Here is a 56,468-nt window from a genome sequence, read left to right as displayed (position 1 = left end):
ATCCCGATACCGGCGTCTGGACCACCGACGCGCTGCCGATGCTGTACGTGCCGCGCCACTTCTTCACGAACAACCACGTCGCCGTCGAGGAAGCGCTCGGCGTCGAAGCGTATGCCGAGATCCTCTACAAGGCCGGCTACAAGTCGGCTTACCACTGGTGCGACAAGGAAGCCAAGCAGCACGGCATCACCGGCATGGCCGTGTTCGAGCATTACCTGAAGCGCCTGTCGCAACGCGGCTGGGGGCTGTTCTCGATCATCGAGGCAGACCCGGCGAGCGCACGCGCGAAGATCGAGCTGCGCCACTCGTCGTTCGTGCTCCAGCAGCCGGGCAAGGAAGGCAAGCTCTGCTACATGTTCGCGGGCTGGTTCGCGGGCGCGATGGACTGGGTCAACGAAACGACGCCGGAAGGCAAGCATGCGCCGCGCGCGCAATCGAAGGAAGTGCAGTGCGCGGCCGAGCATCACGACCACTGCGTCTTCGAAGTGTCGCCGATCGCGCACTGATGCATTGATTCACTGAAGCAGAACAACACCCGCAACACGAGACATTCGAACGCCAGAGGTCGCCAGCGATGCGTTATCCCCACCTGTTCAAACCCATGCAGCTGAACCAGCTGACGCTGCGCAACCGGATCGTCAGCACCGCGCACGCGGAGGTGTATGCCGAGCCGGGCGGCCTGCCGGGCGACCGCTATATCCGCTACTACGAAGAAAAGGCGAAGGGTGGCGTCGGCCTGGCCATCTGCGGCGGCTCGAGCCCGGTGTCGATCGACAGCCCGCAAGGCTGGTGGAAATCGGTGAACCTGTCGACCGACAAGATCATCGATCCGCTCACGCGCCTGGCCGACACGATGCACAAGCACGGCGCGAAGATCATGATCCAGGCGACGCACATGGGCCGCCGCTCGTCGTTTCACGGCGAGCACTGGCCGCACCTGATGTCGCCGTCGGGCGTGCGCGAACCCGTGCACCGCGGCAACGCGAAGATCATCGAGATCGAGGAAATCCGCCGCATCATCGGCGATTTCGCGGCGGCCGCGAAGCGCGTGAAGGCGGCCGGCATGGACGGCATCGAAATCTCCGCCGCGCACCAGCACCTGATCGACCAGTTCTGGAGCAAGCGTTCGAACCATCGCACCGACGAATGGGGCGGCAGCCTCGAAAACCGCCTGCGCTTCGGTATCGAAGTGCTGACGGCCGTGCGCGAGGCGGTCGGCAAGGATTTCTGCGTCGGCCTGCGCATGTGCGGCGACGAATTCCACGAGGACGGCCTCGATCACGAAGCGCTGAAGGAAATCGCGCAGGCAATGTCCGAGACGGGCCTGATCGACTACCTGAGCGTGGTGGGCTCGGGCGGCGACACGCACAACACGATCGCCAACTGCATGCCGCCGATGGCGCTGCCGCCGGAGCCGTTCGTGCATCTCGCGGCCGGCATCAAGTCGGTCGTGAAGATTCCGGTGATGCACGCGCAGAGCATCCGCGACGCGGGGCAGGCCGAGCGCCTGCTCGCGAACGGGATGATCGACCTGGTCGGCATGACGCGCGCGCAGATCGCCGATCCGCACATGGTGATCAAGATCCGCGACGGCCGCGAGGACGAAATCAAGCAGTGCGTCGGCGCGAACTATTGCATCGACCGCCAGTACAACGGGCTCGACGTGCTGTGCATCCAGAACGCGGCGACGTCGCGCGAAGCGACGATGCCGCACATCATCGAGAAGTCGCGCGGCCCGAAGCGCAAGGTCGTGGTGGTCGGCGCGGGCCCGGCGGGCCTCGAGGCCGCGCGCGTCGCGAAGCTGCGCGGCCACGACGTCGTGCTGTTCGAGAAGAACGCGGAAGTGGGCGGCCAGGTGATGATCGCCGCGAAGGCGCCGCAGCGCGAGCAGATGTCGGGGATCATCCGCTGGTTCGACATGGAAACGAAGCGCCTGGGCGTCGACCGGCGTCTCGGCGTGGCCGCGGACGAGAAGATGATCATGGCCGAGAAGCCGGACATCGTCGTGCTTGCCACCGGCGGTTCGAGCTTCACGTGGCAGGTGCCGGCGTGGGGCGTGGCCGAAGGCCTTGCCGTGAGCTCGTGGGACATCCTGACCGGCAAGGTCGAGCCGAAGCAGAACGTGCTGCTGTTCGACGGCGTGAGCACGCATGCGGGCGCCGGCGTGGCCGACTTCATGGCGAGCCGCGGCTCGAAGGTCGAGGTGGTGACGCCGGACGTGAGGGTCGCCGACGATTGCGGCGGCACGACGTTCCCGATCTTCTATCGCCGCCTGTACGCGTTCGGCGTGATCCCGACGCCGAACACGATGCTCGATCGCGTCTATGAAGAGAACGGCAAGATGATCGCCGTGCTGCGCAACGAGTACACGGAAGAACTGGAAGAGCGCGCGGTCGACCAGGTGGTGATCGAGAACGGCTCGTCGCCGAACGACGAGCTGTACTGGAAGCTCAAGCCGGAATCGGTGAACCGCGGCCAGATCGATCCGCACACGCTGTTCGCGGCCGAGCCGCAGCCGTGCCTGTCGGAAGAACTCGGCAACGGCCGTTTCCTGCTGTTCCGTGTCGGCGACTGCATCTCGATGCACAACGTCCACGGTGCGATCTACGACTCACTGCGTCTCGTGAAGGATTTCTAAAAGATGAATCCGTCCTTCCTCATTACCGCCTTGTTGTGGCTGTCGGTGGCGGGGCTCGCGTTCGCGGTCGCGAAGCGCTCGTCCTACTGGCGTCTGGGCCGCGCCACCGCGCCCGGCGCGTTCGGCGTCGCGAACCTGTTCGCGATCCCGAAGCGTTATTTCGTCGACCTGCACCACGTGGTCGCCCGCGATCCGTACATCGCGAAGACCCACGTCGCGACCGCCGGCGGCGCGATCGGCGCGCTCGCGCTGGTGTTCGTCAACTACGGCCTCGCGATCTACTCGCCGTGGCTCGACAAGCTGATCTTCCTCGCGGCGCTCGCGATGCTGGTCGGCGCGGTGTTCGTGTGGCGTCGCCGCGCGGCGAAGAACGTGCCGGCGCGCCTGTCGCGCGGCCCGTGGAATACGCTGCCCTGGCTGCTCGGTTCGTTCGCGCTCGGCCTCGTGCTGTTCATGCTGGTGCCGACCGGCGCGATGTCGGGTGCGTTCGCGGTGCTCTGCGCGCTGCTGATCGGCATCGGCGCGTTCACGATGACGGTCGGCGCGGCGAAAGGCGGCCCGATGAAGCATGCGATCGCCGGCCTGCTGCACCTCGCGTTTCACCCGCGCCAGGAGCGTTTCGCGGCCACCCGCGAATCGTTCACCGGCAACGGCACGGCCACGCCGCCGACCGCGCTGAAGCTGCCGGACATCGAGCATCAGGAGTACGGCGTCGCGAAGCCGGTCGAATTCCGCTGGAACCAGTTGCTGAGCTTCGACGCATGCGTGCAGTGCGGCAAGTGCGAAGCCGCATGCCCCGCGTTCGCGTCGGGCCAGCCGCTGAACCCGAAGAAGCTGATCCAGGATCTCGTCGTCGGGATGGCCGGCGGCACCGATGCGGCGTACGCGGGCAGCCCGACGCCGGGCCTGCCTGTCGGCCAGCATCGCGGCGAGCCGAACGGCCCGATCGTGTCGGGCCTGATCGAGGAACAGACGCTGTGGTCGTGCACCACCTGCCGCGCGTGCGTGCAGGAATGCCCGATGCTGATCGAACACGTCGACGCGATCGTCGACATGCGCCGCAACCGCACGCTCGTGCACGGCACGGTGCCGGGCAAGGGCCAGGAAGTACTCGCGAACCTGCGCGAGACGGGCACGATGGGCGGCTACGACACGGCCGCGCGCTACGACTGGTCGGTCGACCTGAGCGCACCCGTCGCGCAGCCCGGCAAGCCGGTCGACGTGCTGTTCGTCGCGGGCGAAGGCGCGTTCGACATGCGCTACCAGCGCACGCTGCGTGCGTTCGTGAAGGTGCTGAACAAGGCGGGCGTCGACTATGCGGTGCTCGGCCCGACCGAGACCGACACGGGCGACGTCGCGCGCCGGCTCGGCGACGAAGCGACGTTCCAGCAGATGGCGAAGCGCCTGATCGGCACGCTCGGCACGCTGTCGTACAAGCAGATCGTGACGGCCGACCCGCACGTGATGCACAGCCTGCGCAACGAATACCGTGCGCTCGGGCTGCGCGTGACGGTCAAGCATCACACGACGTATCTGGCCGAACTGGCCGACAGCGGCAAGATCGCGCCGAAGGCGGTCGAGGCGCTGCAGGAGAAGCGCACCACGTATCACGACCCGTGCTACCTCGGCCGCTACAACGGCGAGACGGAAGCACCGCGCAAGCTGCTGAAGACGATCGGCATCCAGGTCGTCGAGATGGAGCGCAACGGCATGCGCGGCCGCTGCTGCGGCGGTGGCGGCGGCGCGCCGCTCACCGACATCCCCGGCAAGCAGCGCATCCCGGACATCCGCATCGCCGACGCACGCACGCTCGGCGCGGACGTGGTCGCGGTTGCGTGCCCGAACTGCACGGCCATGCTCGAAGGCGTCGTGGGCCCGCGCCCCGACGTGCTCGACGTCGCCGAACTCGTCGCCGCCTCGCTGGAGTGAATCGATGAATACGATCAAACGAATCGATCCGCGCCGGCCGTTCATCATCACGGCCGCCGGCCTGAAGCGCATCACGCTCGGCGAGGAAGGCAGCGCCGATGCGAACGCCGCGCAGTGGTCCGCGCACGGTCATGGCGCCGCGGCGGCGAAGCCGCGCCGTGCGCTGCAGGATCCGAAGCACGTGATGCTGGTGGTCGCCCATGCCGAACGCGGCGCGCTCGACGACCATTCGCGGCAGGCGATCGCCGCCGCGGCCGTGCTCGCCGATGCGCAGACCGAAGTCGCGCTGCTCGCGTTCGGCGAACTCAAGGACGACGTGGCCGAACTGGGTGTCGACAAGCTGCTCGAGCTGACCGGCTTCGATCGCCGCGCGTTCGATCCCGAAAGCGAACTGCAAGCATTGCAGGCCTGTGTGGCCGCGCTCGCCCCGAAGCATGTGTTCGTGCCCGACAACGCGACCGGTGACGGCGATCTCGGCCGCCGTTACGCGGCGGCGGCCGGCGCGAGCGTCGCGACCCACGTCGTCGAGATCGACGCGAAGCACGTGGGCGCGTACGCGCAGGCCGGGCGCGCGTTCGCGACCCGTGCGCTGCCCGACGTGATCCTGCTCGCGCAGAACGCGGTGGAGGCGAAGCTGCCGTTCGTCGGCGCCGGCGAACGCGTGGCTGCCGATTTCATCCGCCCGGCGCATGACGCCGCGCAGCCGTACCGCGATCTCGGCCTCGACGAAATCGATGCGGCCCAGGTCGCGCTCGAGGAAGCCGATTTCATCGTGTCGGCCGGCAACGGCGTGTCCGACATCGCTGCGTTCGAGCGGCTGGCCGGCGTGTTCGGCGCGGCGATCGGCGCGAGCCGCGTCGCGGTCGACAACGGCCACTTCACGCGCGACAAGCAGGTCGGTGCGACCGGCAAGACGGTCGAGGCGAGCGTGTACATCGCGTTTGGCATCTCGGGCGCGGTGCAGCATTTGCAGGGGATCAAGGATTGCCGCCACGTGATCGCGGTGAACCTCGACGGCAGCGCGCCGATCGCGAAGCGCGCGAACCTGACGGTGGTCGGCGACGCGCAGGCGACGATCGCCGCGCTGATCGAACAGGTCCAGGCCGCGCGGGCCGCGCGCGGCGAATCGCCGGCCGCGGTCGGTACCCGTGAACCCGAAGGAGTCGCCGCATGAATGCCCCTCGCCCCTTGCAACGCATCGCGGTGCTCGTGTCCGTCGGCCGGCATCCGGTCAGCGGCGTCGCGCGCTACAGCCGCAACGATGCGGCTGCGCTCGAAACCGGCCGCCAGCTCGCGGAAAAACATCGCGCGACGCTCGACGTGATCCACGCGGGCGACCCCGCCAACGCCGCGCTCGCCGAGTATCTGGCGCTCGGCGCGCGGGAGGTCGAAGTGCTGGCCTGCCGAGACGGCGACGATGCCGTGCACGCGCTCGCCGCGCGCATCGAAGGCTACGACCTCGTGCTGACCGGCACGCGCGCCGAGGGCGCGTACGACACCGGGATGCTGCCGTACCGCGTCGCCGCGGCGCTCGGCTATCCGCTCGTCGGCTCGGCCGTCGACGTGACGGTCGATGGCGGTCGCGTGGCAGTCCGGCAATTTTTGCCGAAAGGGCTGCGGCGGCGCGTCGACGCGGCGCTGCCGGCCGTCGTGGCCGTCCATCCGCTCGCCGGTGTCGAGCCGCGCTATGCCTATGCGCGGCTGCGCGCCGGCGCGATCCGGCCGGCGCTCGCGGCGAGCGGCGCGGACGCCGACGCCACCGCGTGGACGGTCGGCCCGGTCGAGCGTAAACCCGTAAAACTGGTCGCCGCCGAGAAGCGCTCCGGGCATGCCCGGATGCTGTCCGCGACGACGACCGAAAGCCGTGGCGGCAACGTCGTAAATGAAGGGAGTTCGGTCGAAAAAGCACAAGTGATCCTTGCGTATTTGCGCGAGCATCAGCTCATCGACTACTGATTTTGATGCCTGTCGGCAAGAACCCAGGGATGCAAGGAATCCGGAGCAAACGATGAAAGTATCGGCAGACATTCGTGCATTGATCGAACGCCGCAAGGCAGGCTACAGCCTCGAAGCGCCGTTCTACACGAGCGAGGACATTTTCGCGCTCGACATGGAGGCGATTTTCCGCCAGCACTGGATCCAGGTGGCGATCGAACCGGACATTCCCGAGCCGGGCGATTACGTGACCGTGCAGTTGGGCAACGATTCGATCCTGATCGTGCGCGACGACGACATGGCGATCCGCGCGTTCCACAACGTGTGCCGTCACCGCGGCGCGCGCCTGTGCAACGAAGATAAAGGCTCGGTCGGCAACATCGTGTGCCCGTACCACAGCTGGACCTACAACCTGACGGGCCAACTGATGTTCGCCGAGCACATGGGCGAGAAGTTCGACCGTTGCAAGCACAGCCTGAAGTCGGTGCACGTCGAGAACCTCGCGGGCCTGATCTTCATCTGCCTCGCCGACGAGCCGCCCATCGATTTCGCGCAGATGCGCGCCGAGATGGAACCGTACCTGCTGCCGCACGATCTGCCGAACACGAAGATCGCCGCGCAGATCGACATCATCGAGGAAGGCAACTGGAAGCTCACGATGGAGAACAACCGCGAGTGCTATCACTGCGTCGCGAACCATCCGGAGCTGACGATCTCGCTGTACGAATACGGCTTCGGCTACCAGCGTTCCGACGCGAACGCCGAAGGCATGGACGCTTTCGCCGAGACCTGCGTGCGCCGCGGCAAGGAGTGGGCGGAGATGGGCCTGCCGTCCGCCGAAATCGAAAAGCTGCTCGACGTGACGGGTTTCCGCACGCAGCGCTTGCCGCTCGACCGCCACGGCGAATCGCAGACGCTCGACGCGAAGGTCGCGTCGAAGAAGCTGCTCGGCGGCTTCGACAAGGCCGACCTCGGCGGGCTGTCGTTCTGGACGCAGCCGAACTCGTGGCACCACTTCATGAGCGATCACATCGTGACGTTCTCGGTGATCCCGCTGTCGGCCGGCAAGACGCTCGTGCGCACGAAGTGGCTCGTGCACAAGGACGCGAAGGAAGGCATCGACTACGACGTGAAGAACCTCACGGCCGTGTGGAACGCGACCAACGACCAGGATCGCGCGCTCGTCGAATTCTCGCAGCGCGGCGCGACCAGCAGTGCGTACGAGCCGGGCCCGTATTCGCCGTACACGGAAGGTCTCGTCGAAAAATTCTCGGCCTGGTACATCGGCCGGCTCGCCGAACAAACCGGCGCGTAGTCGTCAGCGGAACAGCAAGCGGAGCAACTGATGAAACGACCCTCACGTTTACTTCGTTCACTGCCGCCCGCGGGGGCGGTCAGCCTCCTTGGGGCGGCCCTGCGGAGGCTGACATGATGCGAGATGCGGCCAATTTCGAGCCGGCGGACAGCCGGGTGACGCGCCCGGCGTTCTGGAACGCGCTGCCCGAGCGCTGGACGAGCGACGTCGAGGAAACGCTGGTGTGCTGCCACGTACGGCAGGAAACGCACGACGTGAAGAGTTTCTTCTTCCGTTCGCCGCAGGGCCGCACGTTTTCGTTCGAGCCCGGGCAGTTCCTCACGCTCGAGCTCGACATCGACGGCGAAACGATCAACCGCTGCTACACGATCTCGTCGTCGCCGGCGCGGCCGCACACGGTGTCGATCACGGTGAAGCGCGTGCCGGGCGGCAAGGTGTCGAACTGGCTGCACGACAACCTGCAGCCGGGCGCGTCGGTGCGCGTGCTCGGCCCGGCCGGCGAATTCACGTGTGCAAGGCATCCGGCGCGCAAGTACCTGTTCCTGTCGGCAGGCTCGGGCATCACGCCGCTGATGTCGATGAGCCGTGCACACCATGATCTCGCGGAAGATCGCGACATCCTGTTCGTGCACAGCGCACGCACGCCGGACGACATCATCTTCGCGCGCGAGCTCGACCTGATCGCGTCGAACCACACGAATTTCCGCACGTCGTTCGTCGTCGAGCGCGTCGGCGCACGCACCAACTGGCCGGGCGTCACCGGCTTCCTGACGCTGCCGCTGCTGAAGCTGATCGCGCCGGATTTCATGGAACGCGAAATCTTCACGTGCGGCCCCGCACCGTACATGAAGGCGGTGCGCGACCTGCTCGACGAAGCCGGCTTCGATCGCAAGCAGTATCACGAGGAAAGCTTCTCGTTCGAGACGCTCGCGCAGACCGCGAGCGACGAGCTGCTGGCCGATCTCGCGCCGCCGGCCGAAGGCGACGCCGCCGGCACGAAGCAGTACACGGTCAGCTTCGCGAAGAGCAATCGCGAGATTTCGTGCGGCTCGGAGCAGCACGTGCTCGACGCGGCGCGCCAGTCGGGCGTGCGGCTGCCGGCATCGTGCACGCAGGGCATGTGCGGTACGTGCAAGGTGAAGCTCGTGTCGGGGCAGGTCGAGATGAAACACAACGGCGGCATCCGCCAGCGCGAGATCGATCAGGGGATGGTGCTGCTGTGCTGCAGCAAGCCGCTGTCGGATCTCGTGATCGACAAGTAGTCGAAGGCGCCATCGGCTGTCCGGGCGCGTCGCGTCCGGACAAGCATCTGTCGGAAAACAACGATACCGCGGATTTGTGGTTGAAGAACCTAGAGAGACAACGCGCACGGTGCGCAGACCAAGGAGATCGACCATGAAATTGTTCGGAAAACTGTTTTGGGCCGGCGCGCTGTCGGCGATGGCGGCACTGAGCGCATCGGCGCTCGCCGATACGAAGCCGACGCTGAAAATCGGTTACGTCGAAGGCTGGGACGACAGCGTCGCGACGTCGAACGTCGCCGCGCGCGTGATCGAGAAGAAGCTCGGCTACGAGGTGAAGCTCGTGCCGGTCGCCGCCGGGATCATGTGGCAGGGCGTCGCGCGCGGCGATCTCGATGCGACGTTGTCCGCATGGCTGCCCGTCACGCACGGCTCCTACTGGAGCGAATACAAGAGCAAGGTCGTCGACCTCGGCGCGAACTTTCCCGACGCGAAGATCGGCCTGATCGTCCCCGATTACGTGAAGGCGAAGAGCATCGACGATCTGAACGCCGAGAAGAGCAGCTTCGGCGGCCGCATCGTCGGCATCGATGCCGGTGCGGGCGTGATGCGCAAGACCGACGAAGCGATCAAGAACTACGGGCTGAGCTACACGCTGATGCCGAGCTCGGGCAGCGCGATGACGGCCGAGTTGTCGCGCTCGGTCGGCGCGAACAAGCCGGTGATCGTGACCGGCTGGGCGCCGCACTGGATGTTCGCGAAGTGGAAGCTGCGCTTCCTCGAGGATCCGAAGAAGGTGTTCGGCGGCGCCGAGCACGTCGACAGCGTCGTGAATCCGGGCCTCGAAACCAAGGCGAAGCCGGTCGTCGCGTTCCTGAAGAAATTCCAGTGGAAGCCGGGTGAAATCGACAGCGTGATGCTGGCGATCCAGAACGGCTCGAAGCCCGAAGCGGCCGCGGATGCGTGGATCGCGGCGCATGCCGACCGCGTGAATGCGTGGACGGAAGGCGCGCAGTAAGTCTCCCGACATACGTCGTACGAATCATCATAACAACACGCCGGGAATGGCATGCAGGAATCCGAAACAATGAGGATGAAATGCAGCCATATCCCGGAATTCTTTTTCGGATTCTGCAAAAAAGCGCGTAAGTTGTTACACTAGCGCCCTTGTGCGGAGTCATCCCGCTTTGTATCGGAGCAGCGTAAACGTTGAAGCGCTTACGCTGATCGAGAGGAGGAATTGGATGAGTCAAGCAGGACTGCGTGCTAATCGCACCAGTGATGTCGAGGCAACCATCTCACATGATTCGACGGGCCACACGCTGCATCGTGGCCTGACCTGGAAAGACGCTTTTTGGGTAACGAGCGGCGTGCCGGCAGGCGTGCTGTTCACGATCGGCGGCGTATGCGCGACGATCGGCCAGCCCGCGTGGGCGATCTGGATCGCCGCGATCACGATGGGGCTGGTTCAAAGCGCGACTTATGCGGAAATATCCGGGCTATTTCCGCATAAATCGGGCGGCGCGTCGGTGTATGGCGCGATCGGCTGGGTCCGTTACAGCAAGCTGATTGCCCCGGTGTCCGTGTGGTGCAACTGGCTCGCGTGGTCGCCGATGCTCGCGCTCGGCTGCGGCCTCGCGGCAAGCTATGCGCTCACGAGTCTCTTTCCCGCCAATGCGGCGGTGCTGCACTGGCAGCTCAAGGTTGCGGATCTCGGATTCATCAAGCCCGGTCTGTCTTTGCGGATCAACGCGACGTTCATCATCGCGACGATTCTGCTTCTCATCACGTTCAAGCTTCAGCACAGCGGTGCGTCGAAGGCCGCGCGTACGCAGCGCATTCTCGGCATCGCGTCGCTCACGCCGCTCTTGATCGTCGGCATCGTGCCGTTCGTCACCGGCGACGTGCCGATGTCGAACCTACTCCCGCTGCTGCCGCTCGGTCACGACGCGCAGGGCAACCTCACGGCCGCGACCTTCGGCGCGTGGAACGGGCAGGGCGTGACGATGGCGCTCGGCGCGATGTTCATGGCCGGCTGGGCGTCGTACGGTTTCGAGACGGCCGTCTGCTACACGCGTGAATTCCGCGATCCGCGGCGCGATACCGCGAAGGCGATCTTCTGGTCGGGCGCGCTGTGTCTCGTCGTGATGACGCTCGTTCCGATGGCGTTCCAGGGCGCGCTCGGCACGCAGGCGATGCTCGATCCGGCGATCGGCGACGGCACCGGCGTCGCAGCCGCGATGGCGAAGATCGTCGGCGGTGGCGCGTGGGTCGCGAATGCGGTCGTCGTGATGCTGATGCTGTCGATCCTGCTGATCGTGATGACGTCGATGATGGGCTCGTCGCGCACGCTGTACCAGGCATCGGTCGACGGCTGGCTGCCGAAGTACCTGTCGCACGTGAACGAGCACGGCTCGCCCACGCGCGCGATGTGGACCGACCTCGGCTTCAACCTCGTGTTGCTGATGATGTCGGACTACATGACGGTGCTGTCGATTTCGAACGTCTGCTACATGCTGTTCGTATTCCTGAATCTTCAGTCGGGCTGGATCCACCGGATGGATCGCGGCAACTGGGATCGGCCGTTCCGCTGCCCGACGTGGCTGCTCGTCGCGGGCTCGATCTGCGGCTATGCGAACCTCGTCTATGTTGGCGCGGGCGCGAACCTGCAGGGCGAGGGCACGTTGCGTAACGGGCTGATCGCGATGCTGCTGATCGTGCCGGTGTTCCTGTATCGCCACTACTGGCAGGATCGCGGCCGATTCCCGGCGCAGATGCAGCGCGACATGGAGCTCGAAGTGCCGAAGCGCGCGCCGTGGCTGAGCCTGATGCCGTATGCGGCGCTGATCGGCGCGGCGCTCACGATCTGGTTGTCGTACTACTTTGCTTGGGTGAAGTGAGCGCCTGAGACTCGCTCGCCCGGAGCGCACGCACACGGTTTCGGCGCGGCGTCGCGATGTCGCGCGACCTGAATGAAGAACGCCCGGCTGGCCGCAAGGCCGGTCGGGCGTTTTTTTTCATGCCGCGTGCGCGTGGTCAGCCGGCCGGCTCTTCGTCGCTCGCGCGCATGTCGTCGTCGAGCGTGCGCATGAAACGCGTCGGCACCATCACGACCGGATGTGGCGCGCTGCTCTCGGCGTCATTGGTATCGAGCAGTGCGAATGCTTCGGCAATCAGCCGCTGCACGTCCTGCCGCAGCATCGTGACGTCGAACGGCAGGCGCGCGGCGAACGGATCCCAGTCGAAGCAGCCGACGACCGTGCGCTGCCAGATATCCCACGGCAACTCCGACGCGAAACGGACGAGCCCTTCGAACGACGTGATCGAGTTCGTCAGCATGCCGGCAGGCAGCCGGCCGAGCGTCTCGTAGCGTCGCGCGAGCGCCTCGCGCGCGGCGGCGGGCGCGTAGCCGCAACGCTCGATCGCGTCGTGCGGCGGCGGCGGCAGGCCGCGCGCGGCGAACGCGTCGTGAAAGCCCGCGATGCGCATCTCCGTCGCGTATTCGCCGGCGATGCCGCCGAGCAGCATCAGTTCGTTTGCCGAATTGCCGCGCGCGATCATCTTGTCGATCAGCACGTCGGTCAGCGCCCGCGCGCCCGCGCGGTTGTCCGACACGACCGACGGCGCGCCTTCTCCCGGCAGGTCGACGTTGATCGACGGTATGCCGGCCGCGTCGCACAGCGCGTTGAGCGGAGCCGGATTGCGTACGCCAGCGATGAACAGCAACTCGACGCGCTGCGCGAGCAGCGTCTGTGTAACGTTCAGTTCGACGTCCCGGTCGCGCTGCGTGCCGACGACGATCGGGCACAGGCCGCGCCGGCGCGCCTCGTCCTCGAAGGTTTCCGCGAGCCCCGCGAAGAATCGGTTGCGGTAGTGCGGGATGACCATACCCGCCAGCCCCGAACGCGACAGGCGCAGGCCGCGCGCGCTCAGGTTGACGTTGTAGCCGAGCGTCTTGGCGCTGTCGAGAACGCGGGCGGCCGTCTCCTCGCTGATCCGGTAGCGCGCCCAGTTACCGTTCAGCACCATGCTGACCGTGGACGTGGATGCGCCGGTCGCCTTCGCGATGTCGTAGATCGTGGACTTGCGTCCGGTAGTCGTGCGGGCCATCTGCGTCGTTGCTCCCCTCGAGTGCGTTCTGGTCCTGATGATGCCGACGGTATGCGTTTCGGGACGCGATTCCCTATCAGGGTTTTCCCATGCTTCCCGTCGGAGCTAAATGGATTCAGCATACATGAAACAGTTTGCTGAATGGATTTAGCAACTGACCGCCATGTCGCGGCTCGAGAGCCCGGCGACGGTCGCCTTCGGATGGAGGAGACATGTCTGTGAACTTCTTGCGCACGGTATGCGCGGGCGTGGCTGCGTTCGCGCTCGCAACCGGTATCGCGTCGGCGTCGCCCGACAAGCCGGTGATCGGCGTCGTCGTGAAGATCGGCGGCATTCCATGGTTCAACGCGATGGATGCGGGCATCCGGAAGCGCGCCGAGCAACTCGGCGTGAAGGCGTTCATGGTCGGGCCGACCAGCGCGGATCCGGCGCTGCAGGTGCGCGCGATCGAGGACCTGATCGCGCAGAAGGTCGACGTGATCGGCGTGGTGCCGAACGATGCCGAGGTGCTCGATCCGGTGCTGCAACGCGCGCGGGCCGCTGGCATCAAGGTCATCACGCACGAATCGCCGAAGCAAAAGAATACGGACTGGAATTTCGAGCTGGCGTCCGCGAAGGGGTTCGGCGAAGCATATGCGAAGAATCTCGCCGCCGCGGTAGGCGGCAAGGGCGAATACGCGGTGTTCGTCGGCTCGTTGACGGTACCGCTGCACAACGCATGGGCCGATGCCGCGATCGCTTACCTGAAGGCCAACTATCCGGGCATGAAGCTCGTGGGCGACCGCTACGGCGTGGCCGAGGATGTGGACGCTTCGCGCAAGACCGCGCTCGACCTGATGCGCGCGCATCCGGACCTGAAGGCGATCCTCGCGTTCGGCAGTCAGGGGCCGATCGGTGCCGCGCGCGCGGTTGCCGAGCGGCAGGCGAAGGGCAAGGTGATCGTGCTCGGGCCGTTTTCCCCGGGGCAAGGCAGGCGCCTCGTGCACGACGGCGTGCTGAGCGGCGGCTACATGTGGAATCCGGCGCAGGCCGGCGAGGTGTTCGTCACGCTCGGCACGATGCTCGCGAAGGGGCAGCCGGTCAAGGACGGCACGACGATTCCGGGGCTCGGCGTCGTGCATCCGGACGGCCACAACCTGATCGTGAACCAGCTCGTCGAGCTGAACGCGAAGACCGTCGACGATCTCGCGAAGCAGGGGCTGTGAGCGACGCACCCCGGCGCGACGCGTCATGTGACGCGGTCGTTCCACTCGCCCGTTGTTCGATTGCAGGCCGTAACGGAGCATAGCGATGATGTCTGCCCATTCCCGCGAAGCCGCGGCGTCCGGCCGGTCGGTCAGGCCATCGGCCGCGTGCGCGGCCGGCGCGCCGCTGCTCGAGCTCGACAACGTGTCGAAGACGTTCGGCGGCGCGCAGGCGCTGCAGCAGGTGCGTTTCGACGTGATGCCGGGCGAAGTGCTGTGCCTGGCCGGCGAGAACGGCTGTGGCAAGAGCACGCTGATCAAGATCGTGAGTGGTGTCCATCGTCCGGAACCCGGCGCGGTGATCCGCTTCGACGGCAAACCGGCAGTCGATCTCGATCCCATGCGGGCGCGCGCGCTCGGCATCCAGGTGATCTGGCAGGACCTCGCGCTGTTTCCCGAGATGACGGTCGCCGAGAACATCGCGTTCGAGCAGAACCTCGGCGCGCGTCCGCGGCTGGTTCACTACGGGCGGATGAAGACGGCCGCGCGGCAGATTCTCGCGCGGCTCGGCGTCGAGCTCAATCTCGACAGGCCGGTGCGCACGCTCACGATCGCGCAGCGGCAGGTCGTCGCGATCGCACGCGCGCTCGTGGCGCAGGCGCGCCTCGTGTTCATGGACGAACCTACCGCGTCGCTCAGTCACGCCGAGACGCAGGCGCTGCTTGCGATCGTGCGCCGCCTGTCGGCCGACGGCATCGCGGTGGTGTTCGTCAGTCATCGGCTCGCGGAAGTGCTCGACGTCTGCGCGCGCGTGACGGTGATACGCGACGGTCGTCATGTCGGCACGTTTCCGACGGCCGGGATGACGCAGACGCGGCTCACCGAACTGATGACGGGACGCACCTTCGACTACGCGGTGCGCACGACCGACCTGTCGACCGCACCGGCCATGCTGCGTGTCGACGGACTGTCGCGGCGCGGCGAATACGATGCGGTGTCGTTCGAGGTGAGGCGCGGCGAAATCCTCGGCCTGACGGGGCGGCTCGGCGCCGGGCGCACCGAGTTGGCGCTGTCGCTGTTCGGAATGACGCGACCGGATGCCGGCACGATCACGCTCGACGGTCGGCCGCTGTCGCTGCGCTCCAACCGCGACGCGATTCGCGCCGGCATCGCCTATGTGTCGGAGGACCGCCTGCAACTGGGGCTGGTGCAGCCGCAATCGATCGGCGACAACACCGCGATCGCGGTACTCGACAGCTTGCTTGGTGCGGCGGGTCTGATTTCGCCGCGGCGGCGCGACGCGCTGATTCGCGACTGGGTCGCGCGGCTCGCGGTGAAGATCGGCGGTCCCGACGACGCGGTATCGACGCTGTCGGGCGGCAACCAGCAGCGCATCGTGCTCGCGAAATGGCTCGCGACGAAGCCGAAGCTGCTGATCCTCGATTCGCCGACGGTCGGCGTCGACGTCGGCGCGCGCGCCGGCATCTTCGCGATCGTTCGCCGGCTCGCGTCGGAAGGGATGGCGATCGTGCTGATTTCCGACGAGATTCCCGAGGTCTACTTCAACGCGGACCGTATCCTGCACATGCGCGACGGCCGGATCGTCGCCGAATACGTGCCGGGCCGCGAGCCGATCGACCACATCGAGCGAGACGTTCATGCGTAACCTGCAACCCTTCGGCATCGGCGCGAGCGAAGCGTGGCTGCTCGCCGTGATCGTCGCGATGGCGGTCGGCCTCGGCTTCGCGACGCCGACCTTCCTGACGCTGTCCAACCTGTTCGACCTGCTCAACCAGAGCGCGGTCAACATCATCTTTGCGGTCGGGCTGCTGATCGTGCTGATCGCGGGCGGCATCGACATCTCGTTCGCGGTCGGCGCGTCGGTGGTGCAATACCTCGCCGCGCTGTCGCTCATGCGGCTCGGCGGCGGCAACTGGGCGCTCGGCTTCGCGTTCGCTGCCGGCTTCGGCATCCTGCTCGGCGCGGTGAATGCGACGATCATTTACCGGTTCCGCGTCGTGTCGATCGTCGCGACGATCGCGACCTTCAATATCTTCTTCGGCGGGCTGATGTTCGTGACGGGCGGCGTGTCGATCTACGACCTGCCGGACTGGTGGATGAATCGCATCGCGATCGTGCAGGTCGAAACGACGGGAGGCGTCGCGTCGCTCGGGCTGCCGGTCGCGGTGATGGCCATCGCCGTCGTCGCGACGTGGTTCCTGTTGCGCCGCACGACGCTCGGTCGTCAGCTCTATGCAACGGGCGACAACCCGGAAGCCGCACGGCGCGTCGGCATCGATGTCGCGACGATGCATTACGTCGCATACGGCTGGCTCGGGATGATGGCGGGCATCGCCGGGCTGATGCAGGCGCACTACGTGCAGGAGGTCGTGCCGAATGCGCTGTACGGCCGCGAACTGGACGTGCTCGCGGCCGTCGTGCTGGGCGGCGCGCGGCTCGGCGGCGGGCGTGGCTCCGTGCTCGGCGCAATCCTCGGCATCCTGCTCGTATCGATTACCGCGAACGGGCTCAACCTGCTCGGCGTGTCGCCGTATGCGTTCAAGATGATCGTCGGCGCCGTCATCCTGATTGCGATCACCGTGTCGAGCGACGGCGTCGCCCGGCTGGCCGGCTCGCGCTTCCTGTCGCCGCGTGCGAGGGCATGATCATGAAACATGGGCAATCCCGGCGCCTGGCAGTGCTGTCCGTGCCGGCCGACGTGGCCGGCCTGCTCGGCTTCCTTGCCTGCGTCGTCGTGGCGATGAGCCTGGCATCGGATCGCTTCCTCACGGACGGAACCTTCGTGTCGATCGCGTTCCAGCTTCCCGAGCTCGGGCTGTTCACGCTCGCGATGCTGATGCCGCTGGTGTCCGGCGGCTTCAATCTCGCCGTTACGTTCACCGCGAACATCGCGGGGCTCGCGATGGCGTGGGTGATCCAGTCGCACGGCGGCCCGGAGGCCGGCATCGCAGCGGTCGCGCTCGGCATCGCGGCGGCGCTCGCGACGGGCGCCGCGGCTGGCTGGCTGATCGGCGCGGTGATCGCCTGGACGGGCGCGAGCCCGATCCTCGTGTCGCTGTCGGCGATGATCTTCCTGCGCGGCCTTGGCGAATTCCTGACGCGCGGCGGCGACATTTCCGGGTTCCCGCCGGTCGTGCGTGCGATGGGCAACGGGCTGTGGCTCGGCGTGCCGGTGCCGCTGTGGATCTTCGCGGGCTGCGCGCTGCTGTGGCACGTCGTGATGACGTATTCGCGGCTCGGCTTCGTCACGCGGATGATCGGCTCGAACGCGGAGGCGACGCGCTACTCGGGCATCTCGACCACGCGCGCGATCACGCGCATCTACATGCTGTCGGGGCTGATGTGCGGCGTGGCCGGCGTCGTGATGCTGTCGCGCTTCAACTCGGTGCGTGTCGGCCACGGCGAGGCGTTCCTGTTGATCTCGGTGCTTGCCTGCTTTCTCGGGCGTGTCGATCCGTTCGGCGGCTTCGGTCGCGTCGCGCCGGTCGTGATCGCGCTCGTGATCCTGCAGGTGATCGCATCGGGCCTCAACCTGCTCGGTGCGAGCCAGCATCTCGCGACCGCGCTGTGGGGCGCGTTCCTGCTCGCAGTGATGCTGGTGCGCTGGGCATGGGCCCGGCATGCGTCGCGGCCGCGCAGGCCCCGTTCAAGTGCGGCGCCTGCGCTCGGCGCCCTCGAACCCCCTCAACGGAAGGAGACGAAATGAACAAGCTTGGCGTACATGCGCTGGTGTGGGAAGCCGGCTGGAGCCGCGACGCGTGCGTGCGCGCGATCGCCAACACGGCCGAGACGGGCTTCGATTTCATTGAGGTGCCCGCGCTCGATCCCGATTCGATCGATGCCGAATTCACGCGGCGCGAACTCGAACGATCCGGCCTCGGCATCACGTTCTCGCTCGGGCTAGACGCGGAATCCGACATTTCGAGCGGCGACGTGCAGAAGGCCGCGCGCGGCAAGCAAAAACTCGAGGCCGCGCTGCGTGTCGCGCGCGATTGTGGCGCGACGCACGTATGCGGGATCCTGTATTCGGCGTTCCAGAAGAATGTCACGCCGACGACGGCTGCCGGCGTCGCGATGTCCGCGGACATCCTCGCGCAGGTGGCCGACATGGCCGCGCAAAGCGGCATCACGCTCGGGCTCGAGGTCGTCAATCGCTACGAGTCGAACGTGCTCAACACCGCGTCGCAGGGTGTCGAGCTGTGCCGACGCATCGCGCGGTCGAACGTGAAGGTGCATCTCGACACGTATCACATGCATATCGAGGAGTCGGACGTGACGTCGGCGATCCGCGATACGGGCGAGCATCTCGGCTACGTGCATGTCGGCGATTCGCATCGCGGGTATCTCGGATCGGGCAACGTCGATTTCACCGCGGTGTTCCGCGCGCTGGTGTTCAGCGGCTACACGGGGCCGATCACGTTCGAGAGTTTTTCGTCGCGCGTCGTCGGCCAGCCGCTCGAAGGCATCCTCGCGATCTGGCGCAACCTGTGGGAAGACAGCCACGATCTCGCCGCGCACGCGCTGGCCTTCACGCGCGTGCAGCTCAAGTCCGCGCGCGAGGCACTGAAGCAGGCCGAGCGGAGCCGTCTGCCATGAGCGGCGCGTCGACGGGCGCGCGACACATCGACCGCGAGGCGTTGGCCGCACGCCTGCTGCGCGCGAAGCTGGACGGCAACGATCTGATCAATGTCGACAGGGTGCTGGCGCACAGCCTTCCCGCCGATTTCCTGGCGGGCAACGCCTGATAGAGGCCGGCGCGGCGCCCGTTTACGAAAACACCACCGTCCGGTCGCCGTTCAGAAACACCCGCCGCTCGATGAACGCCTTCACCGCGCGCGCGAGCGTCAGCGATTCGACATCGCGCCCCACCGCAAGCAGTTGCTCCGGCCGCAGCGCATGATCGACACGCTCGACGACCTGCTCGATGATCGGGCCTTCGTCGAGATCGTCGGTCACGAAGTGCGCGGTCGCGCCGATCAGCTTCACGCCGCGCGCATGCGCCTGATGATACGGCTTCGCGCCCTTGAAGCCGGGCAGGAACGAATGATGGATGTTGATCGCGCGGTTCGCGAGTTTCGCGCTCGTCTCCTGCGACAGCACCTGCATGTAGCGCGCGAGGATCACGAGCTCGGCGCCGCTCGATTCGAAGAAGTCGAGCCATTGCGCTTCCTGCTGCGCCTTGGTCTCCGCCGTGATCGGGAAGTGCCGGAACGGCAACCCATGCTGCGCGGCGAGCGGCTCGAAGTCGGGGTGGTTCGACACGATGCCGACGATATCCATCTTCAGCTCGCCCATGCGCCAGCGGAACAGCAGATCCGCGAGGCAGTGCTCGAGCTTCGACACCATGATCAGCACCTTCGGCCGCGCGTTGACATCGTGGATCGCCCACTGGATGCCGCCATCGTGGCCGGCGAGTCCGGCCGCGATCGGCGCGAATTCCTGGCGCAGCGCGTCGATCTGCAACGTCTCATCCGTCGGATGAAAGACGCAGCGCACGAAGAAGCGGTTGCTGAGATCGTCGTCGAACACGTTCAGCGCATCGACATAGCAGCGATGGCGATCGAGAAAGCCGACGACGGCGGCGACCTGACCGGCCGCGCTCGGGCACGACAGTGTCAGGACGAATTGATCGGGGCGGTGCTCGGCGGTCATGAGACTCCTCGGATGGCAGGGGGCGTACGGCCGCGCGGCGGCGCACGACAGCGCCGCGCCGCGTGGGTAGCGGGAGGCTCAAGTAAATCAGGACGATTTCGCGGCGGATAGAACCAACGCGCCGTGTGGCTGGTATCGGTGCGCCAGCGGGCGGGCGAGGGCCGCAGGGTGAGGCCCGCGTCAGGCCCCCGCGCACGCGTCGAGCAGCCAGCGCCGGAACACGTGGGTCGCGTCCGGCTCCGGCCGCTGCGGCGGCCGCACCAGGAAGTAGCCGCGCGACGTGACGACGGGCGCATCGACGAGCTTCACGAGCTGGCCGCTCGCGACGAGTTCGTCGACGAGCGGCGACCAGCCGAGCGCGACGCCTTCGCCGAGCAGCGCCGCGTGGATCACGAGCGCATAGCTGTTGAAGGTCACGCCGCGCGCGGCGGCCGGCGGTTCGAGCCCGTGCGCGTCGAACCAGCCCGCCCACGACAGCCAGCGCTCGGGGCGCGTCGGCTGCACGTGCAGCAGCGGCAGCGCGAGCAGGTGGTCGGCCCGCGCGACGCCCCGGTGCGCGTCGCGAAACGCCGGCGAGCACACGGGCGTGACGGATTCCGGAAACAGCCGCGCGGCCGTGCACGACGGCCAGTGGCCGTCGCCGAACAGGATCGCGATGTCGCCGTGGTCGCGTTGCGCGTCGTAATCCTGTGACGTGACGACGCGCACGTCGACGTCCGGCATCACGCGCTTGAGCCCGGCCAGGCGCGGCATCAGCCAGTAGGTCGCGAAACCGAAGTCGGTGACGATCGTGAGCGCGCCGTGCTCGCGGCGCGCACGCAGCGTCGCGGTCGCGCCGCGCAGCGTGTCGAGGCTCAGCCGCACGGCTTCGTACAGGCACTCGCCGTCGGCCGTCAGCGTGACGCCACGCGGGCTGCGTTCGAACAGCGGCACGCCGAGTTCGGCTTCGAGCTGGAACACCTGCTGGCTCACGGCCGGCTGCGTCGAGCCGAGCTCGCGCGCGGCGGCCGTGAAGCTCGCGAGCCGGGCGGCCGATTCGAACGCGCGCAGCGCCTGCATCGACGGTAACGGTTCGGGTTTCGACATAAGTCCCTCTAATGGCCCCATAAGGGCCGGACGCCTACCCGCACGAATTCGGGCGGGCGATAGTGCAGCGGACGGTACGGCACATGCGCTTCACGCGCCGGCGGCAACGGATTCCGCGATTCTAGCCAGCGCGGCCCCGGCGCGCGGCAGTTTCCGCGGGCCGCCTCCGTCATGCCGGACGTCTCGCTGCCCGAGCGGCGAGCCGTTCCATTCGAACACCGCTTTTCCCACGATCGCCGATGACGAACCCGACACCCAACATCTTGATCCTGATGGCCGACCAGCTCACGCCGTTCGCGCTGCCCGCGTACGGCAACCGCGTCGCCCGCACGCCGACGCTCGACCGGCTTGCGGCCGAAGGCGTGGTGTTCGACGCCGCGTACTGCGCGAGCCCGCTGTGCGCGCCGTCGCGCTTCTCGCTGCTGACCGGCAAGCTGCCGTCGGGCATCGGCGCCTACGATAACGCCGCCGAATTGCCCGCGCAAACGCTGACGTTCGCGCACTACCTGCGCGCGGGCGGCTACCGGACGATGCTGTCCGGCAAGATGCACTTCTGCGGGCCCGACCAGTTGCACGGCTTCGAGGAGCGCCTCACGACCGACATCTATCCTGCCGATTTCGGCTGGGTGCCCGACTGGGACAGCCCGACCGAGCGGCCGAGCTGGTATCACAACATGAGCTCGGTGCTCGACGCCGGCCCGTGCGTGCGCACGAACCAGCTCGACTTCGACGACGAAGTGACGTTCGCCGCGAAGCAGAAGCTGTACGACGTCGCGCGCGAGCGTGCGGCCGGACACGATGCGCGGCCGTTCTGCATGGTCGTGTCGCTGACCCATCCGCACGACCCGTATGCGATCACGCGCGAATACTGGGATCGTTACGACGATGACGAGATCGACATGCCGGCCGTGCGGCTCGATGCGGCCGAAAGCGATCCGCATTCGCAGCGGCTGCGCTTCGTCTGCGAGAACGACCGCACGCCGCCGACGGACGCGCAGATCCGCGCCGCACGCCGCGCGTATTACGGCGCGACGTCCTATGTCGACACGCAGTTCGGCAGCGTGCTGGCCGCGCTCGAGCAATGCGGGTTCGCCGACGACACGATCGTGATCGTCACGTCCGACCACGGCGACATGCTGGGCGAGCGCGGGCTCTGGTACAAGATGACGTTCTTCGAGGGCGGCTGCCGCGTGCCGCTGATCGTGCATGCGCCGGGCCGCTTCGGCGCCGCGCGCGTGCGCGGGCCCGTGTCGCACGTCGATTTGCTGCCGACGCTCGTCGACCTGGCCGGCGCGGCGCCCGCCGGCGGCTGGCCGGACCCGGTCGACGGCGCGAGCCTCGTGCCGCACCTGCACGGCACGCCCGCGCACGACGTCGCGCTCGGCGAATACCTCGCGGAAGGGGCGCTCGCGCCGATCGTGATGATCCGCCGCGGCGACTGGAAATACGTGCATTGCCCGGCCGATCCCGACCAGCTCTACAACCTGTCGGACGACCCGCGCGAGCTCACGAATCTGGCCGGTCGGCCGGAAGCCGCCGACGTGCTCGCCGTGTTCCGTGCGGAGGCCGGGCAGCGCTGGAACCTGCCCGAGCTGGACCGGCAGGTGCGCGCGAGCCAGCGGCGCCGGCGCTTCCATTACGCGGCGACGACGCAGGGCCGCATCCACGCGTGGGACTGGCAGCCGTTTACCGACGCGAGCCAGCGCTACATGCGCAATCACATCGAACTCGACACGCTCGAGGCGATGGCGCGTTTTCCGCGCGTCGGGCGCTGAACGTCCGGCAGTGCGAACATTGACGAACGACGGAGGAAGCGGACGATGAAACGGCAATGCGATGCAGCAATTCGAAGGATCGGCGCGGCGCTCGCCACCGCCGCGTGCGTGGCGGCGACGCAGCCTGCGACTGCCGCCGATCCGGGCACGTGCGGCGACGTGAAGATGGCGGCGCCCGGCTGGACCGACATCGATGCGACGAACGCGATGGCGGGCGTCGTGCTGAAGGCGCTCGGCTACCGGCAGGCGGTGGCGAACCTGTCGGTGCCGATTACGTACCAGGGTTTGAAGAAAGGCCAGGTCGACGTGTTCCTCGGCAACTGGATGCCCGCGCAGGCGCCGCTCGTGAAGCCGTTCGTCGACGAGAAATCGATCGACGTGCTGCATGCGAACCTGAGCGGCGCGAAGTTCACGCTCGCGGTGCCCGACTATGTGGCCGCCGCCGGCGTGCATACGTTCGCCGATCTCGCGCGCTACGCGGACCGCTTCGACGGCAAGATCTACGGGATCGAGCCCGGTGCGCCCGCGAACCAGAACATCAAGCGGATGCTGTCGGACCACGCGCTCGGGTCCGCGAACTGGTCGCTCGTCGAATCGAGCGAAACGGGCATGCTCACGCAGGTCGAGCGCGCGGTGCGCGACAAGCGCTGGATCGTGTTTCTCGCGTGGGAGCCGCATCTGATGAACACGAAGTTTCATCTGACGTATCTGTCGGGCGGCGACGCGTATTTCGGCCCGAACTACGGCGGTGCGACGGTCAACACGGTCGCGCGTGCCGGGTTCGCCGGCCAGTGCGCGAACCTCGCGCGGCTGTTCCGGCAGATGACGTTCTCCGTCGACGTCGAGAACCGGATGATCGCCGACATGCTCGACAACAAGACGCCGCCCGTGCTCGCGGCGCAGCATGCGCTGAAAGCCGAACCCGCGCTGGTCGCCGGCTGGCTCGACGGCGTGACGACCGCGGCCGGCGCGCCGGGCCTGCCGGCGGTGCGCGCGGCCCTCGACGGCCGCTGATCGCCTCCCTCCGGGCGGCCGGTTTTCGCCGTGCCGCCTGTCTACGTGTTTTCCCGACCCGTCGCATCGTGACCATTTAGTGTCGCCTTCAGACGGGTGACCCGAAATATGGGTTTGTATTTTTCGCCAATGGCTGCGTTATTGCGGAAAACGAAATACCGAAGCCAGCGGGGCGGTCTGAATTCGAATCCACCGGCGCATCGCGGCACGCGCCGGGACGAGATTCTATCCATCGAATGGTTCAGGGAGGGTGGTCGACAATGAAGCACACGAAAGTTGCCGTAGCCGCCGCGCTTGCATGCGCGGCCTGTATTCCCGCCATCGGACACGCGCAAAGCAGCGTGACGCTGTACGGGATTCTCGATGCCGGTATCACGTACGTGAACAACACGGGCGGCTCGCACGTGGTCAAGTTCGACGACGGCGTCGCGTACGGAAACCGCTTCGGCCTCAAGGGCACCGAAGACCTGGGCGGCGGCCTGAAGGCGGTGTTCGTGCTCGAGAGCGGCTTCCGTCTCGGCAACGGGCAACTCGGCTTCGGCGGCGCGGAATTCGGCCGGCAGGCGTATGTGGGCCTGCAGAACGACTGGGGCACGTTGTCGTTCGGCAACCAGCTCGACATCACGAACGAACTCGTGTCGATCTACAACATCTCGGCCTGGGGCAGCGGTTATGCGATCCACCAGGGCGACTTCGACCGCTTCAACGGCGACCGCCTGCCGAATTCGGTGAAGTTCCTGTCGAACGACATGAGCGGCTTCAAGTTCGGCGCGATGTACTCGTTCGGCAATGTCGCGGGCAACTTCCACCGCAACAGCGCATGGAGCGCGGGCGCGAGCTTCACGAAGGGCGACTTCTCGATCGGCGCCGCGTACACGCGCCTGAACAACCCGAACGGCATCTACGCGTTCGACCCGTACGCGATGATCGGCACGCACACGTTCCTCGGCCAGCAGACCGTCACCGTCGATCCGGCGACCGGCGCACGTACCGACCTGTTCGCGAACACGCCGATGGGTGTCGACAGCCAGGGCGCGTTCGGCATCGGCACGAGCTACACGATCGGCAAGCTGACGCTCGATGCCAACTACTCGTACACGACGATCAAGGGCTTCGGCCAGTCGTCGCACATGCAGGTGTACGAAGGCGGCGGCCTGTACCAGTTCACGCCGGCGCTGAGCTTCATCGCGGGCTACCAGCACACGCGCTTCGAAGGCCATCACTGGAACCAGGGCACGGCGGGCCTGCATTACCTGCTGTCGAAGCGCACGGACGTGTACATCTCCGGCGACTACCTGCGCGCGTCGCAGGGCGTCGATGCGGTGATCGGCTACAGCTTCACGCCGTCGACGACGCAGACGCAGGCCGACGTGCGGATCGGGATGCGGCATTCGTTCTGAGCGGGTAGGTGCAGTGTAGTGATGTGACGTCTTCAGCGAGGTCTCTCTTTGGCGCGAACCGTGGTTCGCGCTTTTTTTTGTGCGATGCCGCGGCTCGACGGGGCGCGTGGCCGGCGGCCGGCCGGTTTTCGGCGGTTGGCATATCATCGCGCTTTGGCCGCGCCTGCACCGTTGCCGCGCGCACGCATTCGCGTGTGTCGTCGTTTCCCGAACGGCTGCGGTGTGCACCGCCAACCGCCGAGATCCCGATGACCACCCCCGTGCCCGATTCCAGTCCTTTATCCCCGTTACCCGCCAACCTGTTCCGCCACGCACCGTTCCAGCGCTTCTGGGGCACGCGCGTGATGTCGTCGCTGGCCTTCCAGATCCTGTCGGTCGCGATCGGCTGGTACGTGTACGCGCTCACGCACAGCGCGTTCGCGCTCGGCCTCGTCGGCCTCGCGCAGTTCGTGCCGATGTTCGCGCTGACGCTCGTCGTCGGACAGGTGGCCGACCGCTACGACCGCCGGCGCATCGCGACGATCTGCCAGAGCGTCGAGGCACTGGCCGCCGGCGTGTTCCTGCTCGGCGCGCTGCAAGGGTGGCTGGCCGCGCCGGCCGTGTACGCGCTCGCGGCGGTCGTCGGCACGGCCCGCGCGTTCGAGTCGCCGTCGGTGTCGTCGCTGCTGCCGGCCGTCGTGCCGCGCACCGACCTGCCGCGCGCGACCGCGCTGTCGACGTCCGCGAACCAGGCCGCGCAGATCCTCGGGCCCGCGTGCGGCGGGTTGCTCTACGGTGTCGGCGCACCCGTCGCGTTCGGCACGAGCGTCGCGGCCTTCGCGATCGCGGCGGTGCTGAGCGGCACGATTCCGCTGCGCGGCGCGCCGCCCGCCCGCGAGCCGGTCACGCTGCGCTCGGTGTTTTCGGGCATCGCGTTCATCCGGCGCGAACCGGCGATTCTCGGCGCGCTGTCGCTCGACCTGTTCGCCGTGCTGTTCGGCGGCGCAACCGCGCTGCTGCCGATCTATGCGCGCGACATCCTGCAGGTCGGCCCGTGGGGGCTCGGCGCATTGCGCGCGGCGCCGGCGGTCGGCGCGCTCGCGGGCACGCTGTGGCTCACGCGCTTCCCGTTGAAGGGGCGGCCGGGCCGGGCGATGTTCGGCGGCGTGATCGCGTTCGGCATCGCGACGATCGTGTTCGGGCTGTCGAGGCATTTCGTGCTGTCGCTCGTCGCGCTGGCGGCACTTGGTGCATCGGATGTCGTGAGCGTCGTCGTGCGGCTGTCGCTCGTGCAACTGCGCACGCCCGACGACATGCTCGGTCGCGTGAGCGCGGTCAATTCGCTGTTCATCGGCACGTCGAACCAGCTCGGCGAATTCGAATCGGGCGTGACGGCGGCATGGTGGGGCGCGCCGGCCGCGATCGTCGTCGGCGGCGTGGCGACGATCGCCGTCGCGCTGGCGTGGATGCGGTTGTTTCCGCAGCTCACGAACATGAAGTCGCTCGAACGCGATGCGTGACGCGTGATGCGCGATCCCGTCACGCGTCCTGCGTCACGCGCACGGCCGTGCCGTAGCAGATGACTTCCGTGACGCCCGACCCGATCTCGGTCGAGTCGTAGCGCATCGCGACGATCGCATTCGCACCGAGCTTGCGCGCATCGGCGAGCATCTTGTCGAAAGCCTGTTCGCGCGCCTTCTCGCACAGCGACGTATAAAGCGTGATGTTGCCGCCGAAGATCGTCTGCAGCGACGCGCCGAACGAGCCGACGATCGAGCGCGAGCGCACGACGATACCCTGCGCGACGCCGAGCGAGCGGACGGTCGTATGGCCGGGCAAGTCGAACGCGGTCGTGACGCGATCGGGCGACAGGTCGTCGATGGAGCGGGTGGATTCGGTCATGGTGGGCGAGCGTGTAGCGAGTGGTCGAACGACGATTCTAGCCGGACGGAGCAAAGGCATGCGAACGGGCGCACCCGCGCGGGTGAACGCCCGTTTCGTTGCCGAACGCGAAAGCCGCTCGACGACGAATGCTCAGCGCTTGGCCGTCGCGCCCGCCATGCCGCCGAGATCGACCGCATAGGCCAGCGCCAGCTTGCCGAATTTCAGCGCATGGTTCGCCTGTCGATCCGAGTTTTCCAGCGTGTCGTTCACCGTGTGAATGTACGGGCTGTCGTTCTGGTCGGCCTCGAACGGGAACGATGCCGGATACCCCTGCGCGTTCCACGACGCGTGATCCGAGCACGCATAGCCGCATTGCGACGTGCCGATCGCGAGCTCGGGCAGGTAGGTCGCCGCCAGGTTCTTCACGTAGGTGTTCTGCGCCGCGTTCGTGTAGTCGGTGATCAGGTAGATATCCTTCGGATCGCCCTTGTAGTTCGTCATGTCGAGCTGCAGCACGCCGACCACGTTCGCATTCTGCGTGCGGAACTGCTTCGCGATCGCCTTCGAGCCGAGCAGGCCGGCTTCCTCGGCCGCGTACCCGACGAACTTGATCGTCCGTTTCGGCCGGTAGTTGTTCGCGAGCAGCACGCGCAGCGCCTCGGTCAGGCTGGCGATGCCCGACGCATCGTCGTCGGCGCCGGGCGAGCGCGTGTTCTCCGTCGTGCGGCCGACGGTCGAATCGAGGTGGCCGCCGAGCACGACGGTGCCCGCGGCCGGATCGCTGCCGCGGATCGTCAGGATCACGGATTTCTGCGGAAAACCGGTATGCGCGAACTGTTCGACGGTGATGTCGGCGCGCGAGCCGGCCAGCTGCTTCCACTGCAGCGCGAGCCAGTCGGACGCCGCGACGCCGTGCGACGTCGTGTAGTAGCGGTTCGTGAAGCCGGACAGCGACGTGATCGTGCCGACGATGTTGCTCGCCTGCAGTTGCTGGATCCACGCGCCGATCTGCGGCACGTTCGACACCGTGTACGCGGGGGCGGCGGCCTGTTTCGCGAGCGTCGCCGGCAACGGCTGCAGCGCCTGCCGCGCGTCGTCGAACGAATCGTGGACGACGTAGCCGGGCCCGTGGCCGCGCGTGTGGTGGACGGCGTGGGCCAGTTCGCCGAGCCGGGCATCGTCGATCTCGACGACGTGAACGGTTTCGCGGCGCGCGGCGCCGTCGGCCGCCTTGCCGGCATCGACGGTCGTGCTGTACTGCGCGGTTGCGGACGCATCGATGCGTTGAAGCTGGCGGAACGCGGTGTCGCCGAGCGTGATCCAGACGGGCGTCGCGTGCGCGACGGCGGTCAGCAGCATGCCGCCCAGCGCGGCGCTCAGGCGGGTCGGTGTCAGAGTAGGCATGTTCGATCTCGTGAGGATGGCGATGTCGATGAAGGGAGCGCGCCGCAGGTCGTGCGATGCGCTCCCGCCTGCTGCGGTATTACGACTTCTGCGGAACGGTCACGCCGTACGTGCAGCTCTTGTTGTACGCGTTGCCGATCGCGGTGAGCTGCGCGCTGCTGTAGCCGAGCGCGGATGCGGCGGTCAGCACAGCCTGCGCGGCGGCCTTCTGGTTGGTCGAGCTGTTGGTCATCGACAGCCCCTTCAGGAACGCCTTGTCCATCGCCTGCGCGCCGATCGCGTCGCGCGCGACGAGGTTGCAAGACGCCCAGTACTGGCCGGCCGTGTGGATCTCCGCGCCGCGCGCCTGCGCATAGGTGCGCCCGACGTTCCAGTTGGTCACGCGGCCGGCCCAGAACTCGTTGTGGCCGTCCCAGTTGTAGACCCAGTGATACTGCGCGTCCGACGGGCTCCACTGGTTGAAGTCGCGGCTGTACGCGGCGGCGAGATAGTCGCCGGTGCCTTCGGACAAGCCTTCCTGTTGCGACAGGCCGCCGTTGGTGACCCAGTCGTGGATGCCGTGGCCGAGCTCGTGGATCACGACGTCCGCGTCTTCCGCGTCGTCGACGCCGCCCTGCCCGAAGGTCAGCCGGCCGCTGCTCGACGAGTACGACGAGTTGTCGTCGCCCGATTCGCCGTGCGGGTCGTACTGCACGCCGCCCGTGTACTGGTACGGCAGCGCCTTGATGCCGAGCGTCTGGTTCACGTAGCGCAGGAACGTGTCGATGTGGTAGTACACGTTCACCGCCTCGAAATACAGGTTGCCGCGCGTGAATTCGAACGCGGGCGTGGACTGCGACGGGCAGGCCTTGTCGAGCGGCGCGTCGAAATCGACGCATGCCGCGTACGGGCCCGTCAGCGTGTAGCGCGTGCCCGACTGCGCGACATCCTTCAGCGTCACGCGCACGCGCGCGGCCGTGAGCTGTGTCGAATCGGCGTCGTTGCCGTCCTTGTAGCCCGTGCTGCCGTAGCTGCTCTTCGTCGGCGACAGCGGATCGGGGCGGAACACGAAGCCGGTGCCGTCGGTCGCGTAGAACGCCTTGTCCTCGGCGCGCAGCACTTCGCCGCTGCCCGCGTCGATCAACAGCTCCCAGTCGCCCTTCGGGCCGTCCTGCGGGCGGCCGCGCACCTTCCATGCCGTATGCGTGCCGGCCTTGTCGACGAACGCGACGAGCTGCGCATCCAGATGCGTGAAGCCGCTCACGCCGAGATACGCGCGGGCGCGCTCGAGCGCCTGCTGCTGGTCGACGGCCTGCGACTTGCGCGTCGTCGCGACCACGCCGTTGATCGTGTTGCTCGCGACGTACAGGATACGGCCGTCCTTCGCGACGGTGACCGCGATGTCGCTGCCGTACACGGGCAATCCGGCGGCCTGCTGCTGCAGGCGCACGACGGTGAAGTCGGCGTCGTCGCGTTCCGACGTGACGACGAGACTCGCGAGCGCGGTGGCGTCGAGCCCGAGCTGCGCCGCCTGCGACGCGATGAAGTCGCGCGCGGTGGCGGCGGGCGTCGCGGCGGCCTTCCTGGCGCGATAGGCCGGGTTGTACAGCGTGACGGCGACGCCGTCCGCGCGGAATTGCCCGGCGGCCGTATCGGCTTTCGCGGGCGGCGGCGCGACGCCGCGCGTCAGGCTTTCGCGCAGGCTCGCGGCCTGCGGATTCGACACTTTCGTATCGGCCAGGGTGCCGCCGACGATGCCGAAACCGAGCGCGAGACCCAGGGCGAGCGGCAATGCTTTGCGTGATGTCTGCATACGTGATCCTCATCTCAACGGTTGGACACGCCCGCGCGCTCGTGGCGAGCAGGCACGACACGGCCCGCGCGCCGGTTCGATGGAACCGGTGCGGCGAAGCGGTGCTGGGAGTCTCGACTGACTAAGGAAGCCTAACTGTCAGGTCGAAAATAAGCGGGCAGGCGAAGCGGAGGAGAAGCGAACGGCAGGCAGGCGCGGCGACGGCGAATCGAGCATCGTCATGTCATACCCCTCGGATCGATATCGGATATCGGTTGGCAGCCTGCACGACCCGACGCGCGTGGAGATGACGCAAGCGTGTCGTTAGGCTCCCTATCTAACTTTGTTTGGTATGTTACAGAATATTTTCAACGACATTCCAGATTATTTTCGACGACCGCTTCGGTTGGCCGTTCAATCGCCGGCATTGTTGAGCGAACGGCGGGAAACGCTGTCGGAACCCGCAATACCGCGCCGGATTGTAGTCAAAAGCCGCGACGATCAGCGCGTTGCCCGCCGGTCGCTGCGCGGGCTCATCCCGAATCGCGCGCGATAGGTGCGCGAGAAATGCGACGGCGATTCGAAGCCGCACGCGACGCAGACCGACGTGATGCTCATGTCGGTCTGTTGCAGCAGCTCGCGCGCGCGATCGAGGCGCAGGTTCAGGTAGAAGCGCGTCGGCGTGTCGTTCAGCGTCGCGCTGAACAGCCGTTCGAGCTGACGCCGCGTGATCGACACCTCCCGCGCGAGCGCGTCGGAGCCGAGCGGATTCTCCATGTGCCGCTGCATCGTGCCGATCACCTGGATCAGCTTGCGGTTGTGCACGCCGTAGCGCGCGGCGATCTCGAGCCGCTGGCTGTCCGAGCGCTGCCGGATGCGGCTGACGACGAACTGCTCGGAGATCGCCGCCGCGAGGTCGGCGCCGTGCCGGCGTCCGATCAGGTCGAGCATCATGTCGATCGATGCGGTGCCGCCCGCGCAGGTGATGCGCCGGTCGTCGATCTCGAACAGCTCCTGCGTCGCGTTCAGGCCCGGGTAGCGCTCGCGGAACGCGGCGAGCGCTTCCCAGTGCAGCGTGAGCGATTGCGACGCGTCGAACAGCCCGGCTTCCGCGAGCACGAAGCTGCCCGTATCGATGCCGCCGAGCGTGGCGCCATGCCGGTGCTGGCGGCGCAGCCAGTCGCCGAGCGTACGCGTGTAGCAGACGAGCGGATCGAAGCCGGCGACGACGAACACCGTATCGACCTGCGGGACGTCCGCGCACGCGGCTTCCGCGGCGACCGGAATGCCGTTGCTCGCGGCGACGGGCGCGCCGTCCGCGCTGATCACGTGCCAGCGATAGAGCTCGGTGCGAAAGCGGTTCGCGACGCGCAGCGGCTCGACCGCGGACATGAAGCCGAGCGCGGAGAAGCCGGGCAGCAGCAGGAAGTGGAAGTCCTCGGGCATCGGAGCGTGGGTGGTGGACGTCGCGCACCGCGCGACGCGGCGAGCGGGCCGCGCCCGGCGCGCTCGCCGGACGTTCAAGCCCGATTATCGCGGGTTTTGCCGGCGCTCAGCGCGTTTTCGCACGATGTGCCGTCCGGCGCACGGTCGTCGACGGCAATTCGCCGAACTGGGCCTTGTACGCGTTCGCGAAATGCCCGAGATGCATGAAGCCCCAGCGCGCGGCCGCCTCGCTGATCGGCAGGTCGGATTGCCGCGTGTCGAGCAGCAGGCGCCGGACCTGCGCGAGGCGCAGCGAGCGCGTGTAGTTGAGCGGGCTCGTCTGGACGACCGACTGAAAGCTGTTCTGCATCGTGCGCCGGCTCACGCGCAATTGCGTGCAGAGGCTCAGGATGTCGACCGGCGCTTCCGGGTGCTCGATCACGTAGTCGTGCACGCGGCGCACGATGTCGGCGTGGCAGGCGTGCGTGAGCCGGTTCGACGGCTCGGGCATCCGGTACGTGAGGAGATCGACGAGCACGTTGCCGACGTCGGCGCGCATCGCGCACTGCGCGCGGGCCGAATCGAACGTGTCGGGCGCCGACAGCACGCGTTCGAGCAGCGTCGCGAGCTGCACGCTCGCGCGTTCGCGTGCGGCGACCGGCACCTCGACGACGCCGCGCCGCAGCGCGCGTGCGTCCAGCCGGACGTCGGCGGCATCTTCGATCTGCTGCATCAATTCGGGTTCGATGACCACGCCGATCAGCGACATGTCGTCGGGTGAATGAAGTTCGAACGGTATGCCGCCGCGCGCCATCACGATCGTGCCGCGTTCGAGGCGCGCGTCGCCGAACGCGAAGGTGCCCGAGCCGGTCAGAGGCATGCCGAACACCGTATGGCCGTGCGGCAAACATCCGCGCTGGATGATGCGCACGTTCGCCGCTTCCTGGAAGAGCTGGACGCCATCGAGCACCGCGTATTTGACCGCGCTGCGATACGCGCCGGAGCCGATCTGGTCGTAACGCTGATTCCAGCCGCGCAGCGCCTCCGCATGCCGATCTGCGTCGTCGAACCTCTGATGAAACGCGAGCACGGCACCTCCGGCGATCGTTCGGACCGCGCAAGATTAAACCGACCGGGCGGTCGACGCAATACGGGCCAGCGCTATTCCGTGCGCGTGCTTCAGAGGGGCGCAACGCATGCCGCCGCGAGGCTTTCACGCACATTTCCGATATCCCGAATCGGCACGTACGCGTTGCCGGTCCGGGTGCTGGACGCATTTATTGTCGAACTACAGTCGCCTCACACAACGTGAATTCCCCACTGGAGGCGGCATGAGGACAAGGCGACGAACCGCGGCGCTCGCGGCGACGCTGGCGTTGGCGGCGGCATGGGCCGGCAGCGCGAACGCGACGGAAAAACCCGAAGAGCTGGTCGTGCGGAAGATGCCGCCGTGGCATCCGCACGAGGTCTATGTCGTCGACATCTCGATGCCGTCGATGACCGACGGGCGCATCCACGTGTACGACGCCGATGCGAAGAAGCTGCTCGGCCAGATCGACGGCGGCTTCGCCCCCGGTTTCGCGATCTCGCCGGACCGCAAGACGAGCTTCGTCGCGACGACTTACTTCTCGCGCGGCTCGCACGGCACGCGCACCGACGTCGTCGAGATGATCGACAACACGACGCTCGATCACGCGGGCGAGATCGTGATTCCGGCGAAGCACGCGCAACACGTGCCGTCGCCGTACAACACCGCGTTCAGCGGGGACGGCAAGCGGCTGTACGTCGCGAACATCACGCCGGCCGCGTCCGTGACGGTGATCGACGCCGTCTCGAAGCAGGTGCTGTCGGAGATCGACATGGCCGCGTGCGTGCTCGCCTATCCGTCGGGTAACGACCGCTTCACCGCGCTGTGCGAAAGCGGCAAGGCGCTGACCGTCACGCTCGACGCGAACGGCAAGGAGGCGAAGCGCACGATGTCGGACGCGTTCATCGACGTCGACAGGGATCCGGCGTTCGTGAACGCGTCGCGGTACGACGGCGGCTATCTGTTCACCACCTACGGCGGCAACGTGCGCAGCGCCGATTTCAGCGGCGACAAGCCGGCGTTCGGCAAGCCGTGGCCGCTGCTGACGGACGCCGAGCGCGCCGAGGGCTGGCGCCCGGGCGGCCTGCAGCAGACGGCCGTGCACGCGAAGCAGCACCGTTACTACGTGCTGATGCACAAGGGCGCCGACGGTTCGCACAAGGATCCCGGCACGCAGGTGTGGGTATACGACCTGAAGACGAAGCAGCGCGTCGCGCGCTGGGATCTCGCGCAGATGAAGGTCGAGCCGCTCGTGTCGATTCAGGTCAGCGAAGACGACAAGCCGCTCTTCTACGGGCTGACGGCGACCTCCGACCTCGTCGTGATGGACGCGCGCACCGGCGCGCTGCGGCACGTCGAGAAGCAGGTCGGCAATACGTCGTCGCTGCTCGTCAACCCGTGAGGCCGCGATGACACTCGATCCCGTACTCGCCACCAGCGCGCAGGCCGGTGCGGCCGCCGTCGTGCTGCTCGGCGCCTTCGCGAAGATGCGCCGGCCCGCCGCGTTCCGCCAGGCGCTCGCCGGCTACCGGCTGCTGCCCGATGCGCTGACCGCGCCCGTCGCGTTCGCGATTCCGCTCGCGGAAGTGGTCGCCGCGGTGGCGCTGCTGTTTCCCGACACACGCGCGGCCGGCGCGAGCGGCCTGATCGCGCTGCTCGCGGCGTTTGCCGCCGGGCTCGCGATCAATCTGCTGCGCGGCCGCACCGACATCGACTGCGGCTGTTCCGGCTTCACGGCCGCGCGTGCGGACGCACCGCGCGGCATCGGCTGGCTGCATGTCGGCCGCGTGCTGCTGCTCGTCGCGCTGGCCGCGACCGCCTTCGTCGAGCCGGGCGCGCGCGCCATCGTGTGGCTCGACTACCTGACGCTGTTCTTCTCCGTGCTGCTGATCGTCTGCGCGCTGCTCACCGTCGACGTGCTGCTCGCCAACGTCCCGCGCCTTTCTCATCTGAGGAATTCATGATGCAAACCGCTCTCACCGTTTCCACCGCCCTGTTGTGGGTGGCCGTCCTCGCGCTCGGCGCGATCTGCCTCGCGCTGGTGCGCCAGATCGGCATCCTGTACGAACGCATCATGCCGGCCGGCGCGCTGATGATCGACAAGGGGCCGGCGGTCGGCGCGATCGCGCCGACGTTCGAACTGACCGACATCCGCGGGTCGCACGTAAAGGTCGGCGGCATCGATGCAGCGGGCAAGGCCACGCTGCTGTTCTTCCTGTCGCCGACGTGCCCGGTCTGCAAGAAGCTGCTGCCGCTGCTGCCGTCGCTGCAGGCCAGCGAGGCGACGCCGGTGAACATCGTGCTCGCGAGCGACGGCGATGCCGACGAACACACGCGCTTCGCGCGAAAGCACGACCTCGGGCGCTTCCCGTACGTGCTGTCGCGGGAGCTCGGCCTCGCTTATCAGATCGGCAAGCTGCCGTATGCGGTACTGCTCGACGAAACGGGCACCGTGCGCGCGAAGGGGCTCGTCAACACGCGCGAGCATCTCGAGAGCCTGTTCGAGGCGAAGGAGCGCGGCGTCGCGTCGTTGCAGCAGTTCGTGCACGGCGATCACGGCCACGATGCCCACGACGCGCACGCGCGGCACGCATGACCGGCCGAACCTTTTTCAACGTCATTGGAGAACGACGACATGGGCGTGTTTGATTCATGGTTCGAGCGGTCGGCGCGCGGCGTCGCGCAGCACAGCTCGCGGCGCGGCGCGATGGCGAAGCTCGGCAAGGTGCTGGTGGGGTCGGCGCTTTTGCCGCTGCTGCCCGTCGACCGTACCGCGTATGCGGCCGAGGCGGTGTCGGGGGCGTCAGGCGCATCCGGTGCCGCCGCGGCGGGCGCGAGCGACGACCCGACGAGCTGCGACTACTGGAAATACTGCGCGATCGACGGCTGGCTCTGCAGCTGCTGCGGCGGCACGTCGAGCAGTTGTCCGCCGGGCACGACGCCTTCCCCGATCACGTGGATCGGCACCTGCCGCAATCCGCACGACGGTTCGGACTACATCGTGTCGTACAACGACTGCTGCGGCAAGACCTCGTGCGGCAAATGCTTCTGCAACCGCAACGAGCGCGAGAAGCCGCTGTACAAGCTGTCGCTGAACAACGACATCAACTGGTGCATGGCGAACGGTAATTCGAATTACCACTGTTCGGTTTCGGTTCTGCTGGGAGCGGCAAAGCAATGAAAGTGAAGCAGGCAGGAAAGATCGTCGTGGCGTGCATGACGGCCGTGGCGGCCTTCGCGTGGCCCGCCGCGGCGGGCGCACAGGCAACCGTCCATTACCCGGCCGGGAAAAGCCTGTTCGACGCACAGTGCGTGGTGTGTCACCAGGCGGGCGGGAAAGGGCAGGACGGCCTCGCGCCGCCGCTGACCGAGTATCCGGGCAAGTATGCGGCGGCGGAAGCGGGGCGAGCGCAACTGATCGCGACGCTGCTGCACGGGATGTTCGGCGAGATCGACGTGCATGGCAAGCGCTACAACTTCAAGATGCCGTCGTTCGCGAGCGCGAGCGACGACGACATCGCGCACGTGCTCAACTACGTCGTGTTCGACCTCAACGCGCAGCACGGCGATGCGAAGCCGTTCACGGCCGCCGATATCCGCGCGGCGCGCGCGAAGCCGATGGACGGCGCGGCCGTGCATGCGCAGCGCGCGGCGGTGATCAAGGGGCTCGGCCTGTGAACGGCGTTCGCGCGCCGGCACGCGGCAGGCGGTGCGCGTTGGCGTCGCGGCTCGGCGGCATGTTGCATCGCCTGTCGTCCTGGCTGCTGCTGGCGGGCGCGGCGGCTTGCGCGTACGCCACGCCCGCACGGGCCGACGGCGCGGCCGATGCCGCGCTCGCGCGGCAGCACTGGGTGCTCAACTGCATGGGTTGCCACACGGCCACGGGTGGCGGCATTCCCGGCAAGGTGCCGCCGCTCGCGAATTCGCTCGGCTATTTCACGCACCTGCCGGCCGGGCGCGAGTACGTGATGCGCGTGCCCGGCGCGTCGAACTCGGCGCTGTCGGATCGGGAACTGGCCGACGTGCTCAACTGGGTGCTGACGACGATGAACCGCGATGCGCTGCCGCGCGACTTCAAGCCGTATACGGCCGCCGAAGTCGCCGCGCACCGCCGTCCCGCATTGTCCGACGTCGCGACCGTGCGCGCCGGCCTCGTTCGCGCGTTGCAGGCGCGCGGGATCGACGGCGTCACGGATCGCTATTGACCGACTCATTCAACGATTCAAGGAAACGTGAACATGGAGACGAACGAAACCTTTGCGCTGCTCGACGCAACGCGCGCGTTTCTCGCGAAGCCGAAGAAGATGCTGATCGGCGCCGAATGGTGCGATGCCATGTCGGGCCGCGAACTCGATGTGGTGAATCCGGCCGACGGTACCGTGATCGCACGGGTGCCCGAAGCCGACGAGCGCGACGTGCAGCAGGCGGTCGCTGCCGCGCGCCGCGCCTTCGATGCGGGCCCGTGGCGCAGCGCGAAGACCACCGACCGCGAGCGCCTGATGCTCGCGCTCGCCGACCTGATCGAAACCCACGCGCGCGAGCTTGCCGAGATCGAATCGCTCGACAACGGCAAGCCGGTGATGGTCGCGCAGGGGCTCGACGTCGCGATGGCCGCGCAGTGCTTCCGCTACATGGCCGGCTGGGCGACGAAGATCGAAGGCAGCGTGATCGATGCCGGCATGCCGTACCTGCCGGACAGCGAGATCTTCGCCTATACGCGCAAGGAGCCCGTCGGCGTGGTCGGCGCGATCATTCCGTGGAATTTCCCGCTGCTGATGGCCGCATGGAAAATCGCGCCGGCGCTGGCGACCGGCTGCACCGTCGTGCTGAAGCCGGCCGAGGACACGCCGCTGAGCGCATTGCGGCTGGGCGAGCTGATCCAGGCGGCCGGGTTCCCGGACGGCGTCGTCAATATCGTCACCGGCTACGGTCACACGGCAGGCGCGGCGCTGTCGCGCGATCCGCGCATCGACAAGATCGCGTTCACCGGATCGACGCAGACGGGCAAGACGATCGGCCATGCGGCGCTCGACAACATGACGCGGATGTCGCTGGAACTCGGCGGCAAGTCGCCGGTGATCGTGCTGCCCGACGTCGATCTCGACAAGGCCGCGCTGGGCGTCGCGAACGCGATCTTCTTCAATCAGGGGCAGGTGTGCACGGCCGGGTCGCGCGCGTACATCCACTCGAAGGTGTTCGACGGCGTGATCGAGCGCGTCGCGAAGATCGCCGCGAGCCTGAAGATCGGCCCGGGGATGGATCTGGCCACGCAGGTCGGCCCGCTCGTGTCGGCGAAGCAGCGCGAGCGCGTATGCGGTTACATCGACTCGGGGTTCGGCGACGGTGCGCGCGCGGCGGCGGGCGGCCGCGCGATCGACGGCCCCGGCTTCTTCGTCGAACCGACGGTGCTGGTCGATACGACGCATGCGATGCGCGTGGTGCGCGAGGAGATTTTCGGGCCGGTGCTCGTCGCGATGCCGTTCGACGACGTCGACACGGCCGTACGGCTCGCGAACGACACCCCGTATGGCCTCGGCGCGAGCATCTGGTCGAACGATCTTGCGGCGATCCACAAGCTGATTCCGCGTATTGCGGCCGGCACCGTGTGGGTCAACTGCCACTCGCTGCTCGACAACGCGTTGCCGTTCGGCGGGATGAAGCAGTCGGGCTTCGGCCGCGAACTCGGCCGCGCGGTGATCGACCAGTACACGGAAAGCAAGTCGGTGATGATGAACTACGCGTGAGCGTCGCGGCGAATGCGTGCGTTTCCGGCGTATCGGGAACGCAAGCGCGGCCGTCACGCGCGGATCAGCACCCCCCCGACAATGACGCGCGCCGCGCCGGCGACGCGGATCGCGCTCGCCGAATGCCGCGCGATGCCAGGTATGCCGATCAGACGTTGTATCCCGCGTCGCGCATCAACTGGCGTGCCGCATCGCCGCGCGGGGCCTCCTCATCGAATCGCGCGCGAAGTTTCGCATCCGCGCCGCGCATCACGCCGCGGTACATGGGCGCGATGAGGGCGACAAGGGCGACGACGAAGAAAGCGGCAAGCATCATGGTGTTCCTTGGCGGAAAGATCGAAAACTGACGTCGCGACGGCCGTCCGTGTCCGTCTGCATTCGTTCCGGCGACGCGCGACGTCCGGGCCCGGTGCGGCACGGCAACGGGGCGCGCCGCGCGCGAACGCCCGGCGACTGCCAGCATAGGGCCGGCCCACGGCATCCGGCAACGCGTCGGAAATCCGTCAGCAACACCGTGGCGGAATCGAAAGGTGCGCGCCGCATCCGGGCAATCCGGCGGATCTCCATAAAAACCCCAAACCCCCGTCCGTCAAGCCTCGGACGAAACCTAGTGGTTTCCACTCATAGTCGCAAACAGGCAAGAACAGGTCGCCGCCGGTCTTCTCGCGGCGAATATGGCTCGTTACTTTTACTCCCACGATGCAGGCCGGCGCACACTTCGCGCACCGGCTGCCGCGAGACCAACCGGGAGGAATCGAACCATGAAGTCGACGAAGATCGCCGCGCTTGCCGCGGCCGTGCTGGCGACGGGCGCGTTCACGCAGGCCGCGCTGGCCGAGACGGAGGCCGCGACCTGCCGCACCGTGCGTTTCGCGGATATCGGCTGGACCGACATCACGTCGACCACCGCGCTCGCGTCGACCGTGTTCGAGGCGCTCGGCTACAAGCCGACCACGACGATCGCATCGGTGCCGATCTCGTTCGCCGGCCTCAAGAGCAAGCAGCTCGACGTGTCGCTCGGCTATTGGTGGCCCGTGCAGCAGAAGCAGTTGCAACCGTTCCTCGACAGCAAATCGATCAACGTCGTCGAGCCGCCGAACCTGTCCGGCGCGAAAGCGACGCTCGCGGTGCCGAGCTACGCGTACCAGGCCGGCCTGAAGACCTTCGACGACATCGCGAAACACCGCGCGGAACTCGACGGCAAGATCTACGGGATCGAGCCGGGCAGCAGCGCGAACGCAACGATCCAGAAGATGATCGACACGAACCAGTACGGGCTCGGCGGCTTCAAGCTCGTCGAATCGAGCGAGGCCGGGATGCTCGTGACGGTCGAGCGCGCGATTCGCGAGAAGAAGTGGGTCGTGTTCCTCGGCTGGGAGCCGCACCCGATGAACATCCAGCTCAGCATGAATTACCTGTCGGGCGGCGACGCGGCGTTCGGGCCGAACTACGGCGAGGCGCGCGTGTACACGCTCACCGCGCCCGACTTCATCGCGCGCTGCCCGAACGCGGGCAAGCTCGTGACGAACCTGCGCTTCTCGACGCAGCTCGAGAACCAGCTGATGCAGTCGGTGATGAACAAGACCAAGCCGGCCGAGGCCGCGAAGGCGTACCTGAAGAAGAACCCGCAGGTGCTCGATCCGTGGCTCGCGGGCGTCAAGACGTTCGACGGCAAGGACGGCCTGCCAGCCGTGAAGGCGTATCTCGGCCTGTGATGGCCGGCGCCCGCGCGCTACCCGCAATGCGACACAACCCGAATCAAGCGAGGCATCCAGCATGAATCACGAAGTCATCATCACCTGCGCCGTCACCGGCGCGGGCGATACGGTCGGCAAGCATCCGGCGATTCCCGTCACGCCGAAGGAGATCGCGGCCGCCGCGATCGAAGCCGCGAAGGCCGGCGCGACGGTCGCCCACTGCCACGTGCGCGATCCGCTAACGGGGCGCGGCAGCCGCGACCCGAACCTGTATCGCGAGGTGGTCGACCGCATCCGCTCGGCCGACGTCGACGTGATAATCAACCTGACGGCCGGCATGGGCGGCGATCTCGAGATCGGCCCCGGCGAGGACCCGATGCGCTTCGGCAAGGGCACCGATCTCGTCGGCGGCCTCACGCGTCTCGCGCACGTCGAGGAACTGTTGCCGGAGATCTGCACGCTCGACTGCGGCACGCTGAATTTCGGCGACGGCGATTACATCTACGTGTCGACGCCCGCGCAGTTGCGCGCCGGCGCGAAGCGCATCCAGGAACTCGGCGTGAAGCCGGAGCTGGAAATCTTCGATACGGGCCATCTGTGGTTCGCGAAGCAGTTGCTGAAGGAAGGGCTGCTCGACGATCCGCCGCTGTTCCAGCTGTGCCTCGGCATTCCGTGGGGCGCGCCGGCCGACACCGGCACGATGAAGGCGATGGTCGACAACCTGCCGCCGGGCGCGCACTGGGCCGGCTTCGGAATCGGCCGCATGCAGATGCCGATGGTCGCGCAGGCGATGCTGCTCGGCGGTCACGTACGCGTGGGACTCGAAGACAACATCTGGCTCGACCGCGGCGTGCATGCGACCAACGGCACGCTCGTCGAGCGCGCGCGCGAAATCATCGAACGGCTCGGCGGCCGCGTGCTGACGCCGGCCGAAGGCCGCCGCAAGCTCGGCTTGCCGGCGCGCGGCGAGCGTCCGCTCGAACGCCGCGCGATCGCCGAATTCGCGTGAGTTTTTTCACCCACTGACCGGCATGACACGGCGGCGTGCGTCCACGCGCGGCCGCCATCGATTTCCCCTGATTCGAAGGATGCGTTGACATGGCTGTGAAGACCGACATCAAGACGTTCGCCGCGATCGGCACCGGCGTCATCGGCAGCGGATGGATTTGCCGTGCGCTCGCGCACGGCCTCGACGTGGTCGTGTGGGACCCGGCGCCCGGCGCCGAAGCACGGCTGCGCGCGAACGTCGCGAACGCGTGGCCCGCGCTGGAGCGCGTCGGCCTCGCGCCGGGCGCCGATCCGGCGCGGCTGCGGTTCGTGTCGACGATCGAAGCGTGCGTCGCCGATGCCGATTTCATCCAGGAAAGCGCGCCCGAGCGCGAGGCGCTGAAGCTCGAACTGCACGAGCAGATCAGCCGCGCGGCGAAGCCGGACGCGATCATCGCGTCGTCGACGTCGGGGCTGCTGCCGACGGATTTCTATGCGCGTGCGACGCATCCGGAGCGCTGCGTGGTCGGCCACCCGTTCAATCCGGTCTACCTGCTGCCGCTCGTCGAGGTGCTCGGCGGCGCGCGCACGTCGCCGGAAGCGGTCGAAGCCGCGATGGAGATCTACCGCAAGCTCGGCATGCGGCCGCTGCACGTGCGCAAGGAAGTGCCGGGCTTCATCGCGGATCGTTTGCTCGAAGCGTTGTGGCGCGAGGCGCTGCATCTCGTCAACGAAGGCGTCGCGACGACCGGCGAGATCGACGACGCGATCCGTTTCGGCGCGGGCATCCGCTGGTCGTTCATGGGCACGTTCCTGACCTATACGCTCGCCGGCGGCGACGCGGGCATGCGACACTTCATGCAGCAGTTCGGCCCCGCGCTCGAACTGCCATGGACGAAGCTGGTCGCGCCCAAGCTCACCGACGCGCTGATCGACAGCGTCGTCGAAGGCACGACCGAACAGCAGGGCGCGCGCAGCATCAAGGAACTCGAACGCTATCGCGACGAGTGCATCACCGAGGTGCTGAAGGCGATCGCCGCGGTGAAGGCGCGGCACGGGATGCGATTCGAGGAATAAAGGACTGGCGATGACGGGCGATACCCCGCTGACGATTTACCGCGACGTGGTGCGGCCCGAATGGGTCGACTACAACGGCCACCTGCGCGATGCGTTCTATCTGCTGATCTTCAGCTTCGCGACCGATGCATTGCTGGATCGCATCGGCCTCGACGACGCCGCGCGTCGCGCGCGGGGCCGCTCGGTCTATACGCTCGAAGCGCACGTGAACTACCTGCACGAGATCAAGGAAGGCACGCCGGTGCGCGTCGATGCGCGCGTGCTCGCGCACGACGCGAAGCGGCTGCACCTGTATCTCGAACTGTTCGCGCAAGGGCATGACGACGCGGTATCGGCGAGCGAGCAGATGCTGCTGCACGTCGATACGCGCGACGGCGCGAAGTCCGCGCCGTTCGACGACGACGTGGCCGCGCGCGTGGCGGAACTGCATGCGTTGCAGCGCGATTGCGCGGCGCCCGCGTATGCGGGCCGCGTGATCGCGCTGCCGCCGCGCCGCTAGCGGCGCGCTTCACCGTTCGATCTTCGACCTTCCACTTCCACCGCGGAGCGCACACGATGCTCGAACCGGAAATCGCGGCGTTCGTCGCGGCCGTCGACGCGTGGTATCCGGCCGATGCGGCGGCGCGCCCGCCCGGCGAGCAGCGCCGCCTCTACGACCGCTTCGCGGCCGAATGGACGCCGGCCGCGCTGCCCGCCGGCATCGTGCAGCAGAACGCCGAGTGGCACGCGCCGGACGGCCGCACGATCGCGCTGCGGCGCTATACGTCCGTGCACGGCGCGCCGCGCGGCACGGTGTTGTTTTTTCATGGCGGCGGTTTCGTCGTCGGCTCGCTCGACAGCCATGCGTTGATCACCGCGCAACTGGCGGCCGATACCGGCCTCGACGTGATCGCGGTCGACTATCGGCTGGCGCCCGAACACCGTGCGCCGGCCGCGCTTGAAGATTGCCTGGCCGTCACGCGTGCCGCACGCGATGCGTGCTGGCCGTTCGGGCGCTGCGCGCATCCGCTGACGCTCGCGGGCGACAGCGCGGGCGGGATGCTCGCGGCGGCGGTCGCGACCGCGCTGCGCGATGCGGGCGAAAGCGGCGTGGACGGCATCGCGCTCGTCTATCCGATGCTCGGCTTCGAACCGCAATCGCCCGCGCGCGAAGCCGAAGCGCACGCGCCGATGCTGACGCTCGACGACGTGCACCGCTATCGTGAGCTGTACTGGAGCGGCAGCCTTCGCGACGTGCTGCGCGACGGCGATCCGCTGCTGCGTGCGTCGGTGCCGCTCGAAGCCACTCGCTTCGACGGGCTGCCGCCGGTGCTGGCGATCGGCGCGGAGCATGATCCGCTGCGCGACGATGCGCGCGTGTACGTCGAGCGGATTCGCGCGGCCGGCGGCGTCGCGCACTACTGGATGGGAGAGGGGCTGGTGCACGGCTGCTGGCGCGCGCTCGGGACGAGCCCGCAGGCCGCACGGATGCACCGGACGGTCGGCGGGTTCTTGCTCGCACCATACGCGTAGCGGGCGTTTTCCGGGAGGCAACGATGCAGGCAGCAGCGCAACACCGTATCGAGGACTGGCGGACGTTTTCGGCCGACGCGGCCATCGCGGCGGCGACGATCGGCGATGGCGCGGTGCACGTCGAGTGGAGCGACGCGCGACGATCGCCATTTCATTTCGACTGGCTGCGCGACAACTGCGCGTGTTCGGCGTGCGTGCATGCGATCACGCGCGAACAGGTGTTCGAGATCGCCGATGCGCGCGACGATCTGTCCGCGCTCACCGTGCACGTCGAAACCGACGGCGCGCTGCATGTGGAATGGAACGACGGGCACCGCAGCGCGTGGTCGCCGGGATGGTTGCGTGCGCATGCGTACGACGACGCGTCGCGCGCGGAGCGCCTAGCCGCGCACGGGCGGCACGTATGGACCGGCGACGATGCAACGGCGATCGGTGTGTTCGCGTGGCGCGACGTGATGGAGGACGACCGCGCGTTGTTCGCATGGCTCGGCGCATTGCAGCGCACGGGGCTCACGCTCGTCGAGGGCGTGCCGGCCGAGCGCGGCCGCGTGGACGAGATCGCGCGCCGCGTCGGCCTGATCCGCGAAAGCAATTTCGGCGTGCTGTTCGACGTCGAATCGAAGCCGCGCCCGGACAGCAATGCGTATACGTCGCTGAATCTGCCGCCGCACACCGACCTGCCCACGCGCGAATTGCAGCCGGGCGTGCAGTTCCTGCATTGCCTTGCGAACGATGCGACGGGCGGCGACAGCATCTTCCTCGACGGCTTCGCGCTCGCGGATGCGCTGCGGCGCGAACATCCGGACGATTTCGAGCGGCTCGCGTCGACGCCGTTCGAGTTCTGGAACAAGAGCGCGAACAGCGACTACCGCTGTTCGGCGCCGGTGATCGGGCGCGATGCGCGCGGCAACGTGACGGAAGTGCGTGTCGCGAACTTCCTGCGCGGGCCGCTCGATGCGCCGGCCGGCTCGGTGGCGGCCGTCTATCGCGCGTACCGGCGGTTCCTCGCGCTGGCGCGCGAACCGCGCTTTCGCGTGCAGCGCCGGCTGCGGGCGGGCGACATGTGGGCGTTCGACAACCGGCGCGTGCTGCATGCGCGCACGGCGTTCGAGCCGTCGACGGGCCGCCGGCACTTGCAGGGCTGCTACGTCGATCGCGACGAGTTGCTGTCGCGGTGGCGGGTGCTGTCGCGGTCGGTGCCGGCCGCGGTGCGCTGACCCGCGCACCCGGCGCATTCACGCACGCCTTTTCGGGGAAAAAGCACCCGGACGCGAGGCGTCCGGGCGAAGCCACCCGCTGCCGGGCGGCGGAGGTATGCGTTTCACAAAGAACACGAGCCCCGCGAACGGGGCTCGTCAGGACTGCGTGACTTCATCGCGCGACGCGCGGCGCCCGCCGGGGCGCCTCGGCTTATTGGCCGAAGAAGATCGAGTCGCGTGCGTTCGACGAAGCGGCAGCCGGTGCGCCCGAGTGGACGAGCGGCGCCGGTTGCGCGCCGTAGCCGCTGGTGTCGGCGCCATGCACACGCGCTTCGGCGCTCTGGATGTCGTTCGGGTAGTACGGGCTCGACACGCCCGGCTTGTAGCCGGCTTGTTCGAGCTGGACGAGTTCGTTGCGCACTTGAGCGCGCGTCACGGTGCTTTGGGCAAACGCGCCGAACGAAGCGGACAGGGCGGCAGCGGCAACGACTGCGGAAACGAGCGATTTCATGGTGACCTCCGGTGTTTTATTGAGTTCGCTCTCGACACCATGTCTTGAGCGATTGATCAAATCTTAGTCACCGGCGTGTTCAGGGTAAACGCTGATTTTGACGATAAATTGTTTCCTGGCTGGTAACAGTGCGGCGTCGAACCAGTCTTTCAACGGGCTTTCTTTTCGGTGGGCGTAATAAGTATGAAGAATGTTGCGGCGGGCGGTGCGCGGTTCAGCGTGCCTCGGCCGCCGTGTCGAACGGCCGGCGCTGCGAGCGTCCGGCGGGCGCGTCGGCGCTGAGAAAGCGCACACCCGTCGCGGCTTCCGATGCTTCCCACAGCAACGCCGCGGACGCCGCATTGCGCGCCGCGCGCGGCACGCTCGCCGGCGCCGGCAGCCCGCGCGATTCGAACCAGCCGGACGGACCGATGTACGCGCCGCCGGCCAGATCGGGCGATGTCGCCGCATGAATCGCCGGCAGCGCGCCCTGGTCGGCCGGCTGGGCGAGATAACGGTTCGCGGCACGCATCAGCGCGGCGCGAGCGGGCGAGCGGTCCATCGCCGGGCCCGCGAACTGCAGGTTGGTCGCCGCGTAGCCGGGGTGCGCGGCCACGCTGATGCCGGCGAACGCCGCGCGTTCGAAGCGGCGCTGCAACTCGATCGCGAACACGAGGTTCGCGAGCTTGCTGTCGCAGTAAGCGAGATAACGGTTGTAGCGCTGCGCGGCGCGCAGGTCGTCCACGCGGATCCGGCCGCCGCGGTTGAACCCGCTCGACATCGTGACGACGCGCGGCCGGCGCGCGGCGCCCAGCGCCGGCAGCAGATGGCCGGTCAGCGCGAAATGGCCAAGGTGGTTGGTGCCGAACTGCATCTCGAAGCCGTCGCGCGTGTGCCGCAGCGGCAGGAACATCACGCCGGCGTTGTTGCACAGGATGTCGACGCGGCCGTGGCGTTCGCCGACGTCGGCCGCGAAGCGCGCGATCGACGCGAGATCGGCGAGGTCGAGCGGATCGACTTCGACGCGTGCATGAGGATGAAGCCGGCGGATCGCGTCGGCCGCCTGCGCGCCGCGCGCGGCGTCGCGGCAGCCCATCACGACCGTCGCGCCTTTCGCGGCCAGCGTCTCCGCGAGCTGCCAGCCGAGGCCGCTATTGGCGCCCGTCACGACCGCGACCTTGCCGCCTTGCGCCGGCACGTGGCGCGCGCTCCATGCATGCATGTCTGCCTCCATCGGCGCGGCCGGTCCGGCCGCGACACGTAATCGTTACATCGAGTGATGTAACGATAGTGCGGACGGACGTCGCAGACAAGCAGGAGAATTAGACCGGCGCTTCTAGGGCTGGCATATGGCGTGGCGCCGCCAGCCCGGCGCACGGCCGGCAGGCGTTACCTGCTGCCGGCCAGCGCGAGCACCTCGGCGGCGGAGATCATGGCGGCGGCGTTCGCGGGGGCCGGGCGCTCGGCCGGGCGGAACACTTCGTCGCCGCGGTGAATGACCTGGCGCGACAGCGCGCAGGTGCCGGTGCGCTGCGCGAAGCGGCGGCGCCAGCGTTGTTCGCCGTAGTGACAGCGGCCGGGTTCGACCCAGCGCACGACGAGCAGCGTATCGGAACGTTCCAGAATTTCGACGTGGACGTCGGCGGGATCGAGCGCAGGCAGGGATTTGGAGGCCTTCATTTTGCCGTTTCCTAAAGCTCGTGCGGTTTCGGCCGTGGCAGTGGATGTCACTACCCGATGGCGAATCCGTAGCGGTTTCCATGAGTGGTGCGCTAAATGTAAGCGTCTGTGACCGGAAAAAACATCCTGTCCGGCTCGAATTACCTTTTGCCGATTTAGAAACAATCCACGCTTATTTTCTTGAAAAACCATGAACAAAAAGCCCCGGACGGAAAGTCCGGGGCGGAAAATCGGGCCGCGCGCCGTGTCTGCTCGCCCAGTCACGGGATACATCGCCGGGGGACGGAGGTGCCCGCAGGGATCCGGCGCGGGCAGGGGGGCGATGTACCGAAAGCGCGGTCCGGCAGCACCATGATGACGTGCGCCACCCGTTGACACCCTGACGCGAACATGACTTTTTTGTCAGTTTACGTTGTCCGCCGCTCCGGGCGTTGCCCGGTGTTCGGCTGGAAGGCCCGCTGGTATTGAGTTTGAGCGAACCGCGGGGTGGTGCTTCAACGCCGCTCGCCCGCCGAATTCTTGCGCCCGACGGATTGAGCAGCCCTGGGTAAATACTGAATCCCAAGTTCGTGACAAACACGCCGTCCCTTCCTATGATTGGTTGGACCTTTAGTCCTTTGTGCCAATCGGCCGACTGGCGGCCGGCTTTTTCGGAGACATGCTCATGAGATTGCAGGGCAAACGCGCGCTGGTGACGGCGGCCGGGCAGGGCATCGGCCGCGCGACCGCGCTGCGGTTCGCGAGCGAGGGCGCCGACGTGCTGGCGACGGACGTCAACGAAGCCGCGCTGGTGCGGCTCGAGGCTGACGCCGAGCGTGCGGGCGGCCGGCTGGTCACGCGGCGGCTCGACGTCACCGACGCGAGCGACATCACCGCGCTCGCCGCGAGCGAACGCGCGTTCGACGTGCTGTTCAACTGCGCGGGCTACGTGCACCACGGCTCGATCCTCGAGTGCGACGAAGACGCGTGGGCGTTCTCGCTGAACCTGAACGTCACGTCGATGTACCGGCTGATCCGCGCGCTGTTGCCCGCGATGCTCGAAGCCGGCGGCGCGTCGATCGTCAACATGGCGTCGGCCGCCTCGAGCGTGAAGGGCGTGCCGAACCGCTTCGTGTACGGCACCACCAAGGCGGCCGTGATCGGGCTGACCAAGGCGGTGGCCGCCGATTTCGTCGAGCGCGGCATCCGCTGCAACGCGATCTGCCCGGGCACGATCGAATCGCCGTCGCTCGAGCAGCGCATCGCCGACCAGGCGCGCACGCGCCACGTGTCCGCCGACGAGGTACGCCAGGCATTCGTTGCGCGCCAGCCGATCGGCCGCATCGGCACCGCGGACGAAGTGGCCGCGCTCGCGCTGTATCTGGCGTCCGACGAAGCGTCGTTCACCACCGGCACGATTCACCTGATCGACGGCGGTTGGTCGAACTGACCGCGTCTGGCCGACCGCGTCTGGCCGACCGCGTCTGGCCGACCGCGTCTAGCCGACCGCGTCTAGCCGACCACGCCTTCCCATTCACTTTCCGTTCAGACAACGACATGAAACTGCTGAGATTTGGCGACAAACACCATGAAAAGCCGGGCCTGCTGGATGCGCAGGGCCACATTCGCGACCTGTCCGGCGTGATCGACGATATCGCCGGCGACGCGCTGACCCCCGCGTCGCTCGCGCGGCTGCGCGATCTCGACCCGTCGACGCTGCCGCGCGTCGACGGCACGCCGCGGCTCGGCGCGTGCGTCGGCCGCGTCGGCAAGTTCATCTGCATCGGGCTCAACTACTCGGATCACGCGGCCGAATCGGGGATGGAGGTGCCGAAGGAGCCCGTCGTGTTCGGCAAGTGGACGAGCGCGATCTCGGGCCCGAACGACGACGTCGAGATCCCGCGCGGCTCGGAGAAAACCGACTGGGAAGTCGAGCTCGGCGTGGTGATCGGCCAGGGCGGCCGCTATATCGACGAAGCCGATGCGCTGTCGCACGTCGCCGGCTACTGCGTCGTCAACGACGTGTCGGAGCGCGAATACCAGCTCGAGCGCGGCGGCACGTGGGACAAGGGCAAGGGCAACGACACGTTCGGCCCCATCGGCCCGTGGCTCGTGACGGCCGACGAAGTGCCCGATCCGCACGCGTTGCGATTGTGGCTGGAGGTGGACGGCCACCGCTACCAGAACGGCACGACCGCGACGATGGTGTTCCGCGTGCCGTACCTGATCAGCTACCTGAGCCGCTTCATGAGCCTGCAGCCGGGCGACGTGATCTCGACCGGCACGCCGCCGGGCGTCGGCCTCGGGCAGAAGCCGCCCGTCTACCTGCGCGCCGGACAGGTGATCACGCTCGGCATCGACGGGCTCGGCGAGCAACGCCAGCGCACCGTGCAGGCCTGATTCCCTTTAACGGACGGTTCGTCATGCCTATCATTCGATCGATGCGCGTCCTCGACGTGCGCTTTCCGACCTCTCGCCAGCTCGACGGGTCCGACGCGATGAATCCGGACCCCGATTATTCGGCGGCCTACGTCGTGCTCGAAACCGACCGCGACGGGCTCGAAGGTCACGGGCTCACGTTCACCATCGGCCGCGGCAACGAAATCTGCTGCGCGGCGATCGATGCGATGCGTCACCTCGTCGTCGGCCTCGACCTCGACTGGATTCGCGAGGACATGGGCCGCTTCTGGCGGCACGTCACGTCGGACAGCCAGTTGCGCTGGATCGGCCCCGACAAGGGCGCGATCCATCTGGCGACGGGCGCCGTCGTCAATGCGGTATGGGATTTGTGGGCGAAGGCCGCCGGCAAGCCGCTGTGGCGGCTCGTCGCCGACATGAGCCCGGAGGAGCTGGTGCGGGCGATCGACTTCCGCTACCTGACCGACTGCCTGCGCCCGGACGAAGCGCTCGACCTGCTGCGCCGGCAGGCGCCCGGCAAGGCCGCGCGGATCGCCGCGCTGGAGCGCGACGGCTACCCGTGCTACACGACGTCGGCCGGCTGGCTCGGCTACAGCGACGACAAGCTGCGCCGGCTGTGCCGCGAGGCGGTGGACGAGGGTTTCGACTACGTGAAGCTGAAAGTCGGCGCGAACCTCGAGGACGACATCCGCCGCGTGACGATCGCGCGCGAGGTGATCGGCCCCGAGCGCAAGCTGATGATCGACGCGAACCAGGTGTGGGAAGTCGACGCGGCGATCGACTGGGTGCGCGAGCTCGCGTTCGCGCGGCCGTGGTTCATCGAGGAGCCGACGAGCCCCGACGACGTCGAAGGGCATCGCAAGATCCGCGACGCGATCGCGCCGGTGCAGGTCGCGACCGGCGAGATGTGCCAGAACCGCGTGCTGTTCAAGCAGTTCATCGCGCGCGGCGCGATCGACGTCGTGCAGATCGATGCGTGCCGGCTCGGCGGCGTGAACGAGATTCTCGCGGTGATGCTGATGGCCGCGAAATACGGGCTGCCGGTGTGCCCGCATGCGGGCGGCGTCGGGCTGTGCGAATACGTGCAGCATCTGTCGATGATCGATTACGTGTGCATCTCCGGCACGAAGGAAGGCCGCGTGACCGAGTACGTCGATCACCTGCACGAGCATTTCGTCGAGCCGTGCGTGGTGCGCAACGCGGCGTACATGCCGCCGACCGCGCCCGGTTTCTCGATCGAGATGAAGCCCGAATCGCTGGAGCAGTACCGGTTCCGCGGCTGACGCGGGCGACGCACGACGGCGCGCGCTGTGCGCGTCGGGCGCACCCCGCGCGCCGTGCGCGGCGACAACATGAACGACGGAGACGCGAAGTGGATTTGAATCTGCAAGACAAGGTCGTGATCGTGACCGGCGGCGCGTCGGGCATCGGCGCCGCAATCTCGATGCGGTTGGCCGGCGAAGGCGCGATCCCGGTGGTGTTCGCGCGCCACGCACCGGACGACGGCTTCTGGCGCGAACTCACGCGGAAACAGCCGCGCGCCGCGTGCGTCACGGTCGAACTGCAGGACGACGCGCAGTGCCGCGACGGCGTCGCGCAAACCATCGCGCGCTTCGGCCGCATCGACGGGCTCGTCAACAACGCGGGCATCAACGACAGCATCGGTCTCGACGCCGGGCGCGACGCGTTCGTCGCATCGCTCGAACGCAACCTGATCCACTACTACGTGATGGCGCATTACTGCGTGCCGCACCTGAAGGCGGCGCGCGGCGCGATCGTCAACATCTCGTCGAAGACGGCCGTGACCGGGCAGGGCAACACGAGCGGCTATTGCGCGTCGAAGGGCGCGCAGCTCGCGCTGACGCGCGAATGGGCGGTCGCGTTGCGCGACGACGGCGTGCGCGTGAACGCGGTGATCCCGGCCGAAGTGATGACGCCGCTCTACCAGAACTGGATCGCCGGCTTCGACGACCCGCAGGCGAAGGTCGCGGAGATTGCCGGCAAGGTGCCGCTCGGCCGGCGCTTCACGACGGCCGACGAAATTGCCGACACGGCCGTGTTCCTGCTGTCGGAGCGCGCATCGCACACGACGGGCCAGTGGCTGTTCGTCGATGGCGGCTATACGCATCTCGATCGTGCGATCAGCTGAGGGCCGCGCGCGATGCAACCCGACCTGAACCTGAACACCGCCCCGCCGCTGATCGCGCTGACCGGCATCGGCAAGCGCTTTCCGGGCGTGCAGGCGCTCGACGATTGCCGTTTCGACCTGCGCGCGGGCGAAGTGCATGCGTTGATGGGCGAGAACGGCGCCGGCAAGTCGACGCTGATGAAGATTCTCGCGGGCGTGTACCAGAAGGACGAAGGCGAGATCCGGATGGACGGCCGCCCGGTGGAGATCGCCGATCCGCGCACCGCCCAGGCGCTCGGCATCGGCATCATCCATCAGGAGCTGAACCTGATGAATCACCTGAGCGTCGCGCAGAACATCTTCATCGGTCGCGAGCCGCGCGGCCGCTTCGGCGTGTTCGTCGACGAAGAGAAGCTCAACCGCGACGCGGCCGCGATCTTCCGGCGGATGCGGCTCGATCTCGACCCGCGCACGCAGGTCGGCCGGCTGACGGTCGCGAAGCAGCAGATGGTCGAGATCGCGAAGGCGCTGTCGTTCGACTCGCGCGCGCTGATCATGGACGAGCCGACCGCCGCGCTGAACAACGCGGAGATCGCCGAACTGTTCCGCATCATCCGCGACCTGCGCGCGAACGGGGTCGGCATCGTGTACATCTCGCACAAGATGGACGAGCTGCGCCAGATCGGCGATCGCGTGACCGTGATGCGCGACGGCAAGTATGTCGCGACCGTGCCGATGGCGGGCACGTCGATGGAATCGATCATCTCGATGATGGTCGGCCGCCAGCTCGATACGGAAAGCCGCACGCCGCCCGATACGTCCGCGAACGAGATCGCGCTCGAGGTGCGCGGGCTGTCGCGCGGCCGCGCGATCCGCGACGTCGGCTTCACGCTGCGGCGCGGCGAGATCCTCGGCTTCGCCGGGCTGATGGGCGCGGGCCGCACCGAGGTCGCGCGCGCGGTGTTCGGCGCGGATCCGGTGGACGCGGGCGAGATCCGCGTGCACGGCCGGGCCGTGACGATCCGCACGCCCGCCGATGCGGTGAAATATGGCATCGGCTACCTGTCCGAGGATCGCAAGCACTTCGGGCTCGCGGTCGGGATGGACGTGCAGAACAACATCGCGCTGTCGAGCATGCGCCGCTTCGTGCGCCGCGGCCTGTTCCTCGATGCGCGCGCGATGCGCGACGCCGCGCAGTCGTACGTACGGCGGCTCGCGATCCGCACGCCGTCGGTCGCGCAGCCCGCGCGACTGCTGTCGGGCGGCAACCAGCAGAAGATCGTGATCGCGAAGTGGCTGCTGCGCGACTGCGACATCCTGTTCTTCGACGAGCCGACGCGCGGCATCGACGTCGGCGCGAAAAGCGAGATCTACAAGCTGCTCGACGCGCTGGCCGCCGACGGCAAGGCGATCGTGATGATCTCGTCGGAGTTGCCGGAGGTGCTGCGCATGAGCCACCGGATTCTCGTGATGTGCGAAGGCCGCGTGACCGGCGAATTGCGCGCGGCCGACGCCACGCAGGAAAAGATCATGCAGCTCGCGACGCAGCGCGAGTCGACCGTGTTGTCCTGAATCAGACGCTCAGACGCCCAACGATCATGTCCAACGATACGCATCCCGTTCCGCCCCTGGCCACCGGCGACACGCCGGCCGCCGCAGCGAGCCTGAAGTCGCGCTTCTTCAACCCGGCCGCGCGGCAGAAGCTGCTCGCGTTCGCGAGCCTCGTGCTGCTGATCGTGTTCTTCAGCTTCGCGTCGTCGAACTTCCTCGAAGTCGACAACCTCGTGTCGATCCTGCAGGCCACCGCCGTGAACGGCGTGCTGGCCGTCGCGTGTACGTACGTGATCATCACGTCCGGCATCGACCTGTCGGTCGGCACGCTGATGACGTTCTGCGCGGTGATGGCCGGCGTCGTGCTGACGAAGTGGGGGATGCCGCTGCCGCTCGGGATCCTGGCCGCGCTGTGCTTCGGCGCGCTGTCGGGCTGCGTGTCGGGCTTCGTGATCGCGAAGATGAAGGTGCCGCCGTTCATCGCGACGCTCGGCATGATGATGTTGCTCAAGGGGCTGTCGCTCGTGATCTCGGGCACGCGGCCGATCTACTTCAACGATACGCCGGGCTTCACGTCGATCGCGCAGGATTCGCTGATCGGCAACCTGATCCCCGCGCTGCCGATCCCGAACGCGGTGCTGATCCTGTTCCTCGTCGCGATCGGCGCATCGATCGTGCTGAATCGCACGATCTTCGGCCGCTACACGTTCGCGCTCGGCAGCAACGAGGAGGCGCTGCGGTTGTCCGGCGTGAACGTCGACGCGTGGAAGATCGCCGTGTACACGTTCAGCGGCGCGGTGTGCGGGATCGCCGGCCTGCTGATCGCGTCGCGGCTCAATTCCGCGCAGCCGGCGCTCGGGCAGGGCTACGAGCTCGATGCGATCGCGGCCGTCGTGATCGGCGGCACGTCGCTGTCGGGCGGCGCGGGCAGCATCGTCGGCACCATCATCGGCGCGTTCATCATGAGCGTGCTGACCAACGGGTTGCGCATCATGTCGGTCGCGCAGGAATGGCAGACGGTCGTGACGGGCGTGATCATCATCCTCGCCGTCTATGTGGACATCCTGCGCCGCCGCCGCTGATGCACGCGCGCAGGAAGAAACGAACACGGGCACCCAGGCGCTGCACCGCCGGCCGGGCCGGCATTTCAGTCGATACCAACCAAGGAGACGCGAAGTGATCAGGAGCAAGGTGTTGAACGCGATCGTCGGGCTGACGTTCGCCGTCGGCGTCACGGCCGGCGCGCAGGCGCAGGAGACGTACATCCCGCTGATCTCGAAAGGCTTCCAGCATCAGTTCTGGCAGGCCGTGAAATCCGGCGCGACGCAGGCCGCGAAGGACTACAAGGTGAAGGTGACGTTCGAAGGGCCGGAAACCGAGGCGATGGTCGACAAGCAGATCGACATGCTGTCGGCCGCGATCGCGAAGAAGCCGGCCGCGCTCGGCTTCGCGGCGCTCGACAGCAAGGCCGCGCTGCCGCTGCTGAAGAAGGCGCAGGCCGAGAAGATCCCGGTGATCGCGTTCGATTCGGGCGTGGACAGCGACATTCCGGTGACGACGGCCGCGACCAACAACAAGGCGGCCGCCGCGCTCGCCGCCGACAAGCTCGCCGCGCTGATCGGCGACGAAGGGCAGGTGGCCGTGGTCGCGCACGACCAGACGAGCCGCACCGGCATCGACCGCCGCGATGGCTTCCTCGAACGGATGAAATCCGCGCACCCGAAGGTGCAGGTCGTGACCGTGCAGTATGGCGAAGGCGATCAGCTGAAATCGACCGAGGTGACGAAGTCGATCCTGCAGGCGTATCCGAAGCTCAAGGGGCTGTTCGGCACCAACGAGGGCTCGGCGATCGGCGTGGTCAACGGCGTGCGCGAGATGAAGCGCAAGGTCGTGATCGTCGGCTACGACTCCGGCAAGCAGCAGAAGGATGCGATCCGCAGCGGGCTGATGGCCGGCGCGATCACGCAGAACCCGATCGGGATCGGCTACAAGACGGTCGAGGCGGCCGTGAAGGCGATCAAGGGCGAGAAGCTGCCGAAGGTCATCGATACCGGCTTCTACTGGTACGACAAGACCAATATCGACGATCCGAAGATCGCGGCGGTGTTGTACGACTGACCGAGGCGTGCCTGCGGCGATCGCGACGATGCGCGCCGCCGCCGGGGCGATTGAACACGAGGGGATCATGGGCGCAGTGCGTATCGATTCGCATCAGCACTTCTGGCGTTATCGCGCGGCCGACTATCCGTGGATCGGCCCCGGCATGGGCGTGCTCGCGCGCGACTACCTGCCCGATATGCTGTGGCCGCAACTGCATGCGCAGGCGCTCGGCGCGTCGATCGCGGTGCAGGCGCGCGCCGAGCGCGACGAGACGGCGTTCCTGCTCGACCTCGCGCGCGAGGACGCGCGCATCGCGGCGGTGGTCGGCTGGGAGGATCTCGGTGCGCCCGCGCTGGCCGACCGCGTCGCCGAGTGGCGCAGCCCGAAGCTGCGCGGCTTTCGTCATCAGGTGCAGGACGAAGCCGACGTCGGCGCGTTCGTCGCCGATCCCGGCTTCAACCGCGGTGTGGCGTGGCTGCAGGCGAACGGCTACGTGTACGACGTGCTCGTGTTCGAACGCCAGTTGCCGGCGGTCCGTGCGTTCTGCGCGCGGCACGATGCGCACTGGCTCGTGCTCGATCATTGCGGCAAGCCGGCGCTCGCCGAGTTCGGGCGCGACGACACCGCGTTCGCACGCTGGCGCGCGTCGCTGCGCGAGCTCGGCGCGCTGCCGCACGTCGCATGCAAGCTGTCGGGGCTCGTGACCGAGGCCGACTGGCGGCGCGGCCTGCGCGCGCAGGACATCCGGCATATCGAGCAGTGCCTCGACGCGGCGCTCGACGCATTCGGCCCGCAGCGGCTGATGTTCGGATCGGACTGGCCCGTGTGCCTGCTCGCGGCGTCGTATGACGAGGTGGCGTCGCTCGTCGAGCGCTGGGCCGAATCGCGGCTGTCGGCGGCCGAGCGCGGCGCGTTGTGGGGCGGCACGGCCGCGCGTTGCTACGCGGTGCCGGGCGATGTGAAGCGCGGCATATAGAATAGGCGCGAGCGGTCTGTGCGATTCGTCGGGCCGTCCGCAACGAAACCGATTACCAGCGTCAACGTATGTCCATCCAG

Annotated in this window: 52 protein-coding genes and 1 pseudogene (2 of these 53 running past the window's edge); 41 read left to right on the top strand and 12 right to left on the bottom strand. The window is 67.5% G+C overall.

Going from position 1 to position 56,468, the window contains the following annotated elements; genetic code table 11:
* From LGN10_RS00700 to LGN10_RS00660, 9 genes are all read left to right on the top strand, one after another.
* Window positions 1-506: the 3' portion of a DUF5943 domain-containing protein gene (locus tag LGN10_RS00700; protein ID WP_226221203.1), read on the top strand. Its footprint begins 28 nt before the window's first position; the window shows 506 of its 534 coding nt (coding positions 29-534); its start codon lies beyond the left edge, outside the window; the stop codon is at window positions 504-506.
* A gap of 68 nt (window positions 507-574) precedes the next feature.
* Window positions 575-2,638 carry an NADH:flavin oxidoreductase gene (locus LGN10_RS00695; protein ID WP_226221202.1) on the top strand — a complete coding sequence of 688 codons (2,064 nt, stop codon included), beginning with the start codon at window positions 575-577 and terminating at the stop codon, window positions 2,636-2,638.
* 3 nt (window positions 2,639-2,641) lie between these two features.
* Window positions 2,642-4,567 (top strand): (Fe-S)-binding protein, encoded by a 1,926-nt coding sequence (locus LGN10_RS00690; protein WP_226221201.1) that lies wholly within the window; start codon window positions 2,642-2,644, stop codon window positions 4,565-4,567.
* A gap of 4 nt (window positions 4,568-4,571) precedes the next feature.
* The gene (locus tag LGN10_RS00685; protein ID WP_226221200.1) at window positions 4,572-5,741 is read left to right on the top strand and encodes an electron transfer flavoprotein subunit alpha/FixB family protein; all 1,170 of its coding nucleotides are present in this window, start codon (window positions 4,572-4,574) and stop codon (window positions 5,739-5,741) included.
* Complete coding sequence (locus LGN10_RS00680) at window positions 5,738-6,523, top strand: electron transfer flavoprotein subunit beta/FixA family protein (protein WP_059583197.1); 786 nt, start codon at window positions 5,738-5,740, stop codon at window positions 6,521-6,523. The genes LGN10_RS00685 and LGN10_RS00680 overlap by 4 nt, the downstream gene beginning before the upstream one ends.
* A gap of 52 nt (window positions 6,524-6,575) precedes the next feature.
* Window positions 6,576-7,817 (top strand): aromatic ring-hydroxylating oxygenase subunit alpha, encoded by a 1,242-nt coding sequence (locus tag LGN10_RS00675; protein ID WP_226221198.1) that lies wholly within the window; start codon window positions 6,576-6,578, stop codon window positions 7,815-7,817.
* A 113-nt stretch (window positions 7,818-7,930) separates the two neighbouring features.
* On the top strand, window positions 7,931-9,079 hold the full coding sequence (locus LGN10_RS00670; RefSeq protein WP_059583194.1) for a hybrid-cluster NAD(P)-dependent oxidoreductase: 1,149 nt from the start codon (window positions 7,931-7,933) through the stop codon (window positions 9,077-9,079).
* A gap of 133 nt (window positions 9,080-9,212) precedes the next feature.
* Window positions 9,213-10,076 (top strand): glycine betaine ABC transporter substrate-binding protein, encoded by an 864-nt coding sequence (locus LGN10_RS00665; RefSeq protein WP_059642386.1) that lies wholly within the window; start codon window positions 9,213-9,215, stop codon window positions 10,074-10,076.
* A 226-nt stretch (window positions 10,077-10,302) separates the two neighbouring features.
* The gene (locus tag LGN10_RS00660) at window positions 10,303-11,958 is read left to right on the top strand and encodes an APC family permease (protein WP_226221196.1); all 1,656 of its coding nucleotides are present in this window, start codon (window positions 10,303-10,305) and stop codon (window positions 11,956-11,958) included.
* A gap of 136 nt (window positions 11,959-12,094) precedes the next feature.
* Here LGN10_RS00660 and LGN10_RS00655 read toward each other — a convergent pair whose 3' ends face one another.
* Entirely contained in the window at window positions 12,095-13,168 is a 1,074-nt protein-coding gene (locus LGN10_RS00655; protein ID WP_226221194.1) for a LacI family DNA-binding transcriptional regulator, read from the bottom strand.
* Window positions 13,169-13,380: 212 nt separating this feature from the next.
* Here LGN10_RS00655 and LGN10_RS00650 point away from each other — a divergent pair, with 212 nt between their 5' ends.
* From LGN10_RS00650 to LGN10_RS00625, 6 genes are all read left to right on the top strand, one after another.
* On the top strand, window positions 13,381-14,373 hold the full coding sequence (locus LGN10_RS00650; protein ID WP_059584368.1) for a substrate-binding domain-containing protein: 993 nt from the start codon (window positions 13,381-13,383) through the stop codon (window positions 14,371-14,373).
* Between the two features lie 85 nt (window positions 14,374-14,458).
* Entirely contained in the window at window positions 14,459-16,018 is a 1,560-nt protein-coding gene (locus tag LGN10_RS00645; RefSeq protein WP_226221189.1) for a sugar ABC transporter ATP-binding protein, read from the top strand.
* Complete coding sequence (locus LGN10_RS00640; protein WP_226221188.1) at window positions 16,011-17,018, top strand: ABC transporter permease; 1,008 nt, start codon at window positions 16,011-16,013, stop codon at window positions 17,016-17,018. The genes LGN10_RS00645 and LGN10_RS00640 overlap by 8 nt, the downstream gene beginning before the upstream one ends.
* Window positions 17,019-17,020: 2 nt before the next feature.
* Window positions 17,021-18,079, top strand: a complete 1,059-nt coding sequence (locus LGN10_RS00635; RefSeq protein ID WP_226221187.1) for an ABC transporter permease — start codon at window positions 17,021-17,023, stop codon at window positions 18,077-18,079.
* A complete protein-coding gene (locus LGN10_RS00630) occupies window positions 18,076-18,969 on the top strand; it encodes a sugar phosphate isomerase/epimerase family protein (RefSeq protein ID WP_226221186.1) in 894 nt (297 codons plus the stop codon). Before LGN10_RS00635 ends, LGN10_RS00630 begins: the two co-directional genes overlap by 4 nt.
* A complete protein-coding gene (locus LGN10_RS00625) occupies window positions 18,966-19,118 on the top strand; it encodes a hypothetical protein (protein ID WP_180278258.1) in 153 nt (50 codons plus the stop codon). Before LGN10_RS00630 ends, LGN10_RS00625 begins: the two co-directional genes overlap by 4 nt.
* Before the next feature lie 22 nt (window positions 19,119-19,140).
* On the opposite strand, the gene purU is transcribed toward LGN10_RS00625, so the two are convergent.
* Together purU and LGN10_RS00615 are read right to left on the bottom strand one after the other, a co-directional pair.
* Window positions 19,141-20,025: a formyltetrahydrofolate deformylase gene (gene purU, locus LGN10_RS00620; RefSeq protein WP_059584373.1), complete on the bottom strand. Its 885-nt coding sequence runs from the start codon at window positions 20,023-20,025 to the stop codon at window positions 19,141-19,143.
* Window positions 20,026-20,205: 180 nt separating this feature from the next.
* Window positions 20,206-21,111, bottom strand: a complete 906-nt coding sequence (locus tag LGN10_RS00615) for a choline sulfate utilization transcriptional regulator (protein ID WP_059643217.1) — start codon at window positions 21,109-21,111, stop codon at window positions 20,206-20,208.
* Window positions 21,112-21,350: 239 nt separating this feature from the next.
* Between LGN10_RS00615 and betC the strand changes: the two genes are divergently transcribed.
* The 4 genes from betC (at window position 21,351) to LGN10_RS00595 (ending at window position 26,799) form a co-directional block, all read left to right on the top strand.
* Window positions 21,351-22,886: a choline-sulfatase gene (gene betC, locus LGN10_RS00610; RefSeq protein ID WP_226221184.1), complete on the top strand. Its 1,536-nt coding sequence runs from the start codon at window positions 21,351-21,353 to the stop codon at window positions 22,884-22,886.
* Between the two features lie 45 nt (window positions 22,887-22,931).
* Entirely contained in the window at window positions 22,932-23,900 is a 969-nt protein-coding gene (choX, locus tag LGN10_RS00605; protein WP_226221182.1) for a choline ABC transporter substrate-binding protein, read from the top strand.
* A gap of 260 nt (window positions 23,901-24,160) precedes the next feature.
* Window positions 24,161-25,300: a porin gene (locus tag LGN10_RS00600; protein ID WP_226221171.1), complete on the top strand. Its 1,140-nt coding sequence runs from the start codon at window positions 24,161-24,163 to the stop codon at window positions 25,298-25,300.
* Window positions 25,301-25,323: 23 nt separating this feature from the next.
* Window positions 25,324-26,799, top strand: a complete 1,476-nt coding sequence (locus LGN10_RS00595; RefSeq protein ID WP_410369285.1) for an MFS transporter — start codon at window positions 25,324-25,326, stop codon at window positions 26,797-26,799.
* A gap of 19 nt (window positions 26,800-26,818) precedes the next feature.
* Here LGN10_RS00595 and LGN10_RS00590 read toward each other — a convergent pair whose 3' ends face one another.
* The 5 genes from LGN10_RS00590 to LGN10_RS00570 form a co-directional block, all read right to left on the bottom strand.
* Window positions 26,819-27,181 (bottom strand): YbjQ family protein, encoded by a 363-nt coding sequence (locus LGN10_RS00590; protein ID WP_059584382.1) that lies wholly within the window; start codon window positions 27,179-27,181, stop codon window positions 26,819-26,821.
* A gap of 132 nt (window positions 27,182-27,313) precedes the next feature.
* Window positions 27,314-28,567: a M20/M25/M40 family metallo-hydrolase gene (locus tag LGN10_RS00585; RefSeq protein WP_226221169.1), complete on the bottom strand. Its 1,254-nt coding sequence runs from the start codon at window positions 28,565-28,567 to the stop codon at window positions 27,314-27,316.
* Between the two features lie 79 nt (window positions 28,568-28,646).
* A complete protein-coding gene (locus LGN10_RS00580; RefSeq protein WP_226221167.1) occupies window positions 28,647-30,359 on the bottom strand; it encodes a M36 family metallopeptidase in 1,713 nt (570 codons plus the stop codon).
* 480 nt (window positions 30,360-30,839) lie between these two features.
* Window positions 30,840-31,784: a GlxA family transcriptional regulator gene (locus tag LGN10_RS00575; RefSeq protein ID WP_059584387.1), complete on the bottom strand. Its 945-nt coding sequence runs from the start codon at window positions 31,782-31,784 to the stop codon at window positions 30,840-30,842.
* 106 nt (window positions 31,785-31,890) lie between these two features.
* Window positions 31,891-32,853, bottom strand: coding sequence for a helix-turn-helix domain-containing protein (locus tag LGN10_RS00570; protein WP_060968446.1), 963 nt, complete (start codon window positions 32,851-32,853; stop codon window positions 31,891-31,893).
* Between the two features lie 241 nt (window positions 32,854-33,094).
* On the opposite strand from LGN10_RS00570, the gene LGN10_RS00565 reads away from it, so the two are divergent.
* Genes LGN10_RS00565 through LGN10_RS00535 form a run of 7 tightly spaced genes read left to right on the top strand, consistent with a single transcriptional unit; the run spans window position 33,095 to window position 38,594 of the window.
* Window positions 33,095-34,252, top strand: a complete 1,158-nt coding sequence (locus LGN10_RS00565) for an amine dehydrogenase large subunit (protein ID WP_226221166.1) — start codon at window positions 33,095-33,097, stop codon at window positions 34,250-34,252.
* 7 nt (window positions 34,253-34,259) lie between these two features.
* Complete coding sequence (locus tag LGN10_RS00560) at window positions 34,260-34,814, top strand: MauE/DoxX family redox-associated membrane protein (RefSeq protein ID WP_060314268.1); 555 nt, start codon at window positions 34,260-34,262, stop codon at window positions 34,812-34,814.
* Complete coding sequence (gene mauD / locus LGN10_RS00555; RefSeq protein WP_060314272.1) at window positions 34,811-35,446, top strand: methylamine dehydrogenase accessory protein MauD; 636 nt, start codon at window positions 34,811-34,813, stop codon at window positions 35,444-35,446. The genes LGN10_RS00560 and mauD overlap by 4 nt, the downstream gene beginning before the upstream one ends.
* 39 nt (window positions 35,447-35,485) lie before the next feature.
* Complete coding sequence (locus LGN10_RS00550; protein ID WP_059643247.1) at window positions 35,486-36,031, top strand: methylamine dehydrogenase light chain; 546 nt, start codon at window positions 35,486-35,488, stop codon at window positions 36,029-36,031.
* Window positions 36,028-36,528: a c-type cytochrome gene (locus tag LGN10_RS00545; protein WP_226221165.1), complete on the top strand. Its 501-nt coding sequence runs from the start codon at window positions 36,028-36,030 to the stop codon at window positions 36,526-36,528. Before LGN10_RS00550 ends, LGN10_RS00545 begins: the two co-directional genes overlap by 4 nt.
* A gap of 59 nt (window positions 36,529-36,587) precedes the next feature.
* Window positions 36,588-37,055 carry a c-type cytochrome gene (locus LGN10_RS00540; protein WP_226221164.1) on the top strand — a complete coding sequence of 156 codons (468 nt, stop codon included), beginning with the start codon at window positions 36,588-36,590 and terminating at the stop codon, window positions 37,053-37,055.
* Between the two features lie 33 nt (window positions 37,056-37,088).
* Window positions 37,089-38,594 carry an aldehyde dehydrogenase family protein gene (locus tag LGN10_RS00535; RefSeq protein WP_226221163.1) on the top strand — a complete coding sequence of 502 codons (1,506 nt, stop codon included), beginning with the start codon at window positions 37,089-37,091 and terminating at the stop codon, window positions 38,592-38,594.
* A 148-nt stretch (window positions 38,595-38,742) separates the two neighbouring features.
* Here LGN10_RS00535 and LGN10_RS00530 read toward each other — a convergent pair whose 3' ends face one another.
* On the bottom strand, window positions 38,743-38,910 hold the full coding sequence (locus LGN10_RS00530; RefSeq protein WP_155644555.1) for a hypothetical protein: 168 nt from the start codon (window positions 38,908-38,910) through the stop codon (window positions 38,743-38,745).
* Between the two features lie 445 nt (window positions 38,911-39,355).
* Here LGN10_RS00530 and LGN10_RS00525 point away from each other — a divergent pair, with 445 nt between their 5' ends.
* From LGN10_RS00525 to LGN10_RS00500, 6 genes are all read left to right on the top strand, one after another.
* A complete protein-coding gene (locus tag LGN10_RS00525) occupies window positions 39,356-40,309 on the top strand; it encodes a choline ABC transporter substrate-binding protein (RefSeq protein WP_059584400.1) in 954 nt (317 codons plus the stop codon).
* Window positions 40,310-40,370: 61 nt separating this feature from the next.
* Window positions 40,371-41,300: a 3-keto-5-aminohexanoate cleavage protein gene (locus LGN10_RS00520; RefSeq protein ID WP_059584402.1), complete on the top strand. Its 930-nt coding sequence runs from the start codon at window positions 40,371-40,373 to the stop codon at window positions 41,298-41,300.
* 89 nt (window positions 41,301-41,389) lie between these two features.
* Window positions 41,390-42,355, top strand: a complete 966-nt coding sequence (locus LGN10_RS00515) for an L-carnitine dehydrogenase (protein WP_059643173.1) — start codon at window positions 41,390-41,392, stop codon at window positions 42,353-42,355.
* A gap of 10 nt (window positions 42,356-42,365) precedes the next feature.
* The gene (locus tag LGN10_RS00510) at window positions 42,366-42,854 is read left to right on the top strand and encodes a thioesterase family protein (RefSeq protein ID WP_060011924.1); all 489 of its coding nucleotides are present in this window, start codon (window positions 42,366-42,368) and stop codon (window positions 42,852-42,854) included.
* 56 nt (window positions 42,855-42,910) lie between these two features.
* On the top strand, window positions 42,911-43,867 hold the full coding sequence (locus LGN10_RS00505; protein WP_104012558.1) for an alpha/beta hydrolase: 957 nt from the start codon (window positions 42,911-42,913) through the stop codon (window positions 43,865-43,867).
* Window positions 43,868-43,890: 23 nt separating this feature from the next.
* Window positions 43,891-45,084, top strand: a complete 1,194-nt coding sequence (locus LGN10_RS00500; RefSeq protein WP_104012559.1) for a TauD/TfdA family dioxygenase — start codon at window positions 43,891-43,893, stop codon at window positions 45,082-45,084.
* 193 nt (window positions 45,085-45,277) lie between these two features.
* Here LGN10_RS00500 and LGN10_RS00495 read toward each other — a convergent pair whose 3' ends face one another.
* The 3 genes from LGN10_RS00495 to LGN10_RS00485 form a co-directional block, all read right to left on the bottom strand.
* Window positions 45,278-45,577, bottom strand: coding sequence for a DUF4148 domain-containing protein (locus tag LGN10_RS00495; protein ID WP_050012329.1), 300 nt, complete (start codon window positions 45,575-45,577; stop codon window positions 45,278-45,280).
* A 214-nt stretch (window positions 45,578-45,791) separates the two neighbouring features.
* A complete protein-coding gene (locus tag LGN10_RS00490; protein ID WP_226221162.1) occupies window positions 45,792-46,778 on the bottom strand; it encodes an oxidoreductase in 987 nt (328 codons plus the stop codon).
* Window positions 46,779-46,945: 167 nt separating this feature from the next.
* Complete coding sequence (locus LGN10_RS00485; protein ID WP_006484717.1) at window positions 46,946-47,236, bottom strand: DUF3331 domain-containing protein; 291 nt, start codon at window positions 47,234-47,236, stop codon at window positions 46,946-46,948.
* Window positions 47,237-47,900: 664 nt separating this feature from the next.
* Here LGN10_RS00485 and LGN10_RS00480 point away from each other — a divergent pair.
* The 9 genes and pseudogenes from LGN10_RS00480 to LGN10_RS00440 form a co-directional block, all read left to right on the top strand.
* Window positions 47,901-48,665 carry an SDR family oxidoreductase gene (locus LGN10_RS00480; protein ID WP_059643244.1) on the top strand — a complete coding sequence of 255 codons (765 nt, stop codon included), beginning with the start codon at window positions 47,901-47,903 and terminating at the stop codon, window positions 48,663-48,665.
* A 107-nt stretch (window positions 48,666-48,772) separates the two neighbouring features.
* The gene (locus LGN10_RS00475; protein WP_060968457.1) at window positions 48,773-49,615 is read left to right on the top strand and encodes an ureidoglycolate lyase; all 843 of its coding nucleotides are present in this window, start codon (window positions 48,773-48,775) and stop codon (window positions 49,613-49,615) included.
* Between the two features lie 23 nt (window positions 49,616-49,638).
* Window positions 49,639-50,916: an L-fuconate dehydratase gene (locus tag LGN10_RS00470; protein ID WP_124657672.1), complete on the top strand. Its 1,278-nt coding sequence runs from the start codon at window positions 49,639-49,641 to the stop codon at window positions 50,914-50,916.
* Window positions 50,917-51,005: 89 nt separating this feature from the next.
* Complete coding sequence (locus LGN10_RS00465) at window positions 51,006-51,782, top strand: SDR family oxidoreductase (protein WP_104012560.1); 777 nt, start codon at window positions 51,006-51,008, stop codon at window positions 51,780-51,782.
* 12 nt (window positions 51,783-51,794) lie between these two features.
* A complete protein-coding gene (locus LGN10_RS00460) occupies window positions 51,795-53,333 on the top strand; it encodes a sugar ABC transporter ATP-binding protein (protein ID WP_226221160.1) in 1,539 nt (512 codons plus the stop codon).
* Window positions 53,334-53,359: 26 nt separating this feature from the next.
* A complete protein-coding gene (locus LGN10_RS00455) occupies window positions 53,360-54,394 on the top strand; it encodes an ABC transporter permease (RefSeq protein WP_226221159.1) in 1,035 nt (344 codons plus the stop codon).
* Window positions 54,395-54,488: 94 nt separating this feature from the next.
* Window positions 54,489-55,430 (top strand): ABC transporter substrate-binding protein, encoded by a 942-nt coding sequence (locus LGN10_RS00450; RefSeq protein WP_059502372.1) that lies wholly within the window; start codon window positions 54,489-54,491, stop codon window positions 55,428-55,430.
* 67 nt (window positions 55,431-55,497) lie between these two features.
* On the top strand, window positions 55,498-56,388 hold the full coding sequence (locus tag LGN10_RS00445; RefSeq protein WP_226221157.1) for an amidohydrolase family protein: 891 nt from the start codon (window positions 55,498-55,500) through the stop codon (window positions 56,386-56,388).
* A gap of 68 nt (window positions 56,389-56,456) precedes the next feature.
* A pseudogene (locus tag LGN10_RS00440) lies at window positions 56,457-56,468 on the top strand (FadR/GntR family transcriptional regulator); it runs 754 nt beyond the window's last position.

This window comes from Burkholderia sp. AU32262 (assembly GCF_020419985.1).
Lineage (GTDB): Bacteria > Pseudomonadota > Gammaproteobacteria > Burkholderiales > Burkholderiaceae > Burkholderia > Burkholderia semiarida.
Note: the sequence above shows the minus strand (reverse complement) of the source record. Positions and strands in the feature narration are given on the sequence as shown.

What these genes read in the sequence shown, in the direction of transcription:
- LGN10_RS00580 (WP_226221167.1), bottom strand. Translation starts at nt 30,359, where the DNA reads ATGCAGACATCACGCAAAGCATTGCCGCTCGCCCTGGGTCTCGCGCTC.
- LGN10_RS00665 (WP_059642386.1), top strand. Translation starts at nt 9,213, where the DNA reads ATGAAATTGTTCGGAAAACTGTTTTGGGCCGGCGCGCTGTCGGCGATG.
- LGN10_RS00695 (WP_226221202.1), top strand. Translation starts at nt 575, where the DNA reads ATGCGTTATCCCCACCTGTTCAAACCCATGCAGCTGAACCAGCTGACG.
- LGN10_RS00460 (WP_226221160.1), top strand. Translation starts at nt 51,795, where the DNA reads ATGCAACCCGACCTGAACCTGAACACCGCCCCGCCGCTGATCGCGCTG.
- LGN10_RS00575 (WP_059584387.1), bottom strand. Translation starts at nt 31,784, where the DNA reads ATGCCCGAGGACTTCCACTTCCTGCTGCTGCCCGGCTTCTCCGCGCTC.
- LGN10_RS00445 (WP_226221157.1), top strand. Translation starts at nt 55,498, where the DNA reads ATGGGCGCAGTGCGTATCGATTCGCATCAGCACTTCTGGCGTTATCGC.
- LGN10_RS00565 (WP_226221166.1), top strand. Translation starts at nt 33,095, where the DNA reads ATGAGGACAAGGCGACGAACCGCGGCGCTCGCGGCGACGCTGGCGTTG.
- mauD (WP_060314272.1), top strand. Translation starts at nt 34,811, where the DNA reads ATGATGCAAACCGCTCTCACCGTTTCCACCGCCCTGTTGTGGGTGGCC.
- LGN10_RS00525 (WP_059584400.1), top strand. Translation starts at nt 39,356, where the DNA reads ATGAAGTCGACGAAGATCGCCGCGCTTGCCGCGGCCGTGCTGGCGACG.
- LGN10_RS00645 (WP_226221189.1), top strand. Translation starts at nt 14,459, where the DNA reads ATGATGTCTGCCCATTCCCGCGAAGCCGCGGCGTCCGGCCGGTCGGTC.
- LGN10_RS00480 (WP_059643244.1), top strand. Translation starts at nt 47,901, where the DNA reads ATGAGATTGCAGGGCAAACGCGCGCTGGTGACGGCGGCCGGGCAGGGC.
- LGN10_RS00590 (WP_059584382.1), bottom strand. Translation starts at nt 27,181, where the DNA reads ATGACCGAATCCACCCGCTCCATCGACGACCTGTCGCCCGATCGCGTC.
- LGN10_RS00685 (WP_226221200.1), top strand. Translation starts at nt 4,572, where the DNA reads ATGAATACGATCAAACGAATCGATCCGCGCCGGCCGTTCATCATCACG.
- LGN10_RS00500 (WP_104012559.1), top strand. Translation starts at nt 43,891, where the DNA reads ATGCAGGCAGCAGCGCAACACCGTATCGAGGACTGGCGGACGTTTTCG.
- LGN10_RS00635 (WP_226221187.1), top strand. Translation starts at nt 17,021, where the DNA reads ATGAAACATGGGCAATCCCGGCGCCTGGCAGTGCTGTCCGTGCCGGCC.
- LGN10_RS00545 (WP_226221165.1), top strand. Translation starts at nt 36,028, where the DNA reads ATGAAAGTGAAGCAGGCAGGAAAGATCGTCGTGGCGTGCATGACGGCC.
- LGN10_RS00535 (WP_226221163.1), top strand. Translation starts at nt 37,089, where the DNA reads ATGGAGACGAACGAAACCTTTGCGCTGCTCGACGCAACGCGCGCGTTT.
- LGN10_RS00600 (WP_226221171.1), top strand. Translation starts at nt 24,161, where the DNA reads ATGAAGCACACGAAAGTTGCCGTAGCCGCCGCGCTTGCATGCGCGGCC.
- LGN10_RS00510 (WP_060011924.1), top strand. Translation starts at nt 42,366, where the DNA reads ATGACGGGCGATACCCCGCTGACGATTTACCGCGACGTGGTGCGGCCC.
- LGN10_RS00515 (WP_059643173.1), top strand. Translation starts at nt 41,390, where the DNA reads ATGGCTGTGAAGACCGACATCAAGACGTTCGCCGCGATCGGCACCGGC.
- LGN10_RS00505 (WP_104012558.1), top strand. Translation starts at nt 42,911, where the DNA reads ATGCTCGAACCGGAAATCGCGGCGTTCGTCGCGGCCGTCGACGCGTGG.
- LGN10_RS00615 (WP_059643217.1), bottom strand. Translation starts at nt 21,111, where the DNA reads ATGTCGAAACCCGAACCGTTACCGTCGATGCAGGCGCTGCGCGCGTTC.
- purU (WP_059584373.1), bottom strand. Translation starts at nt 20,025, where the DNA reads ATGACCGCCGAGCACCGCCCCGATCAATTCGTCCTGACACTGTCGTGC.
- LGN10_RS00475 (WP_060968457.1), top strand. Translation starts at nt 48,773, where the DNA reads ATGAAACTGCTGAGATTTGGCGACAAACACCATGAAAAGCCGGGCCTG.
- LGN10_RS00670 (WP_059583194.1), top strand. Translation starts at nt 7,931, where the DNA reads ATGATGCGAGATGCGGCCAATTTCGAGCCGGCGGACAGCCGGGTGACG.
- LGN10_RS00485 (WP_006484717.1), bottom strand. Translation starts at nt 47,236, where the DNA reads ATGAAGGCCTCCAAATCCCTGCCTGCGCTCGATCCCGCCGACGTCCAC.
- LGN10_RS00530 (WP_155644555.1), bottom strand. Translation starts at nt 38,910, where the DNA reads ATGATGCTTGCCGCTTTCTTCGTCGTCGCCCTTGTCGCCCTCATCGCG.
- LGN10_RS00675 (WP_226221198.1), top strand. Translation starts at nt 6,576, where the DNA reads ATGAAAGTATCGGCAGACATTCGTGCATTGATCGAACGCCGCAAGGCA.
- LGN10_RS00520 (WP_059584402.1), top strand. Translation starts at nt 40,371, where the DNA reads ATGAATCACGAAGTCATCATCACCTGCGCCGTCACCGGCGCGGGCGAT.
- LGN10_RS00660 (WP_226221196.1), top strand. Translation starts at nt 10,303, where the DNA reads ATGAGTCAAGCAGGACTGCGTGCTAATCGCACCAGTGATGTCGAGGCA.
- LGN10_RS00540 (WP_226221164.1), top strand. Translation starts at nt 36,588, where the DNA reads ATGTTGCATCGCCTGTCGTCCTGGCTGCTGCTGGCGGGCGCGGCGGCT.
- LGN10_RS00650 (WP_059584368.1), top strand. Translation starts at nt 13,381, where the DNA reads ATGTCTGTGAACTTCTTGCGCACGGTATGCGCGGGCGTGGCTGCGTTC.
- choX (WP_226221182.1), top strand. Translation starts at nt 22,932, where the DNA reads ATGAAACGGCAATGCGATGCAGCAATTCGAAGGATCGGCGCGGCGCTC.
- LGN10_RS00690 (WP_226221201.1), top strand. Translation starts at nt 2,642, where the DNA reads ATGAATCCGTCCTTCCTCATTACCGCCTTGTTGTGGCTGTCGGTGGCG.
- LGN10_RS00490 (WP_226221162.1), bottom strand. Translation starts at nt 46,778, where the DNA reads ATGCATGCATGGAGCGCGCGCCACGTGCCGGCGCAAGGCGGCAAGGTC.
- LGN10_RS00625 (WP_180278258.1), top strand. Translation starts at nt 18,966, where the DNA reads ATGAGCGGCGCGTCGACGGGCGCGCGACACATCGACCGCGAGGCGTTG.
- LGN10_RS00560 (WP_060314268.1), top strand. Translation starts at nt 34,260, where the DNA reads ATGACACTCGATCCCGTACTCGCCACCAGCGCGCAGGCCGGTGCGGCC.
- LGN10_RS00495 (WP_050012329.1), bottom strand. Translation starts at nt 45,577, where the DNA reads ATGAAATCGCTCGTTTCCGCAGTCGTTGCCGCTGCCGCCCTGTCCGCT.
- LGN10_RS00470 (WP_124657672.1), top strand. Translation starts at nt 49,639, where the DNA reads ATGCCTATCATTCGATCGATGCGCGTCCTCGACGTGCGCTTTCCGACC.
- LGN10_RS00630 (WP_226221186.1), top strand. Translation starts at nt 18,076, where the DNA reads ATGAACAAGCTTGGCGTACATGCGCTGGTGTGGGAAGCCGGCTGGAGC.
- LGN10_RS00455 (WP_226221159.1), top strand. Translation starts at nt 53,360, where the DNA reads ATGTCCAACGATACGCATCCCGTTCCGCCCCTGGCCACCGGCGACACG.
- LGN10_RS00655 (WP_226221194.1), bottom strand. Translation starts at nt 13,168, where the DNA reads ATGGCCCGCACGACTACCGGACGCAAGTCCACGATCTACGACATCGCG.
- LGN10_RS00680 (WP_059583197.1), top strand. Translation starts at nt 5,738, where the DNA reads ATGAATGCCCCTCGCCCCTTGCAACGCATCGCGGTGCTCGTGTCCGTC.
- LGN10_RS00585 (WP_226221169.1), bottom strand. Translation starts at nt 28,567, where the DNA reads ATGCCTACTCTGACACCGACCCGCCTGAGCGCCGCGCTGGGCGGCATG.
- LGN10_RS00550 (WP_059643247.1), top strand. Translation starts at nt 35,486, where the DNA reads ATGGGCGTGTTTGATTCATGGTTCGAGCGGTCGGCGCGCGGCGTCGCG.
- betC (WP_226221184.1), top strand. Translation starts at nt 21,351, where the DNA reads ATGACGAACCCGACACCCAACATCTTGATCCTGATGGCCGACCAGCTC.
- LGN10_RS00640 (WP_226221188.1), top strand. Translation starts at nt 16,011, where the DNA reads ATGCGTAACCTGCAACCCTTCGGCATCGGCGCGAGCGAAGCGTGGCTG.